Consider the following 55,764-nt stretch of genomic DNA (forward strand, 5'->3'; position numbering starts at 1 on the left):
TTACTCATAAACTTGACTAGCAATTGTATTTCCAATCTAGCTTCGGCTCCCAATAGCTAGCGTATAGTTAATCCATCATTTCGCACTTGAAGTTCAAAGTGCTACATGCTGTCTTATCTATCCGTACACTATTAAACAGTCGCCTACACTTTTTCTTTAAACATACTGGTTGTTTTGTTCAGTTTTCAAAGATCAATGTCCTTATTCTCTGCCATAAGAGGCAACTTTTAAAGTTTATCACTTCTATTCGCAGAAGTCAATATCTTTTTTGTATTATTTTGTCGCTCTGTAATTTGCGACTTTACTAATATAACACCCTTATTATTCTAAGTCAATACTTTTTTATTCTTTTTGTTTTAGATAATGTATGCAGCGAAGAGTAATATACCATATGCACTTCCAGATCTAAAATAGGTAACCTATCGAAAAGGCTAACCTCTATAAAGAATAACCAATATTTATTAATATAAACATGATTTTTGTAAGTTTTCTATGGAGCGAAACATATCAATCCTCCAGACTAGTTACAGCAGAATAATTAACAAATTAAACCTCAGCAGGAAGCCTAGACCAACTTCCATCCATTGACAGTGCTAATCATTACACCGTTTCAATGGTGCATCTTTATTTTACCATCCCGAGCATTGATTTATTGTGATATATAAAAGTGTAGACGCTAGAGTGGACGTAGCTGACATTACACGCTGCACTTCAAGCCAATTTTTGTTATTTCGTTGGTAGTGAAAAAACTTCCGCTGATTGAAAATCACGGAAGCTCTTCTCTCTTAATCCCTATTTCTCATTTGAGGGAATAATAACACATCACGAATAGAAGGTGCATCGGTTAACAACATAACTAACCGATCAATTCCAATACCTAGACCACCTGTAGGCGGCATACCGTATTCGAGTGATTCCAAAAAGTCTTCATCCATTTCATGTGCTTCGTCATTTCCTTGCTCTTTTTCTTTGACTTGTGCTTCAAATCGTTCCCGTTGGTCAATAGGATCGTTTAACTCCGAGAATGCATTAGCGTGTTCCCGCCCAACAATAAATAGTTCGAAACGATCTGTAAAACGCACATCTTCTTTATTCTTCTTTGCAAGTGGTGAGATCTCGACTGGATGGCCGTAAACAAATGTTGGTTGAATTAACGTTTCTTCTACTTTTTGCTCAAAAAATTCATTGACAATATGGCCAAAAGTCATTGTATCTTTGATCTCTACACCATGCTCTTTCGCCAATGCCTTCGCATTTTCATCACTCATTTGCTGCCAAAAATCTGCTCCAGTTGCTTCTTTGACAGCATCAACCATATGGACTCTCTTCCATTGTGGCGCAAGGTTGACTTGATAGTCACCATATGGCACCGTGGTAGAGCCGTTTACTTCTTCTGCAATATGGGCTACCATATTCTCTACCAATGACATAATATCATGGAAATCTGCATATGCTTCATAAAGTTCTAGCATTGTAAATTCTGGGTTGTGTCTAGTGGAAACTCCTTCATTACGGAACACTCGACCAATTTCATAGACTTTCTCCATACCACCTACGATTAATCGTTTTAAATGGAGCTCAATTGCAATTCGCATATACAACGGTATATCCAATGCATTATGGTGTGTAATAAATGGCCTTGCAGATGCACCACCAGCGATCCCGTGCATCATTGGTGTTTCTACTTCTAGAAAACCACTGTTATCTAGATATCCACGCATAACTTGGATGATTTTACTTCTCGTAACAAATGTATCTTTACTTTTCGGATTGGTAATTAAGTCTAAATAACGTTGACGATAACGTTGTTCTACATCTTTTAAGCCGTGGAACTTTTCCGGTAGCGGTCGTAGCGATTTCGTTAATAGTTGATAATCTGTTACTTTAACAGATAGTTCCCCAACTTGTGTTTTAAAGACAGTACCTGTTACACCGACGATATCACCTAAATCAGTTGAGTTAAAGATTTCATAAGCTTCTTCACCAACCATATCTTTTCTTACATATAATTGAATTTGTCCGCTCAGGTCCTGAATATGGGAGAATCCGGCTTTCCCTTTGCCCCGCTTTGTCATTACACGTCCGGCAATGGTGGTTGCAATCCCCTTTTCCTCTAATTCCTCTTTTGAGAATTGATCGTAGGCCTGTCTTAATTCTTCAGCTAAATGCGTTCGCTCAAACTTATCTCCAAACGGATCAATTCCTTTTGCTAGATAAGCTTGTAACTTATCCCGTCTGACTCGCATATGTTCATTTAATTCTTCGGTCATTTTTTTCACTCCAATAATTTATTTACTCCATGTTATGTAAAATGACAATCCCTTAAAAACGCTACTAAAAAACTATGGTTTAGTATAGAAAACGAAAGGTCTCGTGTCAATATATAACCATTTACAAAAAATCTAAACTAAGTTCCTCATTTACTACATAACTATAATTAAAAACCTAATCCCACTTTCCGTTATACCAAACAATACTATAGCACGCTATTGATGACTTTCCACCGTTTTGATCTAATCGTAATGCTAATTGCCCTTATCCTCTTTCGGCGTTAATTCTTCTTTCGTTATAGTTAAAATTTCTGTTATTTGATCTATTTGTGTCGATGTCGGCATCCGGTTGCCACGTTCTATTTCACCCATAACAGAAACAGATATGCCTAATTTCCCAGCAAAACTTACTTGTGTGTACCCTTTTAATTTCCGGTATGCTTTTATTCGTCTTCCCCATTCGATCGCACCCATTTTACTACTCCCTCTATCTGCTGTTGTGGTACCTCATCTAGAACATCGATCACAGCCTTATTGACTAAAGGGATCTTAAACTCCGGGTTCAAATCACAAAGTGGCACTAATACAAAAGCCCGTTCATGCATTCTAGGATGAGGAACAGTTAGTTGTTCCGTTTGTATAGTTTCTTGATTATATAATAAAATGTCAAGGTCAATTGTTCTTGGCCCCCATTTAATCTCGCGTTTCCTTCCAAGTTCAATCTCTATTTTTTGACAATAGTCTAATAATTCCGTTGGTTTTAAGCTAGTACTTATTTCAACAACCATATTCAAAAAATTACTTTGTTCCATATAGCCAACTGGTTCTGTTTCATAAATAGACGACTGCTTTTCAATAGTAATCTGATTGTTTTTAGACAACAGCAATGTAGCTTTTTGTAAATACGTATAACGCGGGAGGATATTAGAACCTAGCGCAATATAGACATTTTCCATCTTATTCCCTCTCCCTAAAAATTTCAATAGCAACTGACTTATAATGGCCCGGGATTGGAGGGTCTGGTTTATACACTTTTACTGTAACAGCCACAAGCTTTGAAAAACTTTCGAAAAGCTGCTCTGCGATTTTTTCAGCAACTGCTTCAATTAAATGAAACGGTTTCCCTTCGACTATTTCTCTTAATATACTGTATATATGACCATAATCGATGGAATCCTCCATTCTGTCTGACTTTCCGGCTACTTTTAAATCACATTGTAAAACTAAGTCAACCAAAAAACGTTGTCCTAATTTATTTTCCTCTGAAAATAAGCCGTGATAGCCATAAAACGCCGCATTGTTTATATATATTTTATCCACTCTGATATGCTCCCTTTCCAATCATTGCATCCATCATCTTTGTCATTCGAACAATTGACTCTACGTGATGAACTCTTACTATACTTACACCTTTTGTTATCCCATAACAGACAGTAGCACCCGTTCCCTCGTCTCTTTGATTAACAGGCAAATTTAGTACGTGTCCAATCATTGATTTTCTAGACGTACCTAACAAAACTGGGTAGCCTAAGTCTGTTATCTGTTCTAGGTTTCGCATGACGTATAAGTTATCTTCGACCGTCTTGGCAAAGCCAATTCCAGGGTCTAAAATAATATTAGACTGCTTCACACCAGCTTCACGTGCAATCTTAATACTTTCTTGTAAATCTTGTTTCATATCCTCCATGATCGAAGAATAGGTTTGGTTATCACGATTGTGCATTAAAATGATTGGCACATCATAAGCAGCAGCTATTCGAGCAATATTCGGTTCCTTTTTCGCTCCCCATACATCATTAATAATCGAAGCACCAGCTTCTACTGCCTGTTTGGCTGTTTCTGCTTTGTACGTATCAATCGAGATTGGAATTTTTATTGTTTCTTTTAACGCTTTGATAATTGGAACAACACGATTTACTTCTTCTTCTTGTGATACAGGCGTAAATCCCGGTCTTGTTGATTCTCCCCCAACATCGATGATATCAGCACCGGCTTGTTCCATTTCAATAGCTTGTTTGACAGCTTGTTCGATTTCGTTATAAGAACCTCCATCAGAAAAGGAATCTGGTGTTACATTTAATATTCCCATTACTAGTGTTTTTTCATCTAAATCAAATGTCTTTTCTTTTGTTTTTAATAATATGCCCATAAACATTCCGCCCTTATGGTTTTTCTAAATTATATTCTACTATATTTTTCTCACTTCTTCACAGATGCCATACCAATTTGTTTAGCCTAACGCATTTTCTAGACAATAAAAAGGCCTGACTTGGGTAAGTCAGACCTAAGAATATAATTAATTAGTCTTCAAATTGATATAACGGAGTAGATAAATAACGTTCACCATTACTAGGAATAACAGCTAATACTTTTTTACCTTTACCAAGTTGCTTAGCCACTTGTTTTGCCGCATGAATGGCAGCACCAGAAGAAATACCACCAAGTACGCCATCTTTTTTAGCAGCTTCACGAGCTGAAGCAAAAGCATCTTCGTTACTTACAGTAATAACTTCATCATAAACTTCCGTGTCAAGTATATCTGGAACAAATCCAGCACCAATACCTTGAATCTTATGCGGACCAGGTTGGCCACCAGAGAGAATTGGCGATGCCGTTGGTTCAACTGCATAAATCTTTATGTCTTTATAATTTTCTTTAAGCACTCTTCCTGCTCCTGTAATCGTTCCACCAGTTCCAATCCCAGATACAAATGCATCTAGTTGATCACCCATTTGCTCAACAATCTCTTTTCCTGTTGTACGAGCATGTACATCTGGGTTTGCAATGTTACTGAATTGCTGAGGCATAAAATAACCGTTTTCTTTTTGTAGTTCTTCTGCTTTTTTAATAGCACCTTTCATACCTTCTGCACCAGGAGTTAATACTAGTTCAGCACCATAAGCTCTTAGAAGATTACGACGCTCCATACTCATTGTATCCGGCATGACTAGAATAGCTTTATAACCTTTAACAGCAGCTACAAGTGCTAAACCAATTCCAGTATTACCACTTGTTGGCTCAATAATTGTGTCGCCTTCTTTTAATTTGCCATCCTTTTCAGCCGCTTCTACCATCGCTAGTGCTATCCGGTCTTTAACCGAACTTCCCGGGTTCATAAACTCTAATTTTAAGTAAATCTCTGCACCATCTGCATCAGCTGTCCGGTTCAACTTTACGATTGGTGTATTTCCAATTAAATCTATCATTGATTGTGCTACTTTCATGCTACTCACTCCAATTCCTAGTATTTTTGTTGGATTAATACCAATTTACGTCATTTGACTACTAACTGTCAACCATGAAGCAAGTAATTTTATCAATTATCTCAAATTTTTTCTATTACTCGTAAATCCATTCAACATCCATCTCGTCCCAAAAGGGATCGGTTGTTATCGTCGGCTTAATTTGTTCTAATGCAAGCTCTCGCTTAATATGATATTTAATCTCATCATAGCTAAAGGTAATAGATGGAAGTAACCGATGAAAGTATAGAATAGCAACCTCGCCAGACGCAGTTCGGAATGGTTCACTATAAGAATCCTCTTTCATTTCCATTGCTTTCTCATAATACCGAGCAGGTAAGTAATCGTTATTTTCAGTAAAAAACCCCAAATACCCACCGTCACTCCTAGAATTTTCATCAATCGTGTATTCCCGAGCAAGCGCTTGGAAGGAGGCTCCATCCTCTAGTTCTTCATAAACTTTATTCCCTGTTTCAAGATCATTGACAACAATATGAGATACTTGAATTGATTCATCAAATTCATATTGTTGTCGGTTGTCTTCGTAATAGTCCATTATTTCACTATTATCAATAGATATATCTGCAGTTAAAAGTTCTTCTAAACTGAGGCGATATCGGACATCTTCTTCCCAAGCAGCTTCATTTTCTTTTATTTCTTCACTCGATAACACTCCGTACATCGTAAAAAGTAACGACACCTCCCGATTAATCAGATTTTGACTGATTTCTATCCCTTGATCTTCCGCCAATTGAAACACGATTTGTTTATCCATCATATCTCGTAACACTTTTTCCCCATATTGTTCTTGTAGTTTACTCACCCAAGTATTATAGGAAATTTCTCGACCGTTAACTGTGGCAACCGACCTTTTTTCATCTACATTCCCATTAAGCGGTTCTACAGGGGAAGTAATCTTCTTTTCATTCATCCATATCGCTAAAGTAGTTAAATTCGTTATTAGCAGACAGATAATTAAGCCCCAAAGAAACTTCCTTGTCATCCTAGCTTCCCTCTCCTCCTTACGATTTCAAGCGTTCTAGTTCATCTACACCAAGTTGATACGTTTCGTTACAGAAGTGACAGGTTGCCTCTGCTCCTTTATCTTCTTCAATCATACTGTCTATCTCTTCGTTTCCAAGACTCTTTATCGCTTGTTCAATTCTCTCTTTAGAACAATGGCAGTAAAAGGTAACGGGCAATTTATCCAATATTTTTAAATTCTCGTTACCAACTAATTGAATAAGGATATCTTCTGGACTTTTCCCCTCTTGAATTAGAGTAGAAATAGGTGGGATTTGACTAATCCTGTTTTCAATTACTGTAATCGTGTCATCATCAGCACCTGGCATGAGCTGAACGATAAAGCCACCTGCAGCTAGAATGGTGTGGTCTGGATTAACTAAAACGCCTGCACCAACAGCGGATGGGACTTGTTCTGATGTTGCAAAATAATAAGTAAAGTCTTCACTAACTTCGCCTGAAACGATTGGAACTTGACCAGTAAAGTTTTCTCTTAATCCTAAATCCTTCACAATGCTTAGACTTCCTTCTGTCCCAACAGCTCTAGCAACATCTAGTTTCCCTTTTTCATTTAGTTCAAAATCTACATGTGGATTTCTTACATACCCTCTTACTTCTCCTTTTGCATTAGCATCAGCTACAATTGGTCCGATTGGGCCATTCCCTTCTAATTTCACAGTTATCTTGTCATTCCCCTTAAGCATGGCACCCATCATTGCAGAAATCGTAATTGTTCTGCCAAGCGCAGCAGACGCAGTTGCCCACGTGTCTTGCCTTCTTCTAGCCTCTTCAACTGTTTCCGTTGATTGTATTGCATATGCTCTTACCATCCCTTGGAATGCTGTTGCTTTAATTAAATAATCTCCCATGATGCTCTTCACTCCTTCGTACATCTTTTAAATAATGTTTTATATATGGAACTATATTAGTGTTTGATTTGACTATCTGAACCATACGTTAGTCTAACCGATATTATTAGCAATTGTCTTCCTTGTAAAATATCATAACACATAGCCTGTTCAAAAGAATGCCTAAGGATTTCAACTTAGTAGCTAATCTTTTTCTCGTATAATAATACTTAAGACCTCGAGGGAGGGGTAGGCGCTGAAAGCTATAACGTTGCTGTCGCTGGATGTTATCCACGCTTGGATTTTTTTATACTTTCTTACCTTGTAAAAAAGGCCTACCCACGAAGTGAGAGGCCTTTTTTTACTTATATGTTTACTTATTATCGTCATCTTTCTGGTCTTGTTGTTTCTCTGTTTTTGATTGGATATTTACTTTAAAATCGTCTTTTTCAATCGTCTCTTGATTAGACGGAGCTTTTTCTTTTCCATCTTGTTCCGAGACAACAGGTTTTGGTAATACTCCATTCTCAAACAATGATTTAATTTGCGCAGCATCTAATGTTTCCACTTCAAGTAAAGTTTTAGCCACAAGCTCAAGCTTTTCTTTCTTATCCGTTAAGATTTCTTTTGCTTTGCTGTAACATTCAGAGATAATCCGTTGAATTTCTTGATCGATCTCATATGCAATCGCATCACTATAATTTTGTTCATTTTGCATATCTCTACCTAGAAATACTTGACCACCAGAACTTCCAAACTGAAGTGGACCAATCTTATCGCTCATTCCGTATTCGGTAACCATCTTTCGCGCAATACCTGTTGCACGTTGGAAATCGTTATGTGCTCCAGTACTTACTTCACCAAATGTAATTTCTTCAGCGACACGGCCACCAAGAAGTCCAGTAATCTTATCAAGTAATTCTGGCTTTGTCATAAAGTAACGATCTTCTCTTGGGAGCATAACCGCGTATCCGCCAGCTTGACCACGAGGCACAATCGTAACCTTATGTACCATATCAGCATCATCAAGAACCATACCGATAATGGTATGCCCACTTTCATGGTAGGCAACAATATTACGCTCTTTCTTCGAGATAACCCTGCTCTTTTTCGCAGGACCAGCAATAACACGATCAATTGCTTCATCAACATCTTCCATATCAATCTTTTGTTTATCACTTCTAGCCGCAACTAGCGCAGCTTCATTTAATAAATTTTCTAAATCTGCACCCGAGAACCCAGGCGTACGCATTGCAATTGTTTTTAATTCTACGTCATCTGCTAACGGTTTGTTTCTTGCATGTACTTTAAGCACATCTTCACGCCCTTTTAAATCTGGGCGGTCTACCGTTATTTGACGGTCGAAACGTCCTGGACGTAATAGTGCAGGGTCTAGAATATCGGGACGGTTTGTTGCAGCAATAATGATAATACCTTCATTTTCACCGAAACCATCCATCTCAACTAGCAACTGATTTAACGTTTGTTCACGTTCATCATGGCCGCCACCAACACCAGCACCACGTTGTCTACCGACCGCATCAATCTCATCAATAAAGATAATACACGGTGCGTTCTTTTTAGCATTTTCAAATAAATCACGGACACGTGAAGCACCGACACCGACGAACATCTCAACGAAATCAGAACCACTAATTGAGAAGAAAGGTACACCAGCTTCACCTGCAACAGCACGTGCTAACAATGTTTTACCAGTACCAGGAGGACCTACTAAAAGAACCCCTTTTGGAATTTTTGCACCAATGGCGGTAAACTTCCTCGGATCTTTCAAGAAATCGACAACCTCGACAAGCTCTTGCTTCTCTTCATCAGCACCAGCAACATCTTTGAATCTTACTTTCTTCTTATCTTCACTATACATCTTAGCTTTACTCTTACCAAAGTTCATCACACGACTACCGCCGCCTTGAGCTTGGTTAAGTAAGAAGAAGAATAAGATAAATATAATGACAAATGGAATCATAGTCGTTAAGAAAGTAACCCATCCATTTGGTTGTTCCTCTTCTTCAATAGATAATATCTCCTGGTCCGCAGCTATTTCCATGATGTTGGCTATCGCTTCAGGATTATCTGGAATATTTGTGACAAATGTACTTCCCTCTTGTGATAAATCACCTGTTATCCGATACACACCATTCGATGGTTGCATTGTCATTTCTGTAATTTCACCATTATTCAAGGCTTGGTAAAATTCATTCACTTTAAACTGCTCTGCTTGATTATTTTGTCCGTTAAATACTCCGACAACTCCAATTACTACCAGGAATATTAGAAAATAAAAAATCACATTTCGAAATATTCGATTCATTGCCTACCTCCTCCCAAGCGAGAAAACTATAGTAAATATTATCATATTAAAAAGGTTGATTACAACTAAATACAATTACTCTTTATTGATATGTTACAATTGTTTGACACATGCAAAAAAATAATAACCATTTATTCTCCACCATATATTTTCGGCTTTAAAACCCCAATATATGGGAGGTTACGATATCTTTCCTGATAATCTAAGCCATAGCCAACAACAAATTCATTTGGAACTTGAAAACCCACAATGTCTGCTTTAATATCAACGGTACGTCCTTCTGGCTTATCTAATAATGTAACAATTTTAACTGATTTTGCTTTTCTGTATTTGAACAGATCAACAAGATAACTTAATGTTAGACCACTATCAATAATATCTTCAATAATTAACAGGTCCCGTCCCTCGACTTTAGTATCCAAGTCTTTTACTATTTTCACTTCTCCAGAAGAGCGCATTTCTCCTCCATAGCTTGAGACATCCATGAAATCCATTTCCAAATGCGTCTCGGTGTAGCGAAGAACGTCTGACATAAATGGCATAGCACCTTTTAAGACACCAATTGCAAGCGGGAATTTTCCATCATATTCTTCGGTAAGCTTATACCCAATTTGCTTGCACTTTTCCTCAATTTCTTCTTTTGAAATGAGTACTTTCTCAATATCATTATGCATCCTGACCTGACCCTCCTACATGTTGCTTTTGAAAATAATGTAACCGTACATACCTCTGTTTATCTATGTCGCTCTCAACCTTACCCTTTTTCACCCCAACCAACCACAAAACGTCGTCTTGTTGACCGGTAATTACTGGCCATGAATCCCTCAAGTACTTTGGTATTTTTTCATCAATGAAAATATCCTTCACCTTTTTAGTTCCATTTAATCCTCTAATAAGCATGCGGTCCCCTGGCCTTCTTGTCCGCACAAGAAACGGATATTGTGGTGGGATTGAATCAGGAAGTATCATGACGTTTTTTGACTGTTCTTCCTCGTAGTTATCTGTAAAAACTGAAGTAATAACAGATCCATTTGGAAGCGTTATTTGTCCGGGTACATCCAAAGTGAATTCATAGTGCAAATCTGCATTATTTTTAAAATAACATAAAACTCGCGTGTAAGATTTGGTCACTAGTAATCCGTTTGGGAAATCGAGGGTGACATTCGCCTTTTCGTTATGTATTAAATGAAAAAACTGTTGTTCATGAACATAGGATAAACCTTCTGGCACATTATCATATAGATAGTTCAATATTAGATGATAGGTACGTCTTTGTAAAGCAAATGGATAACGAAGGAAATCGTCTATGTTAAAACTTACCTCACTTTTGTTATCGATTTGAACAATTGAATGGAAAACCTTTTTCGCTTCTTGATGAAGATAAGACTCGTCTTCTCTTAACAGCTCACTTAATGCTTGCATATGCTTATGAATACTCGGATTTTGCTCGCGAAGTAATGGTAAGATGTTATGCCTAAGATGATTTCTTGTATAGACAGTCTCTCCATTAGAAGGGTCTCGTCGCGGCTTTATCCCGTACACTTGACAATAAGCTTCGATTTCCTTTTTAGAAACAGCTAGGAACGGCCGAATAAGCTGACCCGTTGCAAATCGACGTTTGACCGGTATGCCAATTAATCCATTTGGCGTTGTATTTCTTATTAACCGCATCAGTATTGTTTCTGCTTGGTCATCGCCATGGTGCCCAAGTGCTAAAAAATCCGCTTGAAACCGCCTCATCTGTTCTTCAAAAAAGCGATATCTCATTTCACGGGCTGCGACTTGAGTGCTTAAGCCCGTGCTACGTTTATACGTTGGGACATCAAGAAAGGTTTCATAAAAATTTATTTTCCATTCTAAGCAAATTTGGCGAACATATTCGACATCTTGGTGCGATTGTTCCTCCCTTAAGCCATGGTCAATCGACAATGCAATAATATTTAAGTGGTAGTCCTTTCTTATTTTACAAAAAAAGTGGAGGAGGGCCATTGAATCTGGACCACCAGAAACACCAATTAGTACTGTTGCCCCTTCATGCAATAAGTCGTGTTTCTTAATAAATGCCTTAACCTCATTTTCCACGTCACTCCACTCCATTACTTGATATTGCTTTTTTTCCTATCCTTAGGATAGCATTATTCTTTAGTACACTGCAAAAAGTTGGAACAATTATTTTTAGACCGATCATAGTGAACTTTACATACAACAGCTTTACTTTAAAATTAAATAAAATAAATAAAACAAGATTACAACAATAAATATCCCGATACTTTCTAAAAATGGATGGCCAGCTGCTTTTGTTTGTTTGTTCACTTGTGACCTACGTCTCGGTTGGGGCTGCGTATTTGAATTTCGTTGATTGATGCGATAGTAGTTCGAACCTTTGTCAGATCGTTTCATAATTAAGGAAGCAAGCTCATCTTTCATTTGTTTGCTTGTCGTATATTCTCCTTTTAAAGCTTTTGCCAGACACGGTTGATATGGAGCAAGCGGTTTTGTTTGATAAAGCTTTTGTAATAAGGTTTTCTGTGGATTGGACCCACGTTCAAACCTTTTCGGATGATAAAAATGTAGCATAACCATCGCTAAGGCAAACAAGTCATAGGACGGTTCAGCTTTTCGTGAGCCGAAGTTCCAATAACCCCGATCATAGAATTCGGTAAACTCCTTAATTGACCTACCTATTTGAGTTGTTCCTCCAACATCAATCCATCTCAGCCTAGGTGGTGGATAGGTTACAATGAGATTATCCGTCTTCAAATCACCAAACACCCATCCCGCTTCATGAAGCTCTGTTAAGTCATCGAGCAATTGAAGCATGAGAATCCCTAACCATTCTTCTCCGTGTGCATGAATAAATGTAGACAGTTGTTTTCCACGTAAAAATTCCATGACATAAAAGGAGTATCGCTCCCCTCGTGGGTCAATCCAATCATCTACATCTAACAAAGAAGGCCCAAGGCGATTTCCCTGGACCTTTTGAAAGGATTTTAGGACATTAACCTCCATCGTAATAGAAGAACTTTTGTCACTTATTTTTAACGCTTGTGGCTTTCCATCTGACTCACATAAATAGACAGAACCAATCGCACCACTTCCTAATCGTTTTCTGATTACATACTTTTTATGATGCCATTTGCCAGTGACTACATCTCCAGGCCTTAATCTAAAATCCTGTTTCTTCGATGTTTGATTCATCTTCTTTCAAGAAGCTCCTTTTTAGGCTTTTCTTGCCAAACTGATACATTGCTTCCTTTAAAGCAGGTCCTGTTGGTGTAATCCCTCCACTAGTTAATTTAGGGAATACAGAGGAGATGGAGTCTAACTTTGGCGACCAATCCATAATCTTTTCAATCGGTTTTTTCTTCCCTGGAAAGGTGAAAATCGCAAAACGATTTCGGCCTATTCTTGCGTTCATACTAACAGATAAATCAATGATAGATTCTTGTACAGTTGGTAATTTGTTACTCATACTAGCACTTGAATCTACTAAAACGAGTACTTCTAAATCACTAGTCTCCCCTAAATCATCGACTACTTCCATTACTTCTCCGCGCTGTTCTGGTGGTAGTTCATCGAGCGACTTATCTGGTCCAAGAATTTGTTTAAGTTCTTGATTAACGACACCTTGTAATGTTTGCGTCATAGCTTGTCTAGTTACCGTTTGAACGGTTTGTGATAGTGCTTGTTGATAAACAATCTGGCTTACGCCGTTTCCAGATAAGGCAATGTCTTCCACCTCTTGTAACCCTGTTGGGTCTTCGCTTTGATTATCTTCTAATATACCAATTACATTTACCGTTATTCCTTGTTGAGCTGCTAATGCCGCAACTGCTGATGGGTCTTCCCCTTTATTTGAGCAACCGTCCGTAATTAATAGAATTTGTTTCAATGTCCCTTTTTTCATTGGTATAACTCCTCCCATTATTATCCCTTTATTAATCCACAAGTTAAATAACTATTAGCATCATTGTTGCCATGAAATAAGAGAAATATACCTCTTATTCTATTAATTAGACATTTAGAACAAAAGCGTAAGACAAGCCTCGTAATGGCGGTCTTTGCCATGTAGAGGATTTACTACGACTCAGAAGGGGTAGGCGTTGAAGCTTGACGTGGCTGTCGCAGGATGTTGTGGATATGTAGATAATTTTTATACTTTTCAACAACAAAAAAACATCGACTCGTGCTACGTTTAGCCACAAGTCGATGTTTTTTGCTAATTAGCCTTTTTGTGATAAGTCGGAATTGCTGCCCATTTAGGATTATTCTTTTCAATCTTTGCCACCAATACTGTCATATCATCCTCTATTTCTCCTGCACGTGTTCTAACTACTTCTTCAAGGAGTAGGTCTGCCATATCTTGTGGATCCTCAGATTCTACTTCTTTTATTTTTCGTTTTAACCACATATCCACATTCTCGATATTTTTAGGTCCCTCAAAGATGCCATCACTCATCATGATGAGTAAGTCACCTGCTTTAAGCTGCTCGTTTACTACCTCGACATCGAATTCTTGGATGATTCCAATTGGTAGGTTACTAGCCTCTACTTTAATAATTTTGTTTCCTCGTTTAATAAAGCTAGGTGTTGAGCCAATCTTCAGAAATCGAACTGCTGCATTATGCAAATCAATCATTGCTAAGTCTAAAGTAGAAAAGATCTCATCACTCGTACGTAATGATAAAATTGAATTAATCGACTTAATAGCTACTTGTTCTTGGATACCTGATTGTAAAATTTGTTGGAGCAATCGAAGGGTTTCTGCACTTTCTTCATGTGCCCGTTCACCATTCCCCATACCATCACTTATTGCCATGGCATATTTTCCAGCTCCTAATTCAATCGTCGAATAACTATCACCTGAAACTAGCCCTCCACCTTTTGCCGCATGGGAGACGCCTGTTTCGACAACGTATTTCTTTGCCGAGCCAAAGGATAAATAACAGTAACCATTTGGCACTGGTGAAATTTCCTCTTCTTTTACCACAACAGTTTCTTTTAATATATCTGACAGCATTGGGGCAATTAATTTCGGTCCCTCGCCATGATAATTATAAAATGTCAAATTCATTTCGATATCAATGTTTCCTTTTTCCAGACTGTAAATATCTAACTTCTCTAGTTCTATTCCCATATGATTTAGTGCTGCAACAATCTCAACCTCTTGTTGTTCATGGTTCTCTCGTTCTTTTAAAATCTCATTTGCGAAATCACCCATTACTTGGGAAACACCTAATAATTGGTCCGCAACAAACCGGCGACTTTCACTTACTTGCTTTTTTAGCTTTCGATTTGCTTCAAAAAAGGATAGTTCCTGACGCATTGTATCTAACACTTTTTTAGATTTGACGCAATGATTTTCGAAACTACTCTGTGTAACCTTATTCGGATTACGATTATCTTCTAAGTCTTGTTTCAAGTTAGTCATCATATCATATGTTTTATCAAAGTTTTGTGCCCAGCACCATTCCTTCTTAAAGCACGTTTGACACGTCTTCTCTGTCACATTACTTAAGAAGTAATCTGTTTCTTTATCATTTTCCTCTTCAATAGCTGTCTTTTGTTCTAAGGTGAAGCTATCCGATAATGCATGAAATACGTTAGAAAACTGTTTTACCCGGCTTGCTGTTACATCTCGCACCTTTTGTAAATATTGCTCCTGTTCCTTTGAATGCTCAATCGTACCAGGAATATAACGAGAAATTTTCTTAATCCAGCTTTCTGGTGTACAGAAAAATAAAATAATCGCTATTAATGATTCCATAATTGATGGTAGTAATGCATCGAGACCCTTACCGTATATTCCAATTAATAAGGTTCCAACTAAAAGGCCTAAACCAACACCAATCTTTTTTCCATCCTTTAACAATCCACCAAGTAATCCCGAAAATGCTAATAAACTCATTTGATATAGACTTGCAACATTAGCAAGACTAAGAATTAAGCCAGCAACGACCCCAACGGTAGATCCAATTGCCGCTCCACCAACATAGGATAGCCAAAGGACTAGATATCGTGATGAGATTTGTTCTATTGCTGCTCCTTTAATTTCCCAACCTATTGTTCCAGTCAATACAGAAGCAAGTAGAATTATCATACATACAATTTCTTCATTTTTTAATGTAGGTTTGTATCTTTTCGGTGATAATAACGGGATGCTTTGCATAAAAATAAGTACTAACACCGCACTTAGTACCCCCTCAACTGCAGCAAGCATCCATTCGTATGAAGATAATTGGTTCAATAATGCATAACCGATCACTCTAGGTAATACACTAGAAACAAAGACAAGGATTGGAATGATTTTCTGCTGGTGGTTCATCCTTTTACATACGGATGCAAGTAAGATGAAAACGATCATGGCAGCAAATACATAACTCCCTTGTTCAACTCCGAGTGTTAAGGCACCGATCAGAGTCGCAAGCACTAATTTAAACGATTTATCCTTTCGCATAAACCATACTGATGCTAAAAACGAAAGGGCAAATGGCGTTAGTGAAGATAGTACAACTGCTCGTCCTAATAAAAAGCCTACGATAAATAAAAGCCAACCCTTTTCTATGAAAAAGAGTTTTGTCTTTTCTCCAAGTTTCTTCTTCCATGATTGTACATTGTTGCTATTATGTACGACGATTGATTTGGATTCGTTTCCAGTTGCTGAACCCATCATTCTACACCACTCCTTCTTGTAGACCATTTAAACACAATTCGCCCCATAATTTTGTCAAAACAACAGATGTATCGTTCAAAAATGTTCGACGTCATTCTAGGTAAGAATCGATGTTTCAACACAAAAAGTATGAATCTTACCGATTTCTTGTCGATGTATGATAGCTAGGTTAAACAAGAAAACTGGGGTAAAAGCAGCCTCATCCCTCACCACAACAGGCTAAACTCATTAAATGTTTATTTGTTTTTTTTGACGAATGATTAATTGAATTTTTTTTGATAGAAATGATAACTTCCTTGATGGTCGACAAGACACCCAAATGAAGTATAAAAAAATTTAAGCGTGGATACCCGGTGACATCACGTCCAGCTTCAGCGCTTTTATTCTATTAAATGTCATAAACACTTATTTTTTAGAATAGTGTTGTTTTATTCCGTCAATTACCATTCGATAATAGGCTTCATCATGTGGAACAAAATCCTTTTTGCTTACTGTTGTTCTAAATGGAATTTTCCTTCCTCCATGACATTCAAAACCTACAACACTTACATACTGACGATCTTCTAACAGTAAATCTTCTATATCTTCGAGCAGAATTTGTACCATTGCCGTTATTTCACTTTCTTGTATAGTTAATTGCTCCATCGCTCCATCATACTCATAAAGATAGATATGACAATGTTCATTATCCTTAAACCCTGGACCTTCTAACTGTTCAGAATAAATCCCAAGTGATACTAATTGCTCAAATGGCGGAGCAATACCGACTTCTTCTTCTAGTTCGCGGACACCATCATGCATAGATTCCCCCGCTAGCATGTGTCCTGCTGCAGATATATCAATCAGACCCGGAAACAAGTCCTTGTTTGGATGTCTCCTCTGCAATAGGAGTTATACTTGCTCCTGTTCTTTTATAACTATCCAGCATTGAAACGTTTGGTGCCATAACCCTAATCGATGTGCATCTTCCCTATTCGCCTTACCAATATGTTTTTTATTATGATCAAAAATGTCGAGTTGTTCTATCATTACTGTCCCCCAGTCTTGATTACTCATTGCTTACTGGTGATAAATGGCTAACATCATTATACTTATGTATTTTCCAGTTCCCATCTATATGTTCGACATGATTGAGACATGCATTTAATAATCTTGTCTGTTTAGAAGCAATCTGCCCATCTGAAATGGTTTCAAGGATTAAGCTGATTACCGCACCATGAGCAACAACTAACACTTTTTTATTGCTGTATTGATCAACAATCTGTTTCATCCCTTCCATCACCCGTTCCAAAACTTGTCCCTTTGTTTCTGCACCTGGGTACCGTTTGTCTGGATATAGTCGGTCTCGTTCCTCTTTAGTAGTCCCTTCTGCTTTACCAAATGACCACTCTTTCAATTGTTCCATCTCCACCAGTGGTACATGTACTCCTTCATTAATGATTTCAGCTGTCTCCTTTGCCCTTCTTAATGGACTAGTGACAAGGACATCCCATTCGGTGTCCTTAAAATAGTCACGACATTCTCTAGCCTGTTGTCTACCAGTTTCATTCAATGGAATATCTGTCTTTCCCTGTAATTTTTCATTAAGATTCCAATCTGTTTCGCCATGGCGAATTAAACATATCATTTATTTGGCCCCCCTATTAAAACCATACTATTGACACTTGCCATTCACTATTGTATTATATCATTTGTGCATTTAGAAATACTTGGCGGCGTAGCTCAGCTGGCTAGAGCGTACGGTTCATACCCGTGAGGTCGTGGGTTCGACTCCCTCCGCCGCTATTAAGAAAAGCTCTTGGATTTTTTCTAATCTTCTAAAAAAGCTGATCCCTTAAGAATCAGCTTTTTTCTGTATAGTCTAGTTTTAGCATTCTTCTTGACACTTTCGGTATAGACAGCAAGTTATCCTTTTTTAGCACCTCGACCTCCGCGTTTAGATTCAGTATTCTTTCTAAGTGAAGCTAAACGGTCCTCAGAGTCTTTCAAAAACTTATTCATTTTCGCTTCAAAAGACTCAGTATGATCACGGTTATTCTTAACATGAGGTTTGCGGCGCGCTGGTGGTGGATTATCTTTTGCCTTCTTGATAGATAAACCTATTTTTCCATCATTTTCCACATTAACAACTTTAACAGTTACTTCATCACCAACTGATAAATGGTCATTAATGTCTTTTACATAGTTATCGGCAACCTCACTAATATGAACTAATCCTGTAGAACCACCTGGAAGTTCAACAAAAGCTCCAAAATTAGTGATCCCTGTTACCTTACCCTGCAACTTGCTGCCTACTTCGATTGACATAAAAAAAATGCTCCTCCTTAAATTTTGAAAAAAGATATCATACTCATATATTATATATAAGCATCAAAAAATGTGTCAATATGACGGGTCCTCATCTGGAAGTTTGAAGACAATTTCTCCTTTTTCCGTGAAAAAGTAATTTGTTTTCGCAATTTGTAGGACATACTCCTCATCATTAAGGAGCTTCACTTCTTCCTGTAAATCCTTTTCCTCACTTTTAAGAACAGCCAATTCCTTTTGTAAAGATTCATACTGCCCCTGTTTATCCGCATAGAGGTTTCGTTGTTTCAAATGATACGTCGTAATACTGCCTATTGTAAGAAACACAATGAAAGAAAACAGTACCAGACGGCGAAGTAAACGTTTCTTTTTCTTAAGTTGTCTTTGCATGTATGCATCGTATTGATCCATATATGATGAGTCTATTTTTGCCACTTTGCGTTCTTTCCTAGTCACCGACCGGCTTACCCCTTTCTATTACGAAATTTATTCCACCATTTAACTACTCTATTCTTTATTTTACTATAAAATCCTCCCAGGTGGATGATGTATTTTTTCGCATTTTGCGGCAAGAGGCGCCAAATAATTTTAAAAACAAACGAAATTGGATACCATACGATTTTAACTGCTATAATTAGCAACCAAAGTATGATTCCCCAGATTGATAGAAGTACAGAGATGATTAATTTAAATAGGAATTTAATTGGCTGAATAATAAACAATTCAAGTAGCCGATATAAAAAGTGATAAATAGAAACAATTGCATTAATCACCCATTCAAGAATTCGGAGATAAAGCTGATTAAATAAGCTTTTGTACATCGCAAATCCACAAATAAGTGCCAATAGAATGTAAAACCGAAGCTCACCTTGATTAATCAAGTATAAGACATAAAATAAAATCAATGCTTGTAACAACCAGAATAGGATTTCCAATGAAAAAGCAAAGATTTTTCTTTTTTTCCATAACGGTTCGAACCTACGAAATGTATCCATTGCTGCCCCCAAATAAACCCCGCCAGCTATCATGGATATAATCGTAAGAAATTGCGTGCTTAGTGTCATTTAAACAACTTGCTAAAGAATCCTTTAGCTTTCTCCCCATGTTGGTCATCTAAGTAAGAAAGCTCATATATTTTTCCTTTTATTGATACATTACCTTGTTCAACATCAAGGTTCTTCATTTGCAGATTCTCACCGCGGACAATTAAATACCCCATCACCGTTTGTAGAAGAAATTCCTCATTATCAAAACTATCAACTTCCTTGACACCACTAATTTCCAATAACTTTCGGTTTTTCATTGTTATATGATGTTCTGTTTGTGGACCTATAGTTGCGTTTCTTTCATAATAATTATTCATTAAATAGCCCTCCCTTATCATTTATAATTTATGAAGGGAGGGACAAGTTTAGAACGTTATTGTGTTATTTGTTCTTCTTTTTTGATTGTATAAAGTTGGACTGCCTCGTCTTTTTTTACAATCTCTCGTAACGATGCTACTTCAATCGTTAATAGTTTTTGCCCAAATCTGATTGTTAAAATGTCACCAACAGCTACAGTAGAAGCTGCCTTGGCAGTGTTTCCATTGATGGATATTCTCCCCTGATCAGCAATTTCCTTGGCTAATGTTCTTCGTTTAATTAGTCTAGATATTTTCAAAAATTTATCAAGTCGCATCCGTTAAAACACATCCTTTTCAAATTCTACTTATCTTCTATTTGTTTTGCTTCATTCCACAAGTGATCCAATTCATCTAATGACATTTCTTCGAGAGAACGATCACTCTCTTTAACCTTCATTTCAATATATTGAAATCTAGTACGAAATTTATTGTTTGTTTGAAATATAGCTAGTTCTGGATTAATTTTATAATATCTCGCAAGGTTAACTACCGCAAATAATAAATCCCCGATTTCCCCTTCTAGCTTATTTGGTTCTTCTTCGATCGCTTGCCATACTTCATCCATTTCTTCCTTGATTTTTTCAAAAATCGGGAAGACATCATCCCAATCAAAACCAACTGTTGCTGCTTTTTTTTGTATCTCTTCTGCAATTAGCAATTGTGGTTGCGAAGGGTTAATCTGATCAAGCAATGCTGTTTCTTGGGTAGGTTTTTCTTCCTTCTTTATTTCATTCCAATTTTTAACGACGTCATGCTTATCGTTAACTTTAACCGTATCAAATACGTGGGGATGCCTGCGCACCATTTTATCTGTCAGTGTTTTAATCACGTCATCAATTGTAAAAAAGCCTTCATCCTCACCAATTTGGCTATGAAGCATTACTTGTAATAAGACATCACCTATTTCTTCAACCATTGCCACATCATCTAGATTGTCAACTGCCTCGATAAATTCATAGGTTTCTTCAATTAAATACTTGCGCAACGATTGGTGGGTTTGTTTTTTATCCCATGGGCATCCATCCGGACTACGAAGCTTAGCAATAACTTCTCGTAAGCGGAAAAAATGGTGATTTAACTGTTCTTTATCAGTTGGTTTAACGTAGACACTCGTTAAGTTACTCAATTCAACCGTTTGATCTAGCTCGACTAATGGAATGGTAGTCAATTTTTCATCTTTACTTCCTACCGCTTCGACTACAGTTACTGGATGATTTTCGGGTAAGTCTTCTAAAAGGGTAAGCTTAACTTCTGAAGCGAGAAAGCGATCGTACACCTGACAAAAGAGCAGATGGTGGCGATAGTCAAGTTGGTCTCGTGTAAAACTAGTCCCGTCAATAAATTGAAACCCTTCAATCGGATCAATTTGTAAAGCAGTAAAAGTTGCATCGAGATAACTTTGCCCGCCAATGATTTTTGTATCGATCTCCTTGTTTTCTAACAAAAGTTGAACTGTTCGTTCAGCTAGCATAGGATGTCCTGGTACTGCATAGACTACCTTCGCTTGCTTCTTCCCCTCTGTAATTAATCGTTCAACAATTTCTTCATACACTTGTTCAAACTGCTCGTGTTTTTCATATATATCATCAAAAGAAAGAAAAGAAACACCTTCCGCTTGAAGAGACTGAACAACTGGATGGTCTATTGTTCGCACGAAAATAGATTGATTTTCCTGAAGAAGCTTACGATAAATGCCAAGTGGGAGTTGCTCCATATCACTTGCTCCAAGCCCAATTACTTCAATGACACTTTTCACAATTTATTCCTCCTTTAAGAAAAGCGCAAGTCGCGCCTTGCCCAGCCTAAGGCAAGCTTAAGGCCAAGCCTTGTAATGGCTGGGGGAGCGGGAAATTCGCTCTTTCCTGTCCGAATTCAACCTCGATTCTGCGCCAGAGCTAGACAGCTCATCGATCTTTCTATACTTTCTTATCTTGAAACAAATCGCTAAATGGTAAGGCGTTTAATTCTTCATCCGTAAAGCCATCACAACGAATAAAGACAACAAGATAAAGGGCAGCCCCGAAGATCGTACATGCTATCACTAGCCAAAAATACGCTATACGTGTATGGACATTTAACAAATCAAATAGATAATTATTACTGATCCATAGAAATAAACTAAGACTTACCGAAGCAATACCAAACGCGAGAAGTGGAAAGGTACTACCTTTCCACTTTGGTAGTTTTTTACTTAGCGAATAAATATTTACGATTAGAACAAGAAATAATGAAATGACCGTTGCTAGCGCACTACCGGTAATACCATAAATCGGAATTAATAGTTCATTTAACCCCCATTTTAGTCCAATACCAAGCAAAATAAAACAAGCAGTTAAGTAGATAAAGCCAAGTCCTTGTAATACTGTTGCAACAGTTGTAATTAAGGATGTAAACAAGATAGCAAAGGCTAACACCCTCAAACTATTCGTTCCAGCCTCGTTCTGGTATAATAAAACGTTTATATATGGGAACAAGCCTACTAATCCAATCGTTGCACCAGCAGATAAAAATAAACTAAATTTTAACGCACTTTGAATATGTAGATAAAAGGATGGAGGATTACGTTCTAATCGGTGCTTAGTAATCGACGGAACTAAAGCAAGTGCTAAAGAAGACCCGACGACCGTTCCTAATTGAACAAGGGGAAAGCCGCGGTCATACACGCCTTTCCATTTTCTTGCCTCAAGGGAACTTAGACCACTTTCTACAAGATTTGGTACCAACGTAAAAGCATCCGCCAATTGTAAAAGCAAAAGTAACATATGATTGACACTGATTATTGTCCCATATAGCAATATTGTCTTACCAAATTCGACCCAATCGGGTTTAACAATTTTTTGCTCGTATTGATTTTGCCGTACCCAGATAACTACTAATACACAGGTCGCTAATGCTGCACCTATCATGCTCCCATACGCAGCACCAATACCAATACTATATACATCTTTCCCTTTCCAAACAATCGTAATCGCAACTAATAAAATTACACTAACTCTAGCTAGTTGCTCAACAACTTGCGAAATAGCAGTAGGCCTCATATTGTGTATCCCTTGGAAAGTTCCCCTAAGCAGCGACGTAAATGGGATGATTAAAAAGAGATAGGCACATGCCTGGATGGATGGCTGCAAGTTACGATCGCCCATCCACACGGCAATCGAATGACTAGAAAAATAGATTCCCGAAAAGAAAGCAAGATTGATTAGCAATAGTAAGCACAAAAGCGGAATATAAAAGCCCTTAAACGATAAAAACTTCCCTTCCTCTTGCCTTTCTGCTACAAGCTTTGAAATAGCTGTTGGGAAACCATAAAGTGATAAGATAATAGCAAAGCCAAGAAACGGATAAATTTGCTGATAAATGTAAAAACCCAGATCCCCTGTAATATTTTGTAGTGGAATCCGGTATCCAGCACTGAGTATTTTGCTAATTAGTCCAGAGAATGTAAGTAACAAAGCTCCTTTATATAACTGCCTTGTTGTTTGCTCATCACCCATGAAAACGACTCCTTCTTATATCATCGCCAATTATATCATATGGTGCTACACTGCATCATCTTCACGTTCTCTTCTATTCAATCTCAGTCTGTTGATACCTGTTTAGGAGCTTGAATTCTTTTTTTATCCTTTTAAAAAGAAGGCTGTTGTCTAAAATTAATTAGACACAGCCTTCTCGTTGTTCAGTTATTTAATTTCTATTATGGATGAATCTCCTTTATTAACCTTCCCTGGTGCAAGAAGATTAACAGTCGTACCTTCCTGTAGGTTCGTAAAGATGATTGGTGTTATCGTCGATTTAGCATGCTTTTCGATATACTCTAAGTCGACATCCATGATTACGTCACCTTGTTTGACCGTTTGGCCCTCATTGATTTTTGATTGGAAACCTTCTCCTTTTAAATTAACAGTATCTAAACCTATATGAATTAAGATTTCCATACCGTTTTCGGCCTGGATTCCAATTGCGTGCTTTGTAGGAAAGATATTTAAAACCTTACCATTAACAGGTGAAACAATCTTACCTTCCTCTGGCTTAATAGCGAATCCATCACCCATCATTTTTTGAGAAAATACTTGATCTGGTACTTCACTAAGTGATACTAATTGACCAGTAATCGGACTTGTAAAATTAAGTTCACTAGTAAACGAACTAGTAACTGGTTGATTCACCTTTTCATCTGTTTTCCTTGGGGTTTTACCACTGATAATATCTTGTATTTGACCTTTTATCGAGTCGGATTGCGGTCCGAAAATGGCTTGAATATTATTTCCCACTTCCATTACACCAGAAGCACCTAACCTCTTCAGACGATTCTTATCGACATTGTTTTTATCATGAACGGAGACGCGTAGCCTTGTAATACAAGCATCTAAATGGGTAATGTTTTCCTTTCCACCTAGACTTTCTAATATATCAAAAGGCAACTCACCAACATCTTTACTTTCTTCCGCTACCTGATCATCACTGTTGTCTTCGCGACCAGGGGTTGCTAAATTCCATTTTCTTATCGCAAAACGGAAACCAAAATAGTAAAGCGCAGCAAAAACCAAACCAACCGGTATGATTATCCACGCATTAGTCGACAATCCCCAATATAGTACATAGTCAATGAATCCACCTGAAAAAGTAAATCCTGCTTTCACATTCAATAAGTCCATCACTACAAACGATAATCCCGCGAACACAGCGTGAATTAAGAATAATACTGGCGCAACAAATAGAAAAGCAAATTCAATTGGTTCAGTTATCCCTGTTAAAAACGATGTAAGGGCAGCAGATCCCATAATCCCTGCAACCTTTGCTTTGTTTTCTGGATGCGCTTCATGATAGATTGCTAAAGCTGCAGCTGGCAATCCAAATAACATAAACGGGAATAATCCAGCCATGAATGTACCTGCAGTTGGGTCTCCTGCAAAATAACGAGTCATATCTCCCTTTACAGTCTCACCTGCATCATTAACAAAGGAACCGAATTCATACCAGAACGGTTGGTAGAAAATATGGTGCAATCCAAATGGAATAAGAATACGTTGACCAAATCCAAAGATAAACGCTGCAACCGTAGTATTTGTTTCCGTTGCAAGGACAGAGAAATAATCAATTACGTTCTGGATTGGTGGCCAAATAAAGACAAAGATCATCCCTAAGACTACACCAGTGGCTGCCGTAATAATTGGCACAAAGCGCTTTCCAGCAAAGAACCCTAAGAACCTAGGTAATTCTATATTGTAAAATCGCCTGTATAGGATGGAGGCAACAATACCCATGATGATACCGCCAAACACACCCATTTGTAAGGTTGTCATCCCCAACATTTCAATCGTTTCAACGCCTCTTGCTTCAGCAATAATTCCAAGTGTTACATTCATCGTTAAAAAACCAATAACTGATGCAAGACCTGCAACACCATCTCCATCTGATAAACCAATCGCAACACCAATCGCAAACAGTAATGGTAAATTAGCAAAAATAATTCCACCAGCTTGCTCCATTACAGCGATATCAAGAACATTTTCGTTACCTAGCCCGAGCAATAGACCCGCAGCTGGTAAAACAGAAACTGGGAGCATTAAAGCACGCCCAATCCGTTGCAACAAACCAAATGCTTGTTTAAACATCTATTTTTCCCCCTAAATTAAATTTTTTGCCAATCAAAGTAACACAAGAAAAACGCAGACGCTGAAGCTAGACAGCACATGGGTTATTTCCTTTTCTATAGCCAGCCACTTAAGATTGAGTCTTTTAAGACGAGAACAAAAAAGGCATGAGTAAAACAGAGTTTAGTGAAACGGGTAGATACCCATTAAACTAAATCCTGTCATACTCATGCCTGATCGTATCAGTTACACGTATTTGTTAGTCGCTGTAAATGAATCGTTAAGTATAGCGCCTCCGACTCATCGACTGGTCTATTAAGTTGTTTTTGCATTACTTTAACTAACTTCCAGGCAAGAGTATAACATACCGGGTACGCATCTTTCAACATTATTGCTAAATTCTTTTGTTCACCTAATGATTCTCCTTTATCTATCCGGTAAACGGCACGGTGTAAATGTTGAACCAACCGATTAAAGTTTACCCGGTCATATTGGAGCTCGATTTTTAAACTTTCCTCAATTATCCCTATTAAATTTGCAATTAATTGGTTGTGTTTGTTTAATTCCGATAGTGATTTACTGGAAACGGCACTGTGAATGTGGAGTGTAATAAATCCAATCTCGCCTTTTGGAAAATTTACACCGAGTCTGTCTTTTATCTTTTTGACTACTTCAATCGCAACATAAAATTCCCTAGGGTACAATGATTCAATTTCTAATAAAAAGGGATTATGAAACGACATTTCTTTTTGTGCGCGGTGGATGGCAAAGGATAAGTGGTCTGTTAAAGCAACGTGAATATTTTCTTTTAGTTTCTGCCCCATCTGTTCTTCAATAAAAATAATTATATCATTTATAAAATCCATTAAGTCTTTATCAATAGTCGACAACAACTCGACATACTTTTCTCTTTCCCTTTCATTCGTTAACAGGAAAGTCTTATCCGCTTCATTAAAGGATACCTTATTCCCTTTTCGTTGATTAAAGCCAATTCCTTTACCAATCAACACTACTTCCTTATATGTTGGGTGTTCAGCAATTAACACATTATTATTTAGCACTTTTTTTACTGTAAGCCTTTGATCCATTTTCCCCAATCCTCTTCCTATTCTACCTCTTTTACCACTTTACCTACCACAGATAACCTAAATATAACATGAAACCATGAGAAAACTGACCACATTAAGCTTCGCCTTAAACATGGTCAGTCTTTTACTCGCTTTTACTCCATTTGTCGCGCTAAAAAACTTGCAGCAGTCTCAACCGACTTTTGTTCCACCGGACCCAACTCTTTCCCGTCTTTAGACATGATGAGTACACACCCGATTGGATCTCCATTTGCGATAATTGGACTAAGTACATAGGAAGCAATACTTTCTTCCACATCTCCAACGATTTCAATGGAAGATTCTTCTGATTCAAAAATTGCTGAACGTTCGTCCATCGCTTTTTCTATTTGCTTACCTATATTTCTTCCTAAGTATTCTTTTTTGGATTCACCCGCTACCGCAATAAATTCATCACGGTCGCTTATTAACACTGGATATCCGAGTGAATCAAATAATGCATCCGCGTATTCTTTTGCAAAATCACCTAGTTCACTAATCGGAGAATATTTCTTTAAAATCACTTCTCCTTCGCGATCAACAAAGATTTCGAGTGGGTCTCCTTCACGAATGCGCAATGTTCTTCTTATTTCTTTTGGTATAACAACTCTTCCTAAATCATCAATTCGACGTACTATTCCTGTTGCTTTCATTAACTGCGTAGCCTCACTTTCTTTGATGATTTTTCCTGGTTACCTTTCCACGAATGTTATTAGTAAGCAGAAATAACCAGTTGTGGGTATTAGTATGGGTAAGACTCACAGTTCTATACATTTATTCGCAGATTTTCCCTTTACAACCTATTCTTTAAGCAACTGGAACTCGCTTCATATCCCTCAAGGAATGGATAAACTCCTGAACAAATTCATAGCGTTTTGGATACGTTTTTTTATCCCAATTAAATACTACTTTTAATTTACGGTTTTCCGTACCTAACTGGATAATGCGGTTATATTCATTTGCATATTCAAACAGTTTTGCACCATCAATACTTTGGCTCGCTTCTTCTTCCATGACAATTTCCATTTTTCGTTTCTTTTCGACAACTGTTTCAATCCGTTCTCGTTTAGCCGCAACCTTTAAGGAAGATACATGGAACAAATTCTCCACTTCTGTCGGATAGTCACCAAAGCGGTCAACCATCTCATCACGTAAATCATGAATATCCTCTTCAGAATCAATCGATTGAAACCGTTTGTACATATCAATCTTTTGTTTCCCATCAGAAATATAGCTTTCAGGAATGTATGCATCAAGCTCCACATTTAGTTCCACATCAGATTGTTTTATTTCTGTTTGTGTTTTGCCAGCTTTTCTTGCATCTATAGCATCCTTTAACATTTTCGAATACATATCAAAACCAACTGAATCAATAAACCCGTGTTGTTGAGCACCTAACAGATTCCCGGCGCCCCGAATGCTTAAATCCCGCATTGCTATTTTAAAGCCAGACCCAAGCTCAGTAAACTCTTTAATCGCCTGTAGCCTTTTTTCCGCAACTTCAGTTAGTACTTTATCTTTTTGATACGTAAAATACGCATAGGCAACACGGTTCGATCTACCAACCCGGCCACGCAACTGATAAAGTTGACTCAGTCCCATTCGGTCTGCATCATAGACAATCAATGTATTAACATTCGGAATGTCTACACCTGTTTCGATAATTGTCGTACTGACTAGTACGTCATACTCACCCTCGATGAACGAAAGCATTACATTTTCCAGCTCTGACTCTGTCATTTGGCCATGCGCAAACGTGACACGGGCTTCATCCACGAGTGCTGAAATCTCTTGACTCATTCGTTCGATATTATTGACTTGGTTAAAGAGGAAGAAAACTTGGCCTCCCCGTGCCATTTCTCTTTCGATTGCTTCTCTTAAGAAAACAGGATTGTACTCCAATACATAGGTTTGAATTGGAAATCGATTTTCAGGTGGTGTTTCAATGACTGATAGGTCTCTGACACCAAGCATTGACATGTGTAGCGTACGCGGAATAGGGGTAGCCGTTAAGGTTAACACATCAACATTTGTCTTCAATTGTTTTAACTTTTCTTTATGTTTGACACCAAATCGTTGTTCTTCATCAACAATCAAAAGACCAAGTTCTTTATATTGAACATCTTTAGATAACAGACGATGTGTACCTATAACAATATCGACAGTACCCTTTTCTAATCCCTTTAGTGTCTCCTTTTGTTGTTTTCTTGTTCTGAATCTACTTAGCAACCCAACAGTTATTGGAAATTCCTGGAACCGTTCTAAAATGGTTTGATAATGCTGTTGGGCAAGGATGGTAGTCGGGACGAGAATGGCCACTTGTTTCCCATCAGCAATAGCTTTAAATGCAGCACGAATCGCCACTTCTGTTTTCCCATATCCAACATCGCCACATAGCAACCTGTCCATTGGCTTTGGACTTTCCATATCCTTTTTAATTTCTTCGATACAGCGTAGTTGGTCCTCTGTCTCCTGGTATGGAAATGAATCTTCAAATTCACGCTGCATTAACGTGTCTTCTTTGAAGGCATATCCTTTTGCCGCTTCTCTTTCCGCATATAACTTGATTAAATCATCAGCAATGTCTTCGACAGAGGATTGGACCTTGCTTTTAACTTTTTTCCATTCCGTACCACCAAGTTTATATAGTTTCGGCTCTTTTCCTTCTGATCCTACATACTTTTGCACAAGATCAATTTGATCAATTGGTACATAAAGCTTATCATCACCAGAATACTTTAACAGCATAAAGTCTTTGTGTAGTCCATTAACCTCGAGTGTTTCTATTCCCAAATATTTACTAATCCCGTGGTTGGCGTGTACTACATAATCACCAACCTTTAATTCTTGATAGCTTTTTATTCTTTCTGCATTTGATATTTTTTGCTTCCGCTTTGGTCGTGACGTTTTCTTCTTAAATAATTCATTCTCTGTTAAAATAACTAGCTTATGAAGCGGAAGCTCAAAGCCGCTACTAACATTACCAATCACAATAGTCGGCTTTTGAACAGGTAATGTGACATCATGTAAGGCTATGTTTAATTCCATCTGATAATCTTCTAACACTAATTGGATTTTTTCTGCTCTTTTTTCATCAGGTGCAAAAATAAGAACGGAATTACCTGCTTTTGCCCATCTTGACATCTCATTTTGTAATAGATTCATTTGGCCATGAAACTGCTGCATCGTACGACAGGACATATTGACAATGTTTTGTGGGTTAGTATTGGGGATATGTCTAAGAAACACAGATAAATATAATCTTGGATGTTTCATTTTTGCCCACACATCATGCCAATCATAAGAAATGGATATATCCCTTACCATTTGGCTAGATTCTAATACACTGTTATACCATTCTGCCTCTTCTTCGTCTAAACGAATAGCTGTTTCCTGAATTCGACTCATTTCATCAAGAATAAGAAGGCCGTCTTTTGGTAGATAATCTAATAAACTACTAGGCTCCTCATAATAGTAGAAGGCATACTTATACATTTCTTGGAATCTTTCCTGCTGCTGTAGCCTTTCAATATCATAGCTAATATTATCCGTAAGTCTTTCTTTATCATCTTTATTTTTTAATTTTTTTAGTGATGTAGCAAGTTCAGACTCTAATCGTTGTGCTCCTCGAACAATATCCTCAGGTGAGAGTAACAGTTCTGTTGCCGGATATATGTTGATTTGGTCTGTTTTATCTAGAGAACGCTGCGTTTCCGAATCAAAGAAGCGGATCGAATCAACTTGGTCATCGAAAAGTTCGATTCGGACAGGATGTAACTCTGTAATTGGATAGATGTCAATGATTCCCCCACGAACACTAAATTCACCAGGCGTTGCAACCATATCTACTCGTTCATAGCCCATCTCAACTAGAGACTTTAAATATGAGTCAATAGCAATGTCTTCCCCAATCTTGAAATCTAGTTGATATCTTTCCCAATAGGTTAAAGGAGGAAGAATTCGCTTTAACGCTGCAACTGGTGCAATCATGATTCCGTTTTCTTGCTTTAACCATTTCGTTAATGAATCAATCCGTTGACTTTTCAACTCCGGACTAGCAATTGCTATTTCAGATGCAACTAACTCGTTAACAGGATAAAGGAAGATATTCTTCTCGTCTGAAATTTCAATTAAGTCTTCGTAAAGCTGTTGTGCTTGCATTAATTGATGTGTCACCAAAAGCATTGGTTTATTTAATGATTCGTTAATTATAGACGCAAGCATTCCCCTAGCAGAACCAGATAATCCTGCAACCAATTGTTCTTTAATGCCAGAGGTAAAGCCGCTAAGAACTGAATAAATATCGTCTTGTGATTTTAAGTAGTGTTTAATTCCCTTCATAATGCCTCCCCTTAATTCAGCCCATGCACCTGCTTCATGTATCATTCCTATTTATTGTAATAGAGTTTAAGTTAACTCTAGTTTTCCAAGGAATTTACTAACTATCTGATAATAGTGCAAAAACGCCTTGGTTGTTAACCAAAGCTTGTTTATTGCATTACTACTGTATGAAATTATCTAGCTCGTGATATGCAGGATTCTTCTCTAATGATTCCTGGCAATCTTCACAAATTGTTTTAATCTTTACATCACCATTTGCTTGGTATTCTATCAGTGCATTTCTATCTTCCGCAGATAACTCATTCCATCCCAAGCTTTGTGTATCAACGATTTCTTGATCTAACTTGCCAACCACATTATTGCAATGATTGCAGGTGTACACAATCGCCATCTATATCTCCTCCTAAAAGGGAACTATAATAGTTATAGTTTGCCCGCTAGAGGATGTATTTATACTATTATTAATTTTATGATTTATTGATTAAATTCATTCATAACCTCTTGAAAAGGCTTTCTAAACCATGCTTCACAAGCGTTCGCAGCTCGCTCAATACTTGTTTTTACATCTTCTAATTCAGTTTCAGCGAACTTTCCTAATACATAGTCCGGAACTGGTATTGGTGTAGTAGGTCGACCGATTCCAACTCTAATTCGTCTGAATTCTTTCGTTCCTAATTGGTCAATTATTGATCTAATCCCATTATGGCCACCATGACCACCTTTTTCACGCAAACGAATTTTACCAGGAGGTAAGTCCAAGTCATCATAAATGACAAGAATATCTTTGGTTGAGAGGTTGTAAAAGTCCATTAATGGTTTTAATGATTCACCCGAAAGATTCATATAGGTTTGAGGTTCTAATAAAATAATTTTTTCTTGTTCCATTGTTTCAATGGAAAAATTACCGTGGAATTTTGTCTTATTTAAACGCCAATTATGTCTGCTTGCTAATTCATCAACGATCATGAAACCTATATTATGTCTAGTTGCCTCATATCGTTTACCAGGATTACCAAGTCCAACTATACATTTCATATATTAATACCCTTTCTGTTAGTTACTTTCCCTATTGTACTTGGTTTGTTTGGAAAAATAAAGCTATCTTATTTAGAAAAGAGCTTCTAAGTCTAATGTATTCAAATACATGACTTTAAAAGCGAGTCTTCAAACCGAATTAAGCTTACATTCGGACTTGATAACTGAATGTTATCCATGTTTGGATTTTTCATCCTTTCTATTTCAGCAAAAAAGACGCAACTTAGAAAAGTTGCATCTCCTTCATTATTGATTATCTTCTGTTCCTTCTGCTGCTTCTTCGTTTTCTTGTCCTGTTTCTGCTTCATTACCTTCTTCTGAATCTGCCTCTTCTTCTTTCGCTTCAGCTTGTGGAGGAAGGATGCTCACAATAACTGTTTCATCATCGGCAAGAATTTCATACAAATTACTACCTTTTAAATCAGCAACTGTGATACTATCACCGATATCCAACTTAGAGATATCTACCGAAATGTGCTCTGGTATATCAGCCGGCTTCGCGCGAACAGCAAGGTCATGCAATGGCTGCTGTAACACACCACCGTCTTTTGCCCCTTGTGCTTCACCTTCTAGATGAATGGCAACATCTACATCCATTTCACGAGACATATTTACAACATAAAAATCTGCGTGTAACAGCTCGTCCTTTAGGGGATCAACTTGGTAATCATGTAACATGACATCAACAGGTTGCCCGTCTACCTCTAAAGCAATAATAGCATTTCTACCCTCATCACGAACTGTCTTTAGTAACTCGATGCTACTTACCGATACTGTTTTCGGTTCCTTGTCGTTTCCGTAAACAATAGCAGGAATAAAACCAGCTTGTCTAATCTGTTTTGTATTAGATTTTCTTAAATCCTCTCGCTTTTCTGCCCTAAGTTTTACCGCCAAGTTAATCAACCTCCTGAAAATTAACAATCTACTTGTTATAATTCCCTTTAACTGGCATTTTTAAACATTGGCTTAATCAAATAAGATACTAACAGACTGTAATTCATGCACACGAATAATTGCTTCACTAATTAGCGGGGCGACAGAAAGCTCTGTCACTTTATCAATACGCTTTTCATCTTTTAATGCAATGCTGTTCGTGACTACTAGTTCCTTTATTTTTGAATCATTAATTCGTTGAATCGCAGGACCTGATAATACTGGGTGTGTACAGCAAGCATAAACCTCTGTTGCCCCATTTTCAATTAACGCATTGGCACCAAGAGTTATTGTACCTGCTGTATCGATAATGTCATCAATGAGAATCGCTGTTTTGCCTTCAATATTCCCAACGATATTCATAACTTCAGCCACATTTGGTCTTGGACGACGCTTATCAATTATGGCTATAGGTGCTTTTAGACGGTCTGCCAGTTGCCTAGCACGTGTTACCCCACCATGGTCAGGTGAAACAACAACAATGTCTTCCAACCCTTTGCTACCCCAGTAATCCGCTAAAATAGGTACCCCAACTAATTGATCAACAGGGATATTAAAGAAACCTTGAATTTGGGGTGCGTGTAAATCTAAAGAAATAACCCGTGAGGCACCCGCTGTTTGTAATAAATCAGCAACCAATTTGGCTGTAATAGGCTCTCTTGCTCTTGCCTTTCTATCTTGTCTTGCATATCCATAATAAGGCATAACAATATTGATGGATTTTGCAGAGGCACGCTTTAGTGCATCAATCATAATCAATAGTTCCATCATATGTTGGTTAACTGGTGCTGATGTTGATTGAACGACATACACATCACACCCTCTAATACTTTCCTCTATATTTATTTGAATTTCTCCGTCACTAAAAGAAGTAACAGAGCATTTTCCTAATTCAATTCCTATCTGATCGGCAATTTCTTTTGCAAGGACAGGGTTGGAGTTAAGCGTAAAAACTTTCAGAGATGAATCTTTATATCCCGTTGACATCAGGTAACCCTCCATCAATTTTTTGTTATTTTTCCTAGATTTGCCGTCCGTTATACGAACGGACGGCAATCATGTTTCATGCTGCTATTTTGGTTGGCCTTTCAAATATGTTATTTTTTCATTCGTTTAGCGTAATCTTCTTTATTTATCTGTCTTGCCCTTGCAATCGATAACGCATCGTTTGGAACATCCTCATTAATGGTCGAACCTGCTGCCACGTAGGCACCCTTTCCAATTGTAACTGGTGCAATTAAATTCGAATTACAACCGATAAATGCGTCATCTTCAATTTTCGTTAAATGTTTATTTTTTCCATCGTAATTAACCGTTATCGTGCCACATCCTACATTTACTCGCTTACCAACCTCAGCATCGCCAATATAGCTTAAGTGTGATACTTTGCTATTTGTTTCTAAGCTAGCTTTCTTTATCTCAACAAAATTACCAATTTTCACTTCATCACCAATGTTTGAATCAGGACGCACATGGGCAAAGGGGCCAATTTGAACACGATTACCTATATAACTATCCTTTACCACACTTTGCCTAATAACCGTTTCCATACCGACGTTACAATTACTTATCTCCGTGTGTGGACCAATGATTGAATCAGCCTTGATGGTCGTTCCATTACTAAGAACACAGCCGGGATATATTGTTACGTCTTGTTCGATTGTCACATCTGGCTCAATATAGGTATGGTCAGGATCGATAATTGTTACACCGTTTCGCATATGTGCTTGATTAATTCTTTTTTTCATCATTCGCTCTGCTTCACTTAGTGCTACACGGTCGTTTACTCCAATCGTTTCATCGAAGGTTGGGGATTGAAAGGCACTTATTTTCTGTTTTTGGTTTCTTAATATGTGAATGACGTCTGGAAGGTAATACTCTCCTTGTGCATTGTCATTCGATACATTTTTCAATGATTCAAATAACAGCCTGTTGTCAAAACAATAGGTTCCTGTATTAATCTCATCTACAGTAAGTTCATCGCTTGATGCGTCTTTGTGCTCAACAATTCTTTCAACATCATTTGCTTCATCACGTATCACTCGGCCGTAACCGGTTGGATCTTGTGCTTTTGCGGTCAGTATCGTCGCCTTTGCCCCTTCTTTTTGATGGTGGTCAAGTAAAGCTTGTAACGTCTCCTTTGTTAGTAGTGGGGTATCCCCGCATACAACAATGGTAGTTCCGTCTTTATCCTCTAAAATTGCTTCTGCCTGCATTACAGCATGACCTGTACCTAACTGCTCTTCTTGGATTACAAACCTTGAATCATTACCTAATTGGTCCTGGACCTTATCAGCCCCAAAGCCAACAATCGTAATGATTTCTTTTAACTCTAACTTTTTTAGTTGGTCCACAACATGTTGAACCATTGGTTTGCCCATCACAGGGTGTAGTACCTTATATAGCTTAGACTTCATCCGTGTACCTTGCCCCGCTGCCAATACAACAGCATATTTACTCATGAAGTAACCTCCGTTCGAATGACTGATTACGGCTCACACTTTTACTGTTATGATTCTCTAGTTTATTTATTAGTCATTGTTCGAGCCATTATGCTCATTAGTTTTTATCCATTTATGAATATATCTTAAACTAACATCCATTTCAACAAAAGGCACCCATAATAGACGTACAAAAAAACTTCACAATAAAAGTTTGTCATCTCAAAGTTTGCATATCATTACTTTATTAAGAAGCGCAAGTCGCGCCTTGGAAGACTTGGGTAGGCTACGAAGCGGAGCACAATTGATTACCGTTTGATTGCTAGCAGGGGGCGATCGGGCGTCTATAGCGTTTTTTGTTACCGTTTAACTGGAAATACAGTATACTCAAAATTAATAAATGCTATCCTTTTTTCATCCTAGTCGCTGCAGAAAGCCATGGTGGTTTCTTATCTATCAAAAAAAAGAAGTCTAATCGTTATGATTAGACCCCTGCTGTCGTGTTTTTTAAGAAGCTCCAGCTTCTTCAAATTCCACTTCTATTTCCCCTGCGCGATGATACTCCTCTAATACTGCATCTTGAATCTTTGAGCGAGTATTAGAATTGATTGGGTGTGCAATGTCACGAAATTCTCCATCTGGAGTTCGTTTAGACGGCATCGCTACAAACAATCCGTTATTGCCATCTATTACACGTATATCATGGACAACAAACTCCTGATCTAACGTAATAGAAGCAATGGCACGCATTCTTCCCTCGGTATTAACGCGGCGTAATCTAACATCTGTTACTTCCATTATGTCTCACCACCTTTTCCCTAAATAGAACTTATTACCATAAATTCAACAAAATAAACACAATTCCTTCTTTTTTTATAAATTTTTTTGAAAATTAAGTAAAATAGTTGTTTTTATTGGAAATAGTTAGTTCATTGGGGTAAGAAACCTTTTTACACTTATTTACTTAGTTAAAAGTGAACAGATCGCTAGTAGAAATAGGAGGAGAAATCAAAGTTTGACTACAGTCACTATTCAGTAAGTAGAAGGAGGATAGATGTAATCCCCCTTCCACTTAGCCTTTTACCAGCAGGATATAAGATTTTTTAAAAGCGCGTAACAATTGGTAGTTATTCTTGACGGGGAAGGAAACGTGTCATTCCATACTTTCTAAAATATTACCCTTTATTACTTCGATTTGATTATTTTTTACATCTACATTATGGATACGGACTAGAGATAAATATTGATCTTGCTCGACTACCCGCTCTTCTTCCTCATCTTCAGCTTCTGCAAGTACACCAATTGCAGTTACCTTAGCATTGAATTCCTTTAACAGGTTTACCATTCCATTGATTGTTCCGCCCGCTTTCATAAAATCATCAATAATACAAATCTTCGACCCATCAGGTAGACTCCTTTTCGGTAGTACCATCGTTTGAATCTTCCTAGAAGAGCCCGACACGTAATTAATACTTACTGTAGACCCTTCAGTAACCTTAGGGTCACGCCTAACAATCACGACAGGCACGTTTAAGAAAGATGCTACAGAATAGGCAAGCGGAATACCTTTTGTTGCAACCGTCACAACAACATCTATATCTCTATCAGAAAAGGCTGTTGCAAACAATCTCCCGATATCTCGAACTGTTTGCGGTTCACCAAGCAGGTCGCTCATGAACAAATAACCACCAGGTAAAAGACGACTGGAATCTTCGAGACGATTGCATAACTGGTCAAGAAATTCATTACATTTTTCACGGGAAAGGTGTGGGATATATTTCACCCCACCAGCTGCTCCTGCTACGGATTCTAAGTAACCAATCCCCTCTTGTTGGAACATGTTATTAACAATTGTCAAGTCCTCACTTATTGATGACTTGGCAGCGTTGTACATTGTTGAAAAAGAAGGTAGGGAAACGAGTTCCATAGGGTGCTCTATTAAATAGTTCGTAATTCCTACCAATCGATCGCTTCTTTTCATTCCTACACCTCAAAATCCGAATATTATTTCGTCAAATATAACATTATATACGTGTCTAATCAAGATTTTGATGATAGCCAAGCATTCGAACCATATAAACCTCGTTACAAAATCCTCTTAAACTGTTGTAAATTCTATATGCTCGACTTTCTTGCCTGACAATAGAAAAAACCGTTGGGCCACTACCACTCATTAAAACCGCATCAGCCCCTGACTGCTCCATAAGTTTTTTGATTTGTAGCACTTCGGGATATTCTTTTAATGTTACGGATTCTAGTACATTCCCTATACGTTCACACATCGCCTCATAATCACTTTGCTTGATTGCTTCAATCATTCCGGTTGTATCTGGATGAGAGACGTTTTCTAATTTCAACTTTTGATAGACAGTTTGTGTTGAAACGCCCATCACTGGCTTAGCAAGAACAACCCAACAAGCAGGCGGCGCCTTTAGTTCAGTTATCCGTTCACCCCGACCACGAGCTACAGCAGTTGAATTGTATACACAAAACGAAACATCTGATCCTATTTTGGAACCAAGCTCCGCTAATTGACTAGTAGTAAGACCTAACGACCATAGCCTGTTAAGGCCTCTTAATGTCGCTGCTGCATCACTACTACCTCCCGCAAGGCCGGCTGCAACAGGAATATATTTCTCAATTTTGATTTTAACACCTTGCTTAATTCCTAACGTTGTTTTAAGCAATCTAGCAGCTCGATAGGCTAAATTCCGTTCATCATTTGGCACAAATCGATTTTCAGATTCAATAATTATCCGATCTTCGTCTAGACCTATTAGTTCAATCCGGTCAGCTAAATCAATGGTAGTCATCACCATTTCTATTTCATGATAATTATCCGGTCGCTTATACAACACATCTAAAGATAAATTTATTTTAGCTGGAGCCTTTTCCAGTACAAACATCCCGTTCACCTACTTATAAAATATACCCATAAATTTTACCATATACATGCACAAGTTCGCTAATTGACACAGATAATGTTTTAAGCTTGCTCATCCCTGACATGGCGTAAGACCACAAGGGACTAAGCATCCGGAGCTAGAAGACCTTTGATTTTTTATACTTTTAAAAAAAAAAAAACGGTAGATCCCAAATTTAGGATCTACCATTTTTCATCTGTTCCTCGGCTAGTTGGATTGCTCGCTTCACCATATTACCGGCATCGCTCGCACGAATTCCTCCCCAGCCTTCCTTTTGCACCGTGTCGTAAAAACCTAACTCCTTTGCAATTTCCTCTTTCAATTGGTCTGACATAATTCCTCTACGTCTACCCATGAAAAAAGCTCCCTTCTAAAAGCAAATTTTTACGACAAGATTATTTTCTGTTACTTCCGCAAAAATAATCGCGTTATTTTTTGTAAATTATTAAAAAACATGTATCCGTTTTCAAAAATTATGTTATAATACCTATAATTAAAACATAAAGTAAGAAAAACACAGGCACCAAATCTATATAATTTAGAAAAGCGCAGTTCACGCCATACTAAGCCCCTCGGGGTAGGCAACTGAAGCTAGACAGCTCTTGGATTTTTTTATACTTTTGTATCTTGTAAAAAAAGCAGTAAACAAAGTTTACTGCTCCCCAAGTACCATTTTGCTCATATCATCGATGAAGTTTAACTCGACTGTTTCAGTCAAAACATCTGCATAGCTATAAGAAACACGTTCAAACGCATTTTCTTGCTGATCTAATTCCACGATAAATACCGCTGGATAGGTTTCAGCTAGCGTTCCATAACGTTCTACCGTCTTTCTTCTTCCACCATTCGCTCTAAGCTTCAAGCGTTTACCAATTTGACCATCTAGGCCCTGTTTGATTTCCACTAATGTTTTTGCCAATACACTCCACCTCACTGTAATTACTATACCACATTTATTTGTCGTAGTCAAATAAAATATTATATTATAACAGTATAGCAATTTTAATGTCAACAGAAAATATTTGTCCATTTTCCATCAACGTTTATTTTCTCGAATTTTTGTAAAATTATGTACTTCTTTTAAAAGATATTCCTTTCTTACCCTATAAGAAAAGCGCAAGTCTCGCCTCGCTAGACTAAGGCAGGAAGCGGAGTGGATAGCTTTTGGATTTTTTTATACTTTTTTTCTCTTTAAAAAAACTTGTAGAAAAACACTCGGTTTCTCTACAAGCTTTAGTTATCTATGATTAAAAATATTCATTTTCATCGATATATGGCATCCCCGTTCGCAACAATCCTTTTGTTTCTACTCCTCCAAGTCCTTTTTCACCTGTAATTGTATTTCGTAGCGCGTCGTATACGCCTACTTTTTCCATAAATGGTGTATAAGCAATTTTTGCAACAATATAGACTGGATCTAATGCATGGATGTTGATTCGTGATGGAGAGCTGGCAAAATTCGCACCCGCTCTAATTAACGATTCAAAATGAGACTGACATGCACCAGCAAAAATAACTAACTGGTCCATATTAGGAATTACTTTTCTTGCCTCTCGAACCGTTTCTACAAAATACTTAGAATGACGATAGGCACGAATATCCTTTTTACCACCCTTACTCCGAGAAAAGGCATCATGGCCAGTTATAACAATGACGTCTGGTTGAATCTTTTCAACTAATCCCTTAATTTTTGTAGGCATTTCGGTTTCGTTTAAATGTACACCATGTACTTGTAATCCTATCCTTTGATACAAATTAATACACTTTTTTAAATATATCTGGTCACCATCAAGATGAAGGACCCGCGCAGGTATTTGAAAGTAATTGGATGGTTGATGGTATCCTCCTGTACTTTCATATTCACGCTTTTCTTTCATTAACTGAAAATCTTGTCGAAATAATCGAAAGGAATAATCCTCTTGTTCTCTAATTCTCTTTCGTCTATCTTCTAAATCTCTTTCTTGCACTTTAATTAAATCATTTATATTTGCATCTGCTTCGAGACGAATATCTTCTCCATGCAATAAAACCAAATCTTCTTCAATGGAAATAATCCTAAAAAGGATGTCGTGATGATAAGAAGACCGTGTTACTAAATCTCCTGTTTTTAGGCTCATATTCACACCTCACATAGGCCATTCTTTAACCAATATTCATAACTATAAAATAGCCTATGATGAGAATATAAACTTGTTCCTGTTATTCCTTATTTCTTTTTCTATAAAATTGATTTGCAAGTGTAGCAAATTCCTCCATAGTCAGTGACTCTCCACGTCTTGTTCCATCGATCTCACACGCTATAAAAACAGATTCAATTTCGTCTTTACTAAATTGATTATTAAAAAATCTGGCTAAATTATTCCTTAATGTTTTCCTTCTTTGGGCAAAGCTTGCTTGGACAAAATCAAAAAAATACGTTTCATTTTCAAGATAAACAGGCGGTTCTTTCCGAAGCTGCAAATGCAAAATGGAAGAATCAACGTTAGGCTGTGGCATAAAAACAGTTTTCGGAACAGTCATAGCAACTTTTGCGTATGTATAATACTGTACAGCAATCGATAGTGATCCATAGCTTTTCGTACTTGGCGTTGCTGCCATTCGGTCAGCAACCTCTTTTTGAATCATGACAGTGATGCTAGTTACTGGTAAACGGTCCATGAGTAATTTCATTAAAATCGGTGTCGTAATGTAGTACGGTAAGTTAGCAACTATCTTAATTTCTTGATTCTCTCGAAACTGCTCTTTAATGACTTGATTGACTTCTGCTTGTAAGATATCTTGATTGATAACTTCTACATGCGGATAGGCCGCTAACGTCTCCTGTAAAATTGGAAGTAACCGCTGATCAATTTCAAAAGCCACTACCTTATCAGCATGAATAGCTAATTGTTCGGTTAAGGCTCCCATGCCAGGACCAATTTCAATTGCTCCAGTGTGTTGATCAATTCCGGCATAGGTAATAATCTTTTTAAGTATATTTACATCAATTAAGAAGTTTTGTCCTAAGCTTTTTTTAAAAGAAAAACCATATTTCTCGAGAATTTCTTTTGTTCTCCCTATTGTGGCAATCGCTTTATTAGTCCCCATCATTTTCCTCCTGTAAAATTTGTTCCATTGCATCCACAAACTGTTGTTTTGAAATATCAAACATACTCAGTCTCTTTAACAACTGTTTGCCATTTGTATATCCAATTTGAAGTATTTCACCTAATCGCTCTCTTCTATCTTTAGCTTTTGGTCCTCCAATTAAACCAAAGTGAATTAAGTCTTCCTTTGATAAACCAATTTCCTCTCCTTCATATAATTCATATACATTAGAAAGAGCTAGCCTTATTGCTTCCACCGTTGCATGTTCAATACCGATTCCTTTGTCATGTTTTGCTTTAGCTTCCGCCTTCGTTAAAAATGCATGTTTACACCCTGGTACTGCATTAGAAATAATGTTGCGAATTCGTTGCCCTGGGTAATCGGGATCAGTGAAAATAATAACCCCACGCTTTAGTTTTGCATGTTTTATTAATGCTATTGTTCTATCATTAACCGCTGATCCATTTGTTTCAATCGTATCAGCTTCTACTGCTTGTTTAATTTTTGCTGTATCGTCTTTCCCTTCAACAACAATAATCTCTTTTATTTTCAAAACCTGTATCCCCCGTTCCTAGTTGTCGTTTCCATTATATAGAATTCTCATGATAAAGAAAAATGTTGATCTAGACGTGCCGATAATTACCTAAGTCGTAAATCAGTCTGGAACGACCGTGCTTATAATGCCCTCAGGCGGGCTAGGCGCTGTAGCAGAGTGTGGCTGTCGCTAAATGTTATCCATGCTTAGTCATGCAAAAAAACAGACATCTTATCAATCTTGTGAAAGATTAGATAAAATGTCCACCCTGTTTGTTTACTATTCTAGAATTTTAACTTGAACTGTCTTTTTACCGAAACGAGCAGCCTCGCTTAATGTCGGTAAATGAACATCGATACGATTGCCTTTTATATTTCCACCAGTATCTCTTGCAACAGCATAGCCATAGCCCTCAACCCATACCTTTGTTCCTAGTGGAATAACACTTGGGTCAACTGCAATAACTCCATTCGGGTTTTGCTTTAAGTTATAACCGGTTCTTGTTAAACCAGAACCACTACACGTTTTACAATTCCAGTTATATGCGGTTGCTTCCATATACATCGTTTTGACAACCTTATCGTCACCACGAGATACCGGTTTAGATGCACTAAGTTGTTTTATTTTCGTTCCGACAGCAACAATCCGCTTTTTACTTTCCTTTTTTACTTCCTCTTTAATTAACTCACGTGATACTTCCTTACCATTTTCCAATGTTACTTCATAAGATTTAGATACAATACCCTCTTCACCTGGTTCTAGTACTTTTTTAACACCTTTACCGATGGAATTATCACTTCTAGTTACAGTTGGATAATCTACTGTTTCTTCCACTACATCTGTAACTTTTTCCACTCGTGTTATCGTAATATCTGTATCTTTATCTACCTTCTCGGTTTTCTTTGGTGTTATCCGGTCCAACTCACTTAAGGTTACATCATTTTCCTTTAATAAATCAGCGACAGTTCCCCCAGTTGTCCAAAGATCCTTTTCTTCTCCACCGTCATTTATGGTGACTTGATATCCACGTTTTATCTTAATTTCTGCATTACTTTCTAGAGCCGCTCCCTCATCTAACGATACCTCATCATAGCTTGAGACTTCTATTCCTTGTTCATCTAAAAACTCGCCAACCGTTTTCTCTGTAGAGTAATACTGTTTTTCTTCTCCATTTATCGCAACGACTACTGGCTTTGCTTTCTCATATTTGATTTCCATATCGGACTTAACTGGTTCTTTAATGGAGTATGAAAGTTTGTCAAACTCTTCTACTTCAATCCCTATATCAGCTAGAACATCACCAACTGTGTATGCGTGTGTTCGTAATGTGGTTACTTCTCCATTGTTGATTACGGTCACTTGCGCTTTTGTTACTTCATATGTAACAACACTTACAATGACAAGCACTATGGCTACACTTACAACAGATTTCACCATGTTATTTCGAATAACTGACAACAGCTTTGAAATTAGATTCATGCTTTTTTGCCTCCTTCTATCCGCCGTTGTATTATATAAACAACCTTTCAAGCCTGTCAAATCACGATTTTCATCACCATTACACCAAAAATACTTCCATTTATTCCGTTTTCCTCTCATTTACTTCCAATGTTTCAAAAGTATTAAAATTAAGTTACAATTCCTTATATTACCAATTATTTTCTTGTTCTATAAAGCATCTAAATATGGGTGGCTATTTTAGTTACTTGATTAAGACATCACCATTTAAAATCCCAAATAAAAAGCAGTATAGACCCTACTCAAGGATCTATACTGCATCATATGCTTCATTACACCTGGTCATTCCGATTATTCTATTTTAAAAAATTGCAATGCATTTTTTGTCGTAGCGGCACTAACTTCCTCGAACGGTATATTTTTTAACTCAGCAATTTTTTCTGCTACTAACTTTACATATGCAGGCTCATTTCGCTTGCCTCGATTAGGATGTGGAGCAAGAAAAGGACAATCTGTTTCTATTAACAAGCGGTCTAGCGGGACAACCTTAGCAACTTCTTTTGGCGCTCTTGCATTTTTAAATGTTACTGGACCACCTAGTGAAATATAGAAATTCATGTCTAGAAATGTCTGAACATATTCAGCTGAATCACTATAGCAGTGCATGACACCGCCGACTTCTACCGCCTTTTCTTCTTGTAATATTTCGATGATATCTTCTGTTGCTTCCCGGTTATGAATAATGATGGGCATGTCGATTTTTCTGGCCAACCTTATTTGCTTACGAAAAACCTCCTTCTGAACAGCTTTAGGAGACTTATCCCAATGGTAATCCAACCCCATCTCCCCCAAAGCAACTACTTTTGGATGCTTCGAAAGTTCCTCCAACCAGTTTAGTTCCTGATCAGTCATATCAATTGCATCAACAGGGTGCCAACCAACAGCTGCATAGATGTTTTGATTATTTTCTGCTAGTTCAATCGCTTTAGGAATCGTTTCATGATCAAATCCAACAACAATCATATAGGAAACACCCGCATCCTTTGCTCGCGCTTTAACCTCTTCTAAATCTTCTTTAAAATGATCAATATTTAGATGGACATGTGTATCAAATAACAAAAAAATTCCTCCTAACCTTAGGTTACAGATCCCAGATCGTTTCTTATCTTATCGTCCCTGCTAAAAAACAGGTTAGCCAAATGAGGCTTTCACCCACTGACAACCTGTTTTTTGACATTATTTTACCTTTGATCCGTTAGGTAGCTCCTGTTCGACAGTAGCTAACGATAATCGTCCATTTTCGTCTTCCCCAGACAAAATCATCCCTTGTGAAAGTTCACCTCTAAGTTTAACAGGCTTTAAGTTTGTCACACAAATGACCTTTCTACCGATCAACTCATCTGGTTGATAATATTTTGCAATCCCTGAGATAACCTGCCGTTTGTCATTGCCTAAATCTAGTTGGAACTTCAGTAATTTATCTGCATTCTCCATCTTTTCACAATGGATTACTTCAGCAACGCGTAGGTCTACCTTCATGAAATCATCATAGGTTATTTCATTTGTATCAAAGGTTTGCTCCTCTGTTTTAGCCCCAGGGTTAGTCATCATTGCTTTAATTTCCTGTACTTCCTTTTCCACATCTAGGCGTGGGAAGATTGGGTCTTGCTTTTTAACAAGTGTTCCTTCCTCAATCACACCAAATTGATGTAGACTCTCCCATGTTTTGTCTTCCTCATTCATAACACCTATTTGGTCAAATATCTTTGCTGGTGTCTCTGTTAAGAATGGTTGTAAGAGAACAGCAATTCGACGGAGGCTATCGACAAGATGTGCCATTACATTTCCGAGACGTTCTTTACTTGCCTCATCCTTTGCTAAAACCCATGGCTTTGTTTCATCAATATATTTATTTGTTCGACTAACATATTGCCAAATGGTCGTTAACGCGACAGAGAATCCCATGTTGTCTAATGACTCTTCTACCTTTTTCACTGTTTCGGTCCCTAAAGTCTCAAGCTCCGTATCAAACGTATCTCCGCCTGTAACAAAGGCTGGAATTTTCCCATTAAAATATTTTTCAATCATGGCAACGGTACGATTAAGCAAGTTGCCTAAATCATTTGCTAAATCGTAGTTCGTTCTTTCGACAAATCCTTCCGGTGTAAACACCCCATCCGAACCAAATGGCACTTCGCGTAAAAGATAATAACGGAGGGAGTCCAGTCCATAACGACTTGTTAGTGAGATTGGGTCGACTACATTACCTTTTGATTTAGACATTTTTCCATCCTTCATTAATATCCATCCGTGAGCAAAGACTTGCTTTGGTAAAGGAAGGTCCAATGCCATTAGCATAATTGGCCAATAGATTGTGTGAAACCGTACAATTTCCTTACTCATTAAGTGGACGTCTGCTGGCCAATACTTTTGAAATCGTCCATCATCGTCTGTTCCGTATCCAAGCGCCGTGATATAGTTAGATAAAGCATCAATCCATACATAGATAACATGTTTGGGATTACCTGGCACCTTAATCCCCCAGTCAAAGGTCGTTCTAGATACAGCTAAATCTTCCAAACCAGGTTTGATAAAGTTATTAATCATTTCATTTTTGCGACTTTCTGGTTGGATAAACTGTGGATTTTCTTCATAATAAGCTAGTAGTCTGTCGACATACTTGCTCATCTTAAAGAAATACGATTCCTCTTTTACTTTTTCAACGGGCCCACCACAATCTGGGCATCTTCCTTCATTTAATTGTCTATCGGTAAAGAATGATTCACAGGATGTACAATACATTCCTTCATATTCATCAAGATAGATATCGCCTTGTGCTAAAAGTTGGGAAAAGATTTTTTCCACCGTTTTTTTATGTCTATCCTCTGTCGTTCGAATAAAATCTACGTAAGAGATATCAAGTTTTTTCCATAAATCTTTGATACCACTTACAATTTCATCAACATATTCCTGCGGTTTAACCCCTTTTTCATCAGCTTTTTTTTGGATTTTTTGCCCATGTTCATCCGTTCCGGTTAAATACATCACATCATAGCCTCTTAATCGCTTATACCTTGCCATTGCATCTCCGGCAACGGTAGTATACGCATGCCCAATGTGTAAATTGCCACTCGGATAATAAATAGGTGTTGTTATATAAAAGGTTTTACGGTCGGCTGTCATACATGTATCCTCCTTAATAGTCAAATAACTAGATGCATTTATCGATTACTTCTTTCTTATATGCAATTATGTACACTAATTCTTATTGTAGCGATTTTGTTTCTATTTTTCCATTTATAAAGCCATTACAAACCTATATATAATAAATTTCTTCATAGAAACATGGCGAAGAACTACACCGAACATCGTTCAATGTAAATAATTGGTTTAAAATGAGGATGCGATTCTGCTGATTTTCTAGTATAATTATAATATACATGCAGGAAAGTTGTTCAGGTTTCATCTATTTTATTTTATACTTTTAGACATTACTTTCCTTCTATTATGAAATATTTTGAAATAATATTGACATTCTTACTTTACACTGGTAAAATATTACTAATGGTGTCGAATCATGACGAATTAATATTACTACGGAGAGGGGGTATTGCCTGTGAAATCTACAGGGATTGTACGCAAAGTTGATGAATTAGGACGTGTGGTTATCCCAATTGAGCTTCGTCGTACGCTAGGAATAAATGAAAAGGATTCACTTGAAATTTACGTTGATGATGATCGTATTGTTCTTAAAAAATATAAGCCCAACATGACTTGCCATATAACTGGAGAAATCTCAGATGAAAATTTAACTTTAGCAAATGGAAAGCTGATCTTAAGCGCAAAAGGTGCTAAAGAATTAATCGATGAGATTCAAGCTAAACTTCATGACTGATTGGAACGAGAAATTTAGGACAAGCATTCCCCCCTATTTTCCGCCTCCATATAAGACTTGAATAAGAAAAAGCACTTTAGGCTGTCGAGATATTTTCTCAGACAGCCTTTTAATTTGGTATAAATTATTTGTTCCTTATGTATTAATAATACTGTTGTTAATCCTGGACCTTAACCTAATTGGGAATTAATCGTTCACATGATAGGCTTGATAAACGTCTCGCTTAGGGATATTTCTTTCTTCTGCCACCTTCTTTATTGCATCCTTGCTTTTCCACTGTTTGATTTCTATGTAATGGTTAACATGTTGAATCACACTTAAATTTTCCCACCAATGATCCATTTGTTCTTCCTCGTCATTTCCTTCAACTACAATACAAAATTCACCCTTCATGGTGCCTTGCTTTGACCATTCTAAAAGCTCTGAGGCAGTTCCTCTAACATACTCTTCAAACTTTTTAGTTAGTTCCCGTGCAAGTGCCATCTCCCTATCACCAAAGTGGTCAGAAAGATACTGTAATGTGTCAGAAATTCGATGTGGTGATTCATAAAACAAAATCGTTGCTTGAATTTGCTTGATTCTTTCTATTTCTGTGTCTCTCTCTTTTTTCTTCCTCGGCAAAAATCCGTAAAAATAGAACTCATCTGTCCGTAACCCAGACCCAACTAAGGCACAAAGCGCTGCACTTGCTCCTGGCAAAACAACAACAGGGTAGTCATTGGCAATACACGCTTTAACTATTTCGTATCCAGGGTCAGAAATTGCCGGCATACCTGCGTCACTAACTAGAGCAATATGTTGACCATCAGCTAACAGTTCAAGTAATCTATTTTCTCGCTCTTCTTTGTTATGTTCGTGATAGCTAATGAGTGTGGTTTTTATTTCAAAGTAATTTAGTAACTTTCTGGTGTTTCTTGTATCTTCTGCCGCTACTACTTCAACTGCTTTTAATGTATTTAATGCCCTTATCGTAATATCCTCTAAATTACCAATTGGAGTAGGGACAATAAATAATGTGCCCGAATGATGGTTTTCCTGAAAGCTCTTTTGACTCTTCATACTGAACTACCCCCATTTGTTTTCTGTCGACCAATATGTTTATTCACATACAGTCATTTCTGATGTGCCCCGTACAGTATTTCCTCTAGCTCTTTTGAATAGTTACCTTCTGAATCAAAAGCATACAAGGGAGGTAATATTTTTAAATCGGGACTACCATCTCTAACCCCCTCAATTAAAAGTGTATTCGCTTCTCGGCCTTCTTTCGGATAAACTAGCCTCATTCGCTTTGGTTCTAGTTTATATTTTTTAAATAATGTAATGATCTCTATCAACCTTCCTGGACGATGAACCATTGCAGCTTTCCCACCTGATTTGGTAAGTTTACTTAAAGCTTGAATAACGTCTTCTAATGTACAATACACCTCGTGTCTTGCAATCGTTAAGTGTTCATTTTGATTGTGTTCTGTTAAACCATTATTTTTAAAATACGGGGGATTAACGGTAACAACATCAAACTTATTATTGCCAAAGCGTTTGGGCATGTCTTTTAAATCACCATGAATCATCGATAATTGATGATCTAATTCATTTAGTTTAATATTTCTTATGGCCATATCATATAATCGCTCTTGAATTTCAACACCAGTAATCATTGCCTTCGAACGGCGGCTTAACAGTAATGGAATAACACCATTTCCGGTACATAAATCAAGAACCTTACCTCGCTTGATTGGAACATGCGCGAAGTTTGCAAGTAAAACAGCATCTAAAGAAAAAGCAAAAACTGTAGGACTTTGAATAATTCGCATAGTTGCTTCTGCTAATAAATAGTCTAGCCTTTCGTCCCCGATTAATTCAACCATTGAAATATACCCACTCTCTAAAAAAAATAAGGCTTACAAAGAAGGACTGACTACGTGCAGGCTTGATAGCAAACCATGTAGTCAGTCCATTATTATATTTCTAATAAAAGTGTAGGTAGGCTTAGACGCTAATTGTTTACTTTCATTCATACATAAATAAAACTTGTTACTTCGTTTTATTTAAGAATAATAAACAAAAAAGGCAATCCTCATCCTGTCTAGGACTTCCAAAATGGACGTTACAAATATGGAATCCCTCTTCATATAACCTAGCTAGATTGTCATAGCCTTCCCCAACACCCACATCTTTATCATCTGCTTCTTGATCTATCTGATTCATTTCACCATCATCTTCCAACCGATTACGCAAATGATGGTTTTCGACAGCAAGACGGTGGTTTTCCTCGAGTAGTTCGCTAAGATGTTTTTTTAAGTCTCCGAGTTGCTGATATAATTGTCCAATTTGCTCTTCCATATAAGAAACTTGTTCAAAGACTTCTTTTTTATTCACGCTACTTTCCACCCCATCATTCCGTGGCTTGCGTCTTAATAACTCCTTCGTTTATCAACTCATCCAGTGTATATTCAATTACTCGTTCCTTTTCAGGAATTTCAATTTGAATAATCCGCTCTAAAATGTTCAATCCAACAACCTTTCCTTTTCCAAAAGGTGTGTTGATTGTTTCACCTAAGTCTGGAAGTTGTTTCTTAGCTGTTTCATAATCATCGTTTTCGTATTTTAAACAACACATTAAACGGCCACATAAGCCAGATATTTTAGCTGGATTTAACGAAAGGTTTTGATCTTTAGCCATTTTTATTGAAACAGGTTCAAAATCTCCTAAAAAGGTGGAGCAACAAAGCATTCGGCCACAAGGACCGATTCCTCCTAATAGTTTTGCCTCATCCCTTACACCAATCTGTCTAAGCTCTATTCTTGTTTTAAATACAGCAGCTAAATCTTTAACTAAGTCCCGGAAGTCTACCCGTCCATCGGCTGTAAAGTAAAAAATAACTTTATTTCGATCAAACGTATATTCAACATCAACTAAATTCATATCTAACTTATGCTCTTGGATTTTTTGCTGACAAACGTGATAGGCTTCTTTCGCGTTTTCTTGATTTTCTGCGACTGTCAATTTATCTTTATCTGTAGCAAGACGTATAACTTTTTTTAAAGGAAGGACAACATCTTCTTCATCGACCTTCTTATTAGCAATTACGACTTTTCCGAACTCTATCCCTCTTACCGTTTCAACAATAACATAATCATCAAGTTGAATGGCGTGATTTTCTGGGTCAAAATAATATATTTTACCGGCTTTTTTGAAGCGGACACCGATTACTTCTATCATGTATCTTTCACCTCTGTATTTGAAGCGTTAATTGTTCCATCACTAAAGTAGGATGAACATTTTGATCTAGTTTCCGTTTCGCTTCCATAATTGCATATAATGCCTGGGTTGCATGACTTCGAGACCATTTCAACGATGATTGTACAATCTCATCAAGGTGACTTGTGAAAACAATAGATTGTTCATTTCCAACATCATGATAAATTAAATCCTTAAACCAAAGCATTAATAATTGTAGTCCCTGATGTAATTGATTTCGATCTTTGAAATGAGTCATCCACTGGTTATTAATAAAAAGCAATGCTTCATCTGGTTTAGCTTGGAGTACTTCTATTAATTGTACCACTATCTTTCTAGCATTAGCAAACCACTCATCTGTATTTATCTCAATTGCATCACTAATATTATTTGTCAGTGATGCCAGTATTTTGGAGGTTTCCATTGCAATTCCCTGTTCTTGCAATTTTTTCTCAAAGTGAATAGGGTTTAGCGGCTGCAGAGCCATGATCTGACACCTTGACCTAATCGTTTGCAAGATAGATTGACTGTTTTCTGTTAACAACATCGCTGTTGTTAGCTTGCTCGGTTCTTCCAAAAACTTTAGTAAACGGTTAGATGCATTCGTCGTCATTTTATCTGCATCAACAATGATATAAATTTTTTGATTCGATTCTAATCCTGTATAGGTGAATTCCTTTTGTAAATGAAGAATTTGTTCTTTTTTAATCGATTGACCATCTGGTATAATTTGGTGGACATCAGGATGATTATTCGAATCAATCCGATGACAATCCTTGCACTCATTACAAGCTTGTCCATCCTGTTTGAACTTACAAAAAATACTTTTGGCAAATAATTTACTTAATTCATATTTTCCTGTACCTCGTTGCCCTTGGAATAAATAGGCATGAGAAATTCTATCTTTTGTAATACTATTGAGTAACATTTTACTAACGCGCGGCTGTACCTTAGCCATTTCAGCCCATGTATTCATAACCTAACTCCCTTTACTAAATTGTAAGAAAAGCGCAAGCGCCTTGGTCAGACCCGACAGGCTTAAGACAAGACCTGACGTGGCGGTCTTTGCCACAGAAGGGATTGACTTATGAACCGAGGGGCTAGGCGCTGGAGCTAGACAAAGAAAAGCGCAAGCGCCTTGGTCAGACCCGACAGGCTTAAGACAAGACCTGACGTGGATGTCGCTAGATGTTATCCACGTTTCGATTTTATATTTTCTTATCTTGCATAAAAAACTTGGCTAAAAAGCCAAGTCTAATATATTTTACATATATAAGTTTACAAGTAAACCTTTAATTTCTCCAATCATATCTAATACGTCAATGTTCTTCTTCTCTTGATCTAACACCATCTCGGTTAGCTCCAATAGCTTTTGATCAATTTCTGCTACGAGTAACAATGACCGATTGTTACTATGACTTTGTTTTAAACCAAGCCCTGTAGAAACAGATTCTTTAATAAATGACTTTACCATTCGTTTATACTTTGTGAGATCTTGAAAGGAACGATACCTAGAAATTCTTTCACCTTGTAAGGTAATAGCTTCAATAAACCTTTGAAGCTCATTACCTTTTATCTCTTGGTTTTTAGCTGTGATGACTGAGTTAAAAGATGAAACTGTTTGCTTTGGTGAGGTGAAATTTTTTGGTGTTTTATCTAGTTGTGTACGTAACTCTTGATTTATTTTCATTTATCCACCTTTAAAATTGAAAAAAAGAATCAACCGGAATAACAAAGACTGTAGCTCCACCAACTTCAACGTTAATTGGCCTCGGAATATACGAATCAGCATTTCCACCCATCGGCGAGATAGGAGCAACCATTTGTTCGCGTTGACTACAGTTTTCCTTAATAATACTTAATGCATCATCTACTTGATCATCGTTGCAACCAATCATTAATGTCGTGTTACCCTCTTTTAAAAACCCACCAGTTGTTGATAGTTTTGTCGTCTTAAATTCCTTTTTTCCCAAAGCATCAGTTAAACGATTGCTATCCTTGTCCTGAACAACCGCCAAGATTAGTTTCATTCCTTTTCCTCCTCCAATTTTATATATGATATTTTATTCATGTCTAGGATGATTGTTAATGAAATGACAAGTTGTGCTGCTACTAGTTAGAAGAAATATAATGAATAATCTCGTTGTAAGCTCTTTGTTTTACTTCAGCTATTGCCTGGTGTGCATCAATCTTTTTAATTCTTTCTGGAAAACGATTCAATAATTGATAGTAGGCATATTGAACCTTTTCATGAAAACTTAATGCTTCCAAATCTAATCGATTTTGCTCTCTTTCTTTATTCGATATAATTCGCTTTAATCCTTCTTCTGGACTTATATCAAAAAATAAAGTTAAATCGGGCATTGTACCTTCAATGGCGAACTGATTAATTTGATAGATTTCATCAATACCAATTCCTCTTGCATAACCTTGATAGGCTAAACTACTGTCAATAAATCGGTCACAAAGAACGATTTTACCATTTGTTAAAGCAGGTAACACCTTTTCAACTAGATGTTGCCGTCGAGCAGCCGCATACAGTAACGCTTCTGTTCTTGCATCCATTTCTGTATGTTCTGGATTTAAAATCACCTGTCTTATCTTTTCTGCAATTTTTATCCCACCTGGTTCTCTTGTTGTAACGACATCATAGCCTTGCGTTACTAGCCCTGCTGCTACTTCTTGAAGGATGGTAGATTTTCCCGCCCCTTCTCCACCTTCAAATGTTATAAAATATCCGTTCACATTCATTCTCCTTTAAGAAAAGCGCAAGGCGCCTTGGTCATACTGATAACCCCCGAGAGTTAGCATCTAGAATTAGCCACTTTTTAGAATTTTGATTTTATAAGAATACCTTTAAACCTTTTTTTATTTCCGTGTTTTGAAATGAGACACCTTGTTTGAGTAACTCTGTGATTAATTCCATATGGTTTGTTGTTACTTTTTCCCCCTTCATCAACAATGGAATCCCAGGAGGATATGGAATAACTGCTTCTGCAGCTAAATGATTGTCCACTTCATCCCACGTTATAAAGGTTGTCTGTTTCTCATTCATCTGTTCATAAGATAGGTCTAACTGTCCTATTTCATTAGAGAAGAACATTATCTTTCCTTCTATTGTAGCATTTCTACGATTAAATTTTAAATGACTATTAATATTTTCTATCGTCTGTTCTAGTTTAGTTATCTGTTCATATGGGTGTAATCCATGAATAAAAAGAATTTGGTTGTGGGAAGCCAATTCATAATAAAGACCATTCTCTTCTAATAATCTTGTAACGTTTCCCATGTCATAACCATTTTTTAGCTGAACTGTAATTTTTAATGGGTCATCTAGACCTTCACGAAAAGGAATTAAATCCCATTGTTTCCCTTTTCGTAACAAATCTCTTACTTCTATTATGCTTTTCTTTATTTCCTCGATTGTTTCCTGACTTATCGTAGCCAAATATGCTCTAGCTAAATCAAGACTTGCTAACAATGGATAGGAAGGGCTACTCGATTGAAGCATACTTAGAAAGTTTGCGATCTTATCACGGTCGACTAAATTTGAATTGACGTGCAAATAGGATGCCATTGTCATTGCTGTCGCCATTTTATGGGTTGATTGAACAACGATATCTGCGCCAAGCTCTACTGCTGATTGCGGAAACATTTGAGCAACATTAAAATGGATGCCATGAGCCTCATCGACTAATACAGGTATCCCGTATTTATGTGCATGATTAACTACACTTTTTAGGTCAAAAGTTGTCCCATAATAATCCGGATACGTTAAAACCACTGCCTTACTATCTGGATGTTCAATAACTGCTTGTTTTAATGACGCCAGATTGGGACCTGTATATCTATTAACTAAAGGATCGAAATCTGGGTAAATAAAGATTGGCCGGGCACCTGCTAATTCTAGCCCATTAATAATTGACTTATGACAATTTCTTTGGACAATCACTTTATCATTTTTAGTACAAGTAGCTAAAATCATTGCAAGATTGCCAACAGTACTTCCTCCGACAAGAAAGAATGTTTCGTTAACCTGAAACCAATTAGCTGCCAGTTGTTGTGCTTCTTTAATGACACCAGTTGGAGCATGTAAATCATCTAAACCGGTTAATTCCGTCAAATCAATCCTAAGAATCTCGCTAAAGACGTTTTGCCCTTTCCCGGGAAATACTTGACCACTTTTATGTCCTGGAACATGAAAAGATATCGGATTATTTTGGCTAAACTCAAGTAATTTATCAAAAAGGGGTGTTTTGATTTGGTTGATCATCAAGTGGCAAACATCCTCTATTAATTTATTAGATATATTTAGAAAAAAGCCTTAATTATAAGGTTCGACAATAGTATCCATACACTTACTAACGGTGACTTGGGTTAACATCTAGAAACAGGGGGGACCTAAACTAACTGGCGGTATTATTGTGCTGTATATTATAATACAACAAATTTAAGATAAGCGCAGGGCGCCCGGAGCAAGAAAGTTATTGGATTTTTTTTACTTTCTTATTTTTTTAAAAAACCCTTGCCATTTAGAATTTAGAATGACAAGGGTTTTTTATTTTTATTCTATAAGTTCATTGTAGGTTGATTAATATGTTTTAATTTACTTATATAGTTCTTATACTCTGGTTCTTTTGGGTCGGTATGAACGATTTTCTGTTCACATTCACAACAAATAAATAAATGATATAGGTAAATTCCCCGTTCCTTACTTTCATCACAAATACCACAAGTATGTTTTACTTCAACTGAATTCATTTTCTCCACCTCCGTTAGCTTAGTTTCTCCTAATCTAACGAAAACTATACATAACTTAAAATATAGTTTTATTTCATTCTATGAAATTATAGTTAAAACTTGTTTGTACAGTAATAATTTTGGTTGTACTATTTTAGCAACGATTTTAGACCCATACAAAAAGTGCTCAGATACATTCTGAGCACTTTTCTATTTGCCTGGCGACGTCCTACTCTCACAGGGACAAAGTCCCAACTACCATCGGCGCAAAAGAGCTTAACTACTGTGTTCGGCATGGGAACAGGTGTGACCTCTTTGCTATAGCCACCAGACATATTCA

55 protein-coding genes, 1 tRNA gene and 1 rRNA gene are annotated in these 55,764 nt (G+C 37.3%); 2 read left to right on the top strand and 55 right to left on the bottom strand.

The window, feature by feature from the left end; all coding sequences use genetic code 11:
- Positions 1–785 precede the first annotated feature (785 nt).
- The 17 genes from lysS to NC799_RS13565 all read right to left on the bottom strand — a co-directional run bounded on the left by lysS (position 786) and on the right by NC799_RS13565 (position 18,012).
- Positions 786–2,270: a lysine--tRNA ligase gene (gene lysS / locus NC799_RS13485; protein WP_272446967.1), complete on the bottom strand. Its 1,485-nt coding sequence runs from the start codon at positions 2,268–2,270 to the stop codon at positions 786–788.
- Between the two features lie 255 nt (positions 2,271–2,525).
- Positions 2,526–2,744, bottom strand: coding sequence for a helix-turn-helix domain-containing protein (locus NC799_RS13490; protein ID WP_272446968.1), 219 nt, complete (start codon positions 2,742–2,744; stop codon positions 2,526–2,528).
- Positions 2,714–3,226: a 2-amino-4-hydroxy-6-hydroxymethyldihydropteridine diphosphokinase gene (gene folK, locus NC799_RS13495; protein WP_272446969.1), complete on the bottom strand. Its 513-nt coding sequence runs from the start codon at positions 3,224–3,226 to the stop codon at positions 2,714–2,716. Before folK ends, NC799_RS13490 begins: the two co-directional genes overlap by 31 nt.
- A gap of 1 nt (position 3,227) precedes the next feature.
- Positions 3,228–3,590, bottom strand: a complete 363-nt coding sequence (gene folB / locus NC799_RS13500) for a dihydroneopterin aldolase (protein WP_272446970.1) — start codon at positions 3,588–3,590, stop codon at positions 3,228–3,230.
- Entirely contained in the window at positions 3,583–4,419 is an 837-nt protein-coding gene (folP, locus tag NC799_RS13505) for a dihydropteroate synthase (RefSeq protein WP_272446971.1), read from the bottom strand. The genes folB and folP overlap by 8 nt, the downstream gene beginning before the upstream one ends.
- Positions 4,420–4,570: 151 nt before the next feature.
- Positions 4,571–5,494, bottom strand: coding sequence for a cysteine synthase A (gene cysK / locus NC799_RS13510; RefSeq protein ID WP_272446972.1), 924 nt, complete (start codon positions 5,492–5,494; stop codon positions 4,571–4,573).
- Positions 5,495–5,609: 115 nt separating this feature from the next.
- On the bottom strand, positions 5,610–6,515 hold the full coding sequence (locus NC799_RS13515; protein WP_272446973.1) for a peptidylprolyl isomerase: 906 nt from the start codon (positions 6,513–6,515) through the stop codon (positions 5,610–5,612).
- A gap of 19 nt (positions 6,516–6,534) precedes the next feature.
- Positions 6,535–7,404, bottom strand: a complete 870-nt coding sequence (gene hslO, locus NC799_RS13520) for an Hsp33 family molecular chaperone HslO (protein ID WP_272446974.1) — start codon at positions 7,402–7,404, stop codon at positions 6,535–6,537.
- Positions 7,405–7,756: 352 nt separating this feature from the next.
- Entirely contained in the window at positions 7,757–9,712 is a 1,956-nt protein-coding gene (gene ftsH / locus NC799_RS13525) for an ATP-dependent zinc metalloprotease FtsH (RefSeq protein WP_272446975.1), read from the bottom strand.
- 131 nt (positions 9,713–9,843) lie between these two features.
- Positions 9,844–10,386, bottom strand: coding sequence for a hypoxanthine phosphoribosyltransferase (gene hpt, locus NC799_RS13530; protein ID WP_272446976.1), 543 nt, complete (start codon positions 10,384–10,386; stop codon positions 9,844–9,846).
- Positions 10,379–11,794 (bottom strand): tRNA lysidine(34) synthetase TilS, encoded by a 1,416-nt coding sequence (gene tilS, locus NC799_RS13535; protein WP_272446977.1) that lies wholly within the window; start codon positions 11,792–11,794, stop codon positions 10,379–10,381. Before tilS ends, hpt begins: the two co-directional genes overlap by 8 nt.
- 129 nt (positions 11,795–11,923) lie before the next feature.
- Complete coding sequence (locus NC799_RS13540) at positions 11,924–12,910, bottom strand: protein kinase domain-containing protein (RefSeq protein WP_272446978.1); 987 nt, start codon at positions 12,908–12,910, stop codon at positions 11,924–11,926.
- Positions 12,879–13,619: a vWA domain-containing protein gene (locus NC799_RS13545; RefSeq protein WP_272446979.1), complete on the bottom strand. Its 741-nt coding sequence runs from the start codon at positions 13,617–13,619 to the stop codon at positions 12,879–12,881. Before NC799_RS13545 ends, NC799_RS13540 begins: the two co-directional genes overlap by 32 nt.
- 312 nt (positions 13,620–13,931) lie before the next feature.
- On the bottom strand, positions 13,932–16,385 hold the full coding sequence (spoIIE, locus tag NC799_RS13550; RefSeq protein WP_272446980.1) for a stage II sporulation protein E: 2,454 nt from the start codon (positions 16,383–16,385) through the stop codon (positions 13,932–13,934).
- A gap of 405 nt (positions 16,386–16,790) precedes the next feature.
- A complete protein-coding gene (locus NC799_RS13555; RefSeq protein ID WP_272446981.1) occupies positions 16,791–17,270 on the bottom strand; it encodes an NUDIX hydrolase in 480 nt (159 codons plus the stop codon).
- A 6-nt stretch (positions 17,271–17,276) separates the two neighbouring features.
- Positions 17,277–17,414: an NUDIX hydrolase gene (locus NC799_RS13560; protein WP_272446982.1), complete on the bottom strand. Its 138-nt coding sequence runs from the start codon at positions 17,412–17,414 to the stop codon at positions 17,277–17,279.
- A 19-nt stretch (positions 17,415–17,433) separates the two neighbouring features.
- Entirely contained in the window at positions 17,434–18,012 is a 579-nt protein-coding gene (locus tag NC799_RS13565; protein WP_272446983.1) for a histidine phosphatase family protein, read from the bottom strand.
- Positions 18,013–18,096: 84 nt separating this feature from the next.
- Here NC799_RS13565 and NC799_RS13570 point away from each other — a divergent pair.
- Positions 18,097–18,170 (top strand) — tRNA-Met (locus NC799_RS13570).
- A gap of 120 nt (positions 18,171–18,290) precedes the next feature.
- Here NC799_RS13570 and NC799_RS13575 read toward each other — a convergent pair.
- From NC799_RS13575 to metG, 27 genes are all read right to left on the bottom strand, one after another.
- Entirely contained in the window at positions 18,291–18,692 is a 402-nt protein-coding gene (locus NC799_RS13575) for a S1 domain-containing RNA-binding protein (protein WP_272446984.1), read from the bottom strand.
- 75 nt (positions 18,693–18,767) lie between these two features.
- Positions 18,768–19,148, bottom strand: coding sequence for an FtsB family cell division protein (locus tag NC799_RS13580; protein WP_272446985.1), 381 nt, complete (start codon positions 19,146–19,148; stop codon positions 18,768–18,770).
- An 8-nt stretch (positions 19,149–19,156) separates the two neighbouring features.
- Complete coding sequence (gene yabQ / locus NC799_RS13585; RefSeq protein ID WP_272446986.1) at positions 19,157–19,756, bottom strand: spore cortex biosynthesis protein YabQ; 600 nt, start codon at positions 19,754–19,756, stop codon at positions 19,157–19,159.
- Entirely contained in the window at positions 19,753–20,055 is a 303-nt protein-coding gene (gene yabP / locus NC799_RS13590; protein ID WP_272446987.1) for a sporulation protein YabP, read from the bottom strand. Before yabP ends, yabQ begins: the two co-directional genes overlap by 4 nt.
- Before the next feature lie 56 nt (positions 20,056–20,111).
- Positions 20,112–20,372: an RNA-binding S4 domain-containing protein gene (locus tag NC799_RS13595; RefSeq protein WP_272446988.1), complete on the bottom strand. Its 261-nt coding sequence runs from the start codon at positions 20,370–20,372 to the stop codon at positions 20,112–20,114.
- Positions 20,373–20,398: 26 nt separating this feature from the next.
- On the bottom strand, positions 20,399–21,853 hold the full coding sequence (gene yabN, locus NC799_RS13600) for a bifunctional methyltransferase/pyrophosphohydrolase YabN (protein WP_272446989.1): 1,455 nt from the start codon (positions 21,851–21,853) through the stop codon (positions 20,399–20,401).
- 160 nt (positions 21,854–22,013) lie between these two features.
- The gene (locus tag NC799_RS13605) at positions 22,014–23,591 is read right to left on the bottom strand and encodes a putative polysaccharide biosynthesis protein (protein WP_272446990.1); all 1,578 of its coding nucleotides are present in this window, start codon (positions 23,589–23,591) and stop codon (positions 22,014–22,016) included.
- Positions 23,592–23,777: 186 nt separating this feature from the next.
- Complete coding sequence (gene ptsG / locus NC799_RS13610; protein ID WP_272446991.1) at positions 23,778–25,712, bottom strand: glucose-specific PTS transporter subunit IIBC; 1,935 nt, start codon at positions 25,710–25,712, stop codon at positions 23,778–23,780.
- A 221-nt stretch (positions 25,713–25,933) separates the two neighbouring features.
- Positions 25,934–26,779 (bottom strand): glucose PTS transporter transcription antiterminator GlcT, encoded by an 846-nt coding sequence (glcT, locus tag NC799_RS13615; RefSeq protein ID WP_272446992.1) that lies wholly within the window; start codon positions 26,777–26,779, stop codon positions 25,934–25,936.
- 134 nt (positions 26,780–26,913) lie between these two features.
- Positions 26,914–27,450, bottom strand: coding sequence for a stage V sporulation protein T (spoVT, locus tag NC799_RS13620; protein ID WP_272446993.1), 537 nt, complete (start codon positions 27,448–27,450; stop codon positions 26,914–26,916).
- 154 nt (positions 27,451–27,604) lie between these two features.
- Positions 27,605–31,138 (bottom strand): transcription-repair coupling factor, encoded by a 3,534-nt coding sequence (mfd, locus tag NC799_RS13625; protein WP_272446994.1) that lies wholly within the window; start codon positions 31,136–31,138, stop codon positions 27,605–27,607.
- Positions 31,139–31,298: 160 nt separating this feature from the next.
- Positions 31,299–31,529 carry an anti-sigma-F factor Fin family protein gene (locus NC799_RS13630; protein WP_272446995.1) on the bottom strand — a complete coding sequence of 77 codons (231 nt, stop codon included), beginning with the start codon at positions 31,527–31,529 and terminating at the stop codon, positions 31,299–31,301.
- 83 nt (positions 31,530–31,612) lie between these two features.
- On the bottom strand, positions 31,613–32,173 hold the full coding sequence (gene pth, locus NC799_RS13635; RefSeq protein ID WP_272446996.1) for an aminoacyl-tRNA hydrolase: 561 nt from the start codon (positions 32,171–32,173) through the stop codon (positions 31,613–31,615).
- 246 nt (positions 32,174–32,419) lie between these two features.
- A complete protein-coding gene (locus NC799_RS13640; RefSeq protein ID WP_272446997.1) occupies positions 32,420–33,067 on the bottom strand; it encodes a 50S ribosomal protein L25/general stress protein Ctc in 648 nt (215 codons plus the stop codon).
- Between the two features lie 72 nt (positions 33,068–33,139).
- Positions 33,140–34,093, bottom strand: a complete 954-nt coding sequence (locus NC799_RS13645) for a ribose-phosphate diphosphokinase (protein WP_272446998.1) — start codon at positions 34,091–34,093, stop codon at positions 33,140–33,142.
- A 110-nt stretch (positions 34,094–34,203) separates the two neighbouring features.
- Entirely contained in the window at positions 34,204–35,568 is a 1,365-nt protein-coding gene (glmU, locus tag NC799_RS13650; protein WP_272446999.1) for a bifunctional UDP-N-acetylglucosamine diphosphorylase/glucosamine-1-phosphate N-acetyltransferase GlmU, read from the bottom strand.
- 486 nt (positions 35,569–36,054) lie between these two features.
- On the bottom strand, positions 36,055–36,345 hold the full coding sequence (spoVG, locus tag NC799_RS13655; protein ID WP_272447000.1) for a septation regulator SpoVG: 291 nt from the start codon (positions 36,343–36,345) through the stop codon (positions 36,055–36,057).
- Positions 36,346–36,700: 355 nt separating this feature from the next.
- Positions 36,701–37,528, bottom strand: coding sequence for a pur operon repressor (purR, locus tag NC799_RS13660; protein WP_272447001.1), 828 nt, complete (start codon positions 37,526–37,528; stop codon positions 36,701–36,703).
- A 55-nt stretch (positions 37,529–37,583) separates the two neighbouring features.
- On the bottom strand, positions 37,584–38,453 hold the full coding sequence (gene ispE / locus NC799_RS13665) for a 4-(cytidine 5'-diphospho)-2-C-methyl-D-erythritol kinase (protein ID WP_272447002.1): 870 nt from the start codon (positions 38,451–38,453) through the stop codon (positions 37,584–37,586).
- A gap of 193 nt (positions 38,454–38,646) precedes the next feature.
- The gene (locus NC799_RS13670) at positions 38,647–38,826 is read right to left on the bottom strand and encodes a small, acid-soluble spore protein, alpha/beta type (RefSeq protein ID WP_272447003.1); all 180 of its coding nucleotides are present in this window, start codon (positions 38,824–38,826) and stop codon (positions 38,647–38,649) included.
- Between the two features lie 297 nt (positions 38,827–39,123).
- The gene (gene veg / locus NC799_RS13675) at positions 39,124–39,390 is read right to left on the bottom strand and encodes a biofilm formation stimulator Veg (RefSeq protein ID WP_272447004.1); all 267 of its coding nucleotides are present in this window, start codon (positions 39,388–39,390) and stop codon (positions 39,124–39,126) included.
- A 328-nt stretch (positions 39,391–39,718) separates the two neighbouring features.
- Positions 39,719–40,588, bottom strand: a complete 870-nt coding sequence (gene yabG, locus NC799_RS13680) for a sporulation peptidase YabG (protein ID WP_272447005.1) — start codon at positions 40,586–40,588, stop codon at positions 39,719–39,721.
- A gap of 82 nt (positions 40,589–40,670) precedes the next feature.
- Positions 40,671–41,558: a 16S rRNA (adenine(1518)-N(6)/adenine(1519)-N(6))-dimethyltransferase RsmA gene (gene rsmA, locus NC799_RS13685; RefSeq protein WP_272447006.1), complete on the bottom strand. Its 888-nt coding sequence runs from the start codon at positions 41,556–41,558 to the stop codon at positions 40,671–40,673.
- Positions 41,548–42,111: a ribonuclease M5 gene (gene rnmV, locus NC799_RS13690; protein WP_272447007.1), complete on the bottom strand. Its 564-nt coding sequence runs from the start codon at positions 42,109–42,111 to the stop codon at positions 41,548–41,550. Before rnmV ends, rsmA begins: the two co-directional genes overlap by 11 nt.
- A 261-nt stretch (positions 42,112–42,372) precedes the next feature.
- The gene (locus tag NC799_RS13695) at positions 42,373–43,572 is read right to left on the bottom strand and encodes a G5 and 3D domain-containing protein (protein WP_272447008.1); all 1,200 of its coding nucleotides are present in this window, start codon (positions 43,570–43,572) and stop codon (positions 42,373–42,375) included.
- Between the two features lie 330 nt (positions 43,573–43,902).
- Positions 43,903–44,670, bottom strand: a complete 768-nt coding sequence (locus tag NC799_RS13700) for a TatD family hydrolase (RefSeq protein ID WP_272447009.1) — start codon at positions 44,668–44,670, stop codon at positions 43,903–43,905.
- A 117-nt stretch (positions 44,671–44,787) separates the two neighbouring features.
- Positions 44,788–46,734, bottom strand: a complete 1,947-nt coding sequence (metG, locus tag NC799_RS13705; protein WP_272447010.1) for a methionine--tRNA ligase — start codon at positions 46,732–46,734, stop codon at positions 44,788–44,790.
- Between the two features lie 433 nt (positions 46,735–47,167).
- Between metG and NC799_RS13710 the strand changes: the two genes are divergently transcribed.
- Positions 47,168–47,446 (top strand): AbrB/MazE/SpoVT family DNA-binding domain-containing protein, encoded by a 279-nt coding sequence (locus NC799_RS13710; protein ID WP_272447011.1) that lies wholly within the window; start codon positions 47,168–47,170, stop codon positions 47,444–47,446.
- 186 nt (positions 47,447–47,632) lie between these two features.
- Here the strand turns inward: NC799_RS13710 and rsmI are convergent, their stop codons facing one another.
- The 11 genes from rsmI to rrf all read right to left on the bottom strand — a co-directional run bounded on the left by rsmI (position 47,633) and on the right by rrf (position 55,756).
- Positions 47,633–48,505, bottom strand: coding sequence for a 16S rRNA (cytidine(1402)-2'-O)-methyltransferase (gene rsmI / locus NC799_RS13715; RefSeq protein WP_272447012.1), 873 nt, complete (start codon positions 48,503–48,505; stop codon positions 47,633–47,635).
- Positions 48,506–48,558: 53 nt separating this feature from the next.
- Positions 48,559–49,311, bottom strand: coding sequence for a tRNA1(Val) (adenine(37)-N6)-methyltransferase (locus NC799_RS13720; protein ID WP_272447013.1), 753 nt, complete (start codon positions 49,309–49,311; stop codon positions 48,559–48,561).
- Between the two features lie 166 nt (positions 49,312–49,477).
- Positions 49,478–49,822, bottom strand: coding sequence for a DNA replication initiation control protein YabA (gene yabA / locus NC799_RS13725; RefSeq protein ID WP_272447014.1), 345 nt, complete (start codon positions 49,820–49,822; stop codon positions 49,478–49,480).
- A gap of 16 nt (positions 49,823–49,838) precedes the next feature.
- Complete coding sequence (locus NC799_RS13730) at positions 49,839–50,666, bottom strand: PSP1 domain-containing protein (protein WP_272447015.1); 828 nt, start codon at positions 50,664–50,666, stop codon at positions 49,839–49,841.
- A gap of 7 nt (positions 50,667–50,673) precedes the next feature.
- Complete coding sequence (gene holB, locus NC799_RS13735; protein ID WP_272447016.1) at positions 50,674–51,660, bottom strand: DNA polymerase III subunit delta'; 987 nt, start codon at positions 51,658–51,660, stop codon at positions 50,674–50,676.
- Positions 51,661–51,948: 288 nt separating this feature from the next.
- Complete coding sequence (locus NC799_RS13740; protein WP_272447017.1) at positions 51,949–52,374, bottom strand: YaaR family protein; 426 nt, start codon at positions 52,372–52,374, stop codon at positions 51,949–51,951.
- A gap of 10 nt (positions 52,375–52,384) precedes the next feature.
- Positions 52,385–52,714, bottom strand: a complete 330-nt coding sequence (locus NC799_RS13745) for a cyclic-di-AMP receptor (RefSeq protein ID WP_272447018.1) — start codon at positions 52,712–52,714, stop codon at positions 52,385–52,387.
- Between the two features lie 82 nt (positions 52,715–52,796).
- Positions 52,797–53,429 (bottom strand): dTMP kinase, encoded by a 633-nt coding sequence (tmk, locus tag NC799_RS13750; RefSeq protein ID WP_272447019.1) that lies wholly within the window; start codon positions 53,427–53,429, stop codon positions 52,797–52,799.
- Positions 53,430–53,526: 97 nt separating this feature from the next.
- Positions 53,527–54,957: an aminotransferase class I/II-fold pyridoxal phosphate-dependent enzyme gene (locus NC799_RS13755; RefSeq protein ID WP_272447021.1), complete on the bottom strand. Its 1,431-nt coding sequence runs from the start codon at positions 54,955–54,957 to the stop codon at positions 53,527–53,529.
- Between the two features lie 296 nt (positions 54,958–55,253).
- Positions 55,254–55,445: a sigma factor G inhibitor Gin gene (locus NC799_RS13760; RefSeq protein ID WP_272447020.1), complete on the bottom strand. Its 192-nt coding sequence runs from the start codon at positions 55,443–55,445 to the stop codon at positions 55,254–55,256.
- 195 nt (positions 55,446–55,640) lie between these two features.
- Positions 55,641–55,756 (bottom strand): 5S ribosomal RNA (gene rrf, locus NC799_RS13765).
- Positions 55,757–55,764: the final 8 nt, after the last annotated feature.

Origin of the sequence: Aquibacillus salsiterrae, assembly GCF_028416595.1 — a bacterium.
Taxonomy (GTDB): Bacteria; Bacillota; Bacilli; order Bacillales; family Amphibacillaceae; genus Aquibacillus_A; species Aquibacillus_A salsiterrae.

What these genes read in the sequence shown, in the direction of transcription:
- NC799_RS13755 (WP_272447021.1), bottom strand. Translation starts at nt 54,957, where the DNA reads ATGATCAACCAAATCAAAACACCCCTTTTTGATAAATTACTTGAGTTT.
- NC799_RS13490 (WP_272446968.1), bottom strand. Translation starts at nt 2,744, where the DNA reads ATGGGTGCGATCGAATGGGGAAGACGAATAAAAGCATACCGGAAATTA.
- holB (WP_272447016.1), bottom strand. Translation starts at nt 51,660, where the DNA reads ATGAATACATGGGCTGAAATGGCTAAGGTACAGCCGCGCGTTAGTAAA.
- NC799_RS13605 (WP_272446990.1), bottom strand. Translation starts at nt 23,591, where the DNA reads ATGGGTGATGAGCAAACAACAAGGCAGTTATATAAAGGAGCTTTGTTA.
- yabQ (WP_272446986.1), bottom strand. Translation starts at nt 19,756, where the DNA reads ATGACACTAAGCACGCAATTTCTTACGATTATATCCATGATAGCTGGC.
- NC799_RS13720 (WP_272447013.1), bottom strand. Translation starts at nt 49,311, where the DNA reads ATGGTTGAATTAATCGGGGACGAAAGGCTAGACTATTTATTAGCAGAA.
- NC799_RS13565 (WP_272446983.1), bottom strand. Translation starts at nt 18,012, where the DNA reads ATGATATGTTTAATTCGCCATGGCGAAACAGATTGGAATCTTAATGAA.
- NC799_RS13595 (WP_272446988.1), bottom strand. Translation starts at nt 20,372, where the DNA reads ATGCGACTTGATAAATTTTTGAAAATATCTAGACTAATTAAACGAAGA.
- ftsH (WP_272446975.1), bottom strand. Translation starts at nt 9,712, where the DNA reads ATGAATCGAATATTTCGAAATGTGATTTTTTATTTTCTAATATTCCTG.
- spoIIE (WP_272446980.1), bottom strand. Translation starts at nt 16,385, where the DNA reads ATGATGGGTTCAGCAACTGGAAACGAATCCAAATCAATCGTCGTACAT.
- purR (WP_272447001.1), bottom strand. Translation starts at nt 37,528, where the DNA reads ATGAAAAGAAGCGATCGATTGGTAGGAATTACGAACTATTTAATAGAG.
- hpt (WP_272446976.1), bottom strand. Translation starts at nt 10,386, where the DNA reads ATGCATAATGATATTGAGAAAGTACTCATTTCAAAAGAAGAAATTGAG.
- NC799_RS13560 (WP_272446982.1), bottom strand. Translation starts at nt 17,414, where the DNA reads ATGATAGAACAACTCGACATTTTTGATCATAATAAAAAACATATTGGT.
- NC799_RS13695 (WP_272447008.1), bottom strand. Translation starts at nt 43,572, where the DNA reads ATGAATCTAATTTCAAAGCTGTTGTCAGTTATTCGAAATAACATGGTG.
- NC799_RS13540 (WP_272446978.1), bottom strand. Translation starts at nt 12,910, where the DNA reads ATGAATCAAACATCGAAGAAACAGGATTTTAGATTAAGGCCTGGAGAT.
- NC799_RS13545 (WP_272446979.1), bottom strand. Translation starts at nt 13,619, where the DNA reads ATGAAAAAAGGGACATTGAAACAAATTCTATTAATTACGGACGGTTGC.
- NC799_RS13760 (WP_272447020.1), bottom strand. Translation starts at nt 55,445, where the DNA reads ATGAATTCAGTTGAAGTAAAACATACTTGTGGTATTTGTGATGAAAGT.
- NC799_RS13730 (WP_272447015.1), bottom strand. Translation starts at nt 50,666, where the DNA reads ATGATAGAAGTAATCGGTGTCCGCTTCAAAAAAGCCGGTAAAATATAT.
- yabP (WP_272446987.1), bottom strand. Translation starts at nt 20,055, where the DNA reads ATGAATAATTATTATGAAAGAAACGCAACTATAGGTCCACAAACAGAA.
- NC799_RS13745 (WP_272447018.1), bottom strand. Translation starts at nt 52,714, where the DNA reads ATGAAACTAATCTTGGCGGTTGTTCAGGACAAGGATAGCAATCGTTTA.
- yabG (WP_272447005.1), bottom strand. Translation starts at nt 40,588, where the DNA reads ATGAGCCTAAAAACAGGAGATTTAGTAACACGGTCTTCTTATCATCAC.
- spoVT (WP_272446993.1), bottom strand. Translation starts at nt 27,450, where the DNA reads ATGAAAGCAACAGGAATAGTACGTCGAATTGATGATTTAGGAAGAGTT.
- NC799_RS13645 (WP_272446998.1), bottom strand. Translation starts at nt 34,093, where the DNA reads ATGTCAACGGGATATAAAGATTCATCTCTGAAAGTTTTTACGCTTAAC.
- glcT (WP_272446992.1), bottom strand. Translation starts at nt 26,779, where the DNA reads ATGGATCAAAGGCTTACAGTAAAAAAAGTGCTAAATAATAATGTGTTA.
- mfd (WP_272446994.1), bottom strand. Translation starts at nt 31,138, where the DNA reads ATGAAGGGAATTAAACACTACTTAAAATCACAAGACGATATTTATTCA.
- rsmA (WP_272447006.1), bottom strand. Translation starts at nt 41,558, where the DNA reads ATGGGGACTAATAAAGCGATTGCCACAATAGGGAGAACAAAAGAAATT.
- rsmI (WP_272447012.1), bottom strand. Translation starts at nt 48,505, where the DNA reads ATGAAGAGTCAAAAGAGCTTTCAGGAAAACCATCATTCGGGCACATTA.
- NC799_RS13630 (WP_272446995.1), bottom strand. Translation starts at nt 31,529, where the DNA reads ATGGCGATTGTGTACACCTGCAATCATTGCAATAATGTGGTTGGCAAG.
- NC799_RS13670 (WP_272447003.1), bottom strand. Translation starts at nt 38,826, where the DNA reads ATGGGTAGACGTAGAGGAATTATGTCAGACCAATTGAAAGAGGAAATT.
- metG (WP_272447010.1), bottom strand. Translation starts at nt 46,734, where the DNA reads ATGACAGCCGACCGTAAAACCTTTTATATAACAACACCTATTTATTAT.
- folP (WP_272446971.1), bottom strand. Translation starts at nt 4,419, where the DNA reads ATGGGCATATTATTAAAAACAAAAGAAAAGACATTTGATTTAGATGAA.
- ptsG (WP_272446991.1), bottom strand. Translation starts at nt 25,712, where the DNA reads ATGTTTAAACAAGCATTTGGTTTGTTGCAACGGATTGGGCGTGCTTTA.
- pth (WP_272446996.1), bottom strand. Translation starts at nt 32,173, where the DNA reads ATGAAATGTATAGTTGGACTTGGTAATCCTGGTAAACGATATGAGGCA.
- glmU (WP_272446999.1), bottom strand. Translation starts at nt 35,568, where the DNA reads ATGAGTAAATATGCTGTTGTATTGGCAGCGGGGCAAGGTACACGGATG.
- NC799_RS13515 (WP_272446973.1), bottom strand. Translation starts at nt 6,515, where the DNA reads ATGACAAGGAAGTTTCTTTGGGGCTTAATTATCTGTCTGCTAATAACG.
- spoVG (WP_272447000.1), bottom strand. Translation starts at nt 36,345, where the DNA reads ATGGAAGTAACAGATGTTAGATTACGCCGCGTTAATACCGAGGGAAGA.
- folK (WP_272446969.1), bottom strand. Translation starts at nt 3,226, where the DNA reads ATGGAAAATGTCTATATTGCGCTAGGTTCTAATATCCTCCCGCGTTAT.
- lysS (WP_272446967.1), bottom strand. Translation starts at nt 2,270, where the DNA reads ATGACCGAAGAATTAAATGAACATATGCGAGTCAGACGGGATAAGTTA.
- cysK (WP_272446972.1), bottom strand. Translation starts at nt 5,494, where the DNA reads ATGAAAGTAGCACAATCAATGATAGATTTAATTGGAAATACACCAATC.
- hslO (WP_272446974.1), bottom strand. Translation starts at nt 7,404, where the DNA reads ATGGGAGATTATTTAATTAAAGCAACAGCATTCCAAGGGATGGTAAGA.
- NC799_RS13575 (WP_272446984.1), bottom strand. Translation starts at nt 18,692, where the DNA reads ATGTCAATCGAAGTAGGCAGCAAGTTGCAGGGTAAGGTAACAGGGATC.
- ispE (WP_272447002.1), bottom strand. Translation starts at nt 38,453, where the DNA reads ATGTTTGTACTGGAAAAGGCTCCAGCTAAAATAAATTTATCTTTAGAT.
- NC799_RS13740 (WP_272447017.1), bottom strand. Translation starts at nt 52,374, where the DNA reads ATGAAAATAAATCAAGAGTTACGTACACAACTAGATAAAACACCAAAA.